52 protein-coding genes (2 of these 52 cut by a window edge) are annotated in these 56,978 nt (G+C 72.8%); 31 read left to right on the plus strand and 21 right to left on the minus strand.

The genetic code is table 11. From position 1 onward, the window contains the following. The 5 genes in view from AC1DXT_RS12190 to AC1DXT_RS12210 are tightly spaced (at most 19 nt apart) and all read left to right on the plus strand, a layout consistent with a single transcriptional unit that may run on beyond the window. Positions 1-280 carry the final stretch of an NAD-dependent epimerase/dehydratase family protein gene (locus tag AC1DXT_RS12190; protein ID WP_477061574.1) on the plus strand. 746 nt of this gene lie to the left of the window's left edge, so the window shows 280 of its 1,026 coding nt (coding positions 747-1,026); its start codon lies beyond the left edge, outside the window; its stop codon occupies positions 278-280. A 19-nt stretch (positions 281-299) separates the two neighbouring features. Further along, complete coding sequence (locus AC1DXT_RS12195) at positions 300-809, plus strand: DsbA family protein (RefSeq protein ID WP_477061575.1); 510 nt, start codon at positions 300-302, stop codon at positions 807-809. After that, entirely contained in the window at positions 806-1,594 is a 789-nt protein-coding gene (locus tag AC1DXT_RS12200) for an SDR family NAD(P)-dependent oxidoreductase (RefSeq protein ID WP_477061576.1), read from the plus strand. Before AC1DXT_RS12195 ends, AC1DXT_RS12200 begins: the two co-directional genes overlap by 4 nt. Further along, complete coding sequence (locus AC1DXT_RS12205; protein WP_477061577.1) at positions 1,594-2,019, plus strand: SRPBCC domain-containing protein; 426 nt, start codon at positions 1,594-1,596, stop codon at positions 2,017-2,019. Before AC1DXT_RS12200 ends, AC1DXT_RS12205 begins: the two co-directional genes overlap by 1 nt. Continuing rightward, entirely contained in the window at positions 2,016-3,731 is a 1,716-nt protein-coding gene (locus tag AC1DXT_RS12210; protein ID WP_477061578.1) for a threonine/serine exporter family protein, read from the plus strand. Before AC1DXT_RS12205 ends, AC1DXT_RS12210 begins: the two co-directional genes overlap by 4 nt. Before the next feature lie 40 nt (positions 3,732-3,771). Here the strand turns inward: AC1DXT_RS12210 and AC1DXT_RS12215 are convergent, their stop codons facing one another. The 3 genes from AC1DXT_RS12215 to ppk2 form a co-directional block, all read right to left on the minus strand. Then, positions 3,772-4,065 (minus strand): isoamylase early set domain-containing protein, encoded by a 294-nt coding sequence (locus AC1DXT_RS12215; RefSeq protein WP_477061579.1) that lies wholly within the window; start codon positions 4,063-4,065, stop codon positions 3,772-3,774. A gap of 98 nt (positions 4,066-4,163) precedes the next feature. Further along, positions 4,164-5,537: a Na+/H+ antiporter NhaA gene (gene nhaA / locus AC1DXT_RS12220; RefSeq protein ID WP_477061580.1), complete on the minus strand. Its 1,374-nt coding sequence runs from the start codon at positions 5,535-5,537 to the stop codon at positions 4,164-4,166. Positions 5,538-5,592: 55 nt separating this feature from the next. Further along, the gene (gene ppk2, locus AC1DXT_RS12225) at positions 5,593-6,435 is read right to left on the minus strand and encodes a polyphosphate kinase 2 (protein WP_477061581.1); all 843 of its coding nucleotides are present in this window, start codon (positions 6,433-6,435) and stop codon (positions 5,593-5,595) included. A gap of 99 nt (positions 6,436-6,534) precedes the next feature. Between ppk2 and AC1DXT_RS12230 the strand changes: the two genes are divergently transcribed. The 7 genes from AC1DXT_RS12230 (at position 6,535) to AC1DXT_RS12260 (ending at position 14,730) form a co-directional block, all read left to right on the plus strand. Beyond that, complete coding sequence (locus AC1DXT_RS12230) at positions 6,535-6,930, plus strand: TOBE domain-containing protein (protein ID WP_477061582.1); 396 nt, start codon at positions 6,535-6,537, stop codon at positions 6,928-6,930. Then, the gene (gene modA, locus AC1DXT_RS12235; protein WP_477061583.1) at positions 6,927-7,703 is read left to right on the plus strand and encodes a molybdate ABC transporter substrate-binding protein; all 777 of its coding nucleotides are present in this window, start codon (positions 6,927-6,929) and stop codon (positions 7,701-7,703) included. Before AC1DXT_RS12230 ends, modA begins: the two co-directional genes overlap by 4 nt. Next, positions 7,700-8,506, plus strand: coding sequence for an ABC transporter permease (locus tag AC1DXT_RS12240; protein WP_477061584.1), 807 nt, complete (start codon positions 7,700-7,702; stop codon positions 8,504-8,506). The genes modA and AC1DXT_RS12240 overlap by 4 nt, the downstream gene beginning before the upstream one ends. Beyond that, positions 8,503-9,555, plus strand: coding sequence for an ABC transporter ATP-binding protein (locus AC1DXT_RS12245; RefSeq protein WP_477061585.1), 1,053 nt, complete (start codon positions 8,503-8,505; stop codon positions 9,553-9,555). Before AC1DXT_RS12240 ends, AC1DXT_RS12245 begins: the two co-directional genes overlap by 4 nt. A 134-nt stretch (positions 9,556-9,689) precedes the next feature. Further along, positions 9,690-11,051 carry an MFS transporter gene (locus tag AC1DXT_RS12250; RefSeq protein ID WP_477061586.1) on the plus strand — a complete coding sequence of 454 codons (1,362 nt, stop codon included), beginning with the start codon at positions 9,690-9,692 and terminating at the stop codon, positions 11,049-11,051. After that, positions 11,051-13,201, plus strand: a complete 2,151-nt coding sequence (locus tag AC1DXT_RS12255; RefSeq protein ID WP_477061587.1) for a molybdopterin oxidoreductase family protein — start codon at positions 11,051-11,053, stop codon at positions 13,199-13,201. The genes AC1DXT_RS12250 and AC1DXT_RS12255 overlap by 1 nt, the downstream gene beginning before the upstream one ends. Then, positions 13,198-14,730 carry an FAD-dependent oxidoreductase gene (locus AC1DXT_RS12260; RefSeq protein ID WP_477061588.1) on the plus strand — a complete coding sequence of 511 codons (1,533 nt, stop codon included), beginning with the start codon at positions 13,198-13,200 and terminating at the stop codon, positions 14,728-14,730. The genes AC1DXT_RS12255 and AC1DXT_RS12260 overlap by 4 nt, the downstream gene beginning before the upstream one ends. Positions 14,731-14,794: 64 nt before the next feature. On the opposite strand, the gene AC1DXT_RS12265 is transcribed toward AC1DXT_RS12260, so the two are convergent. From AC1DXT_RS12265 to AC1DXT_RS12275, 3 genes are all read right to left on the minus strand, one after another. Next, positions 14,795-16,321, minus strand: coding sequence for a molybdopterin-dependent oxidoreductase (locus tag AC1DXT_RS12265; protein ID WP_477061589.1), 1,527 nt, complete (start codon positions 16,319-16,321; stop codon positions 14,795-14,797). A 282-nt stretch (positions 16,322-16,603) separates the two neighbouring features. Beyond that, complete coding sequence (locus AC1DXT_RS12270; protein ID WP_477061590.1) at positions 16,604-17,056, minus strand: HIT family protein; 453 nt, start codon at positions 17,054-17,056, stop codon at positions 16,604-16,606. Between the two features lie 14 nt (positions 17,057-17,070). Beyond that, positions 17,071-17,604 (minus strand): DUF1697 domain-containing protein, encoded by a 534-nt coding sequence (locus AC1DXT_RS12275; RefSeq protein WP_477061591.1) that lies wholly within the window; start codon positions 17,602-17,604, stop codon positions 17,071-17,073. 134 nt (positions 17,605-17,738) lie between these two features. Between AC1DXT_RS12275 and nirB the strand changes: the two genes are divergently transcribed. The 6 genes from nirB to AC1DXT_RS12305 are packed head-to-tail and all read left to right on the plus strand — an operon-like array spanning position 17,739 to position 24,617. Then, positions 17,739-20,324 (plus strand): nitrite reductase large subunit NirB, encoded by a 2,586-nt coding sequence (nirB, locus tag AC1DXT_RS12280; protein ID WP_477061592.1) that lies wholly within the window; start codon positions 17,739-17,741, stop codon positions 20,322-20,324. Then, the gene (gene nirD / locus AC1DXT_RS12285) at positions 20,321-20,707 is read left to right on the plus strand and encodes a nitrite reductase small subunit NirD (RefSeq protein WP_477061593.1); all 387 of its coding nucleotides are present in this window, start codon (positions 20,321-20,323) and stop codon (positions 20,705-20,707) included. The genes nirB and nirD overlap by 4 nt, the downstream gene beginning before the upstream one ends. Beyond that, entirely contained in the window at positions 20,704-21,975 is a 1,272-nt protein-coding gene (gene cobA, locus AC1DXT_RS12290) for a uroporphyrinogen-III C-methyltransferase (RefSeq protein WP_477061594.1), read from the plus strand. Before nirD ends, cobA begins: the two co-directional genes overlap by 4 nt. Then, complete coding sequence (locus AC1DXT_RS12295) at positions 21,972-23,090, plus strand: uroporphyrinogen-III synthase (protein ID WP_421740877.1); 1,119 nt, start codon at positions 21,972-21,974, stop codon at positions 23,088-23,090. Before cobA ends, AC1DXT_RS12295 begins: the two co-directional genes overlap by 4 nt. Then, a complete protein-coding gene (locus AC1DXT_RS12300; protein ID WP_477061595.1) occupies positions 23,087-23,827 on the plus strand; it encodes a sirohydrochlorin chelatase in 741 nt (246 codons plus the stop codon). The genes AC1DXT_RS12295 and AC1DXT_RS12300 overlap by 4 nt, the downstream gene beginning before the upstream one ends. Positions 23,828-23,870: 43 nt before the next feature. Beyond that, complete coding sequence (locus tag AC1DXT_RS12305) at positions 23,871-24,617, plus strand: alpha/beta hydrolase family protein (protein ID WP_477061596.1); 747 nt, start codon at positions 23,871-23,873, stop codon at positions 24,615-24,617. Positions 24,618-24,680: 63 nt separating this feature from the next. Here AC1DXT_RS12305 and AC1DXT_RS12310 read toward each other — a convergent pair whose 3' ends face one another. The 4 genes from AC1DXT_RS12310 to AC1DXT_RS12325 form a co-directional block, all read right to left on the minus strand. Beyond that, on the minus strand, positions 24,681-27,290 hold the full coding sequence (locus AC1DXT_RS12310; RefSeq protein WP_477061597.1) for a hypothetical protein: 2,610 nt from the start codon (positions 27,288-27,290) through the stop codon (positions 24,681-24,683). Position 27,291: 1 nt separating this feature from the next. Next, positions 27,292-27,906, minus strand: coding sequence for a hypothetical protein (locus tag AC1DXT_RS12315; protein WP_477061598.1), 615 nt, complete (start codon positions 27,904-27,906; stop codon positions 27,292-27,294). A gap of 243 nt (positions 27,907-28,149) precedes the next feature. Then, on the minus strand, positions 28,150-28,725 hold the full coding sequence (locus AC1DXT_RS12320) for an NYN domain-containing protein (RefSeq protein WP_477061599.1): 576 nt from the start codon (positions 28,723-28,725) through the stop codon (positions 28,150-28,152). Between the two features lie 69 nt (positions 28,726-28,794). Then, entirely contained in the window at positions 28,795-30,246 is a 1,452-nt protein-coding gene (locus AC1DXT_RS12325; protein ID WP_477061600.1) for a glycoside hydrolase family 10 protein, read from the minus strand. A gap of 186 nt (positions 30,247-30,432) precedes the next feature. On the opposite strand from AC1DXT_RS12325, the gene AC1DXT_RS12330 reads away from it, so the two are divergent. Beyond that, positions 30,433-30,921 carry a MarR family winged helix-turn-helix transcriptional regulator gene (locus tag AC1DXT_RS12330; RefSeq protein ID WP_477061601.1) on the plus strand — a complete coding sequence of 163 codons (489 nt, stop codon included), beginning with the start codon at positions 30,433-30,435 and terminating at the stop codon, positions 30,919-30,921. Here the strand turns inward: AC1DXT_RS12330 and AC1DXT_RS12335 are convergent. After that, positions 30,910-31,770, minus strand: a complete 861-nt coding sequence (locus tag AC1DXT_RS12335) for a serine/threonine-protein kinase (RefSeq protein ID WP_477061602.1) — start codon at positions 31,768-31,770, stop codon at positions 30,910-30,912. The two genes, AC1DXT_RS12330 and AC1DXT_RS12335, sit on opposite strands and share 12 nt — an antisense overlap. A gap of 155 nt (positions 31,771-31,925) precedes the next feature. Here AC1DXT_RS12335 and AC1DXT_RS12340 point away from each other — a divergent pair, with 155 nt between their 5' ends. The 8 genes from AC1DXT_RS12340 to AC1DXT_RS12375 all read left to right on the plus strand — a co-directional run bounded on the left by AC1DXT_RS12340 (position 31,926) and on the right by AC1DXT_RS12375 (position 40,713). Further along, positions 31,926-32,954, plus strand: a complete 1,029-nt coding sequence (locus AC1DXT_RS12340) for a LacI family DNA-binding transcriptional regulator (protein WP_477061603.1) — start codon at positions 31,926-31,928, stop codon at positions 32,952-32,954. Between the two features lie 258 nt (positions 32,955-33,212). Further along, positions 33,213-34,844: a glycoside hydrolase family 13 protein gene (locus AC1DXT_RS12345; RefSeq protein ID WP_477061604.1), complete on the plus strand. Its 1,632-nt coding sequence runs from the start codon at positions 33,213-33,215 to the stop codon at positions 34,842-34,844. A gap of 96 nt (positions 34,845-34,940) precedes the next feature. Further along, positions 34,941-36,335, plus strand: a complete 1,395-nt coding sequence (locus AC1DXT_RS12350; protein ID WP_477061605.1) for an ABC transporter substrate-binding protein — start codon at positions 34,941-34,943, stop codon at positions 36,333-36,335. A gap of 87 nt (positions 36,336-36,422) precedes the next feature. Further along, positions 36,423-37,352, plus strand: coding sequence for a carbohydrate ABC transporter permease (locus tag AC1DXT_RS12355; RefSeq protein ID WP_421740889.1), 930 nt, complete (start codon positions 36,423-36,425; stop codon positions 37,350-37,352). Next, entirely contained in the window at positions 37,349-38,317 is a 969-nt protein-coding gene (locus AC1DXT_RS12360; RefSeq protein WP_477061606.1) for a carbohydrate ABC transporter permease, read from the plus strand. Before AC1DXT_RS12355 ends, AC1DXT_RS12360 begins: the two co-directional genes overlap by 4 nt. A gap of 93 nt (positions 38,318-38,410) precedes the next feature. Next, positions 38,411-39,628 (plus strand): ferrochelatase, encoded by a 1,218-nt coding sequence (locus tag AC1DXT_RS12365; RefSeq protein WP_477061607.1) that lies wholly within the window; start codon positions 38,411-38,413, stop codon positions 39,626-39,628. Positions 39,629-39,651: 23 nt separating this feature from the next. Continuing rightward, positions 39,652-40,344: a hydrogen peroxide-dependent heme synthase gene (hemQ, locus tag AC1DXT_RS12370; protein WP_056089625.1), complete on the plus strand. Its 693-nt coding sequence runs from the start codon at positions 39,652-39,654 to the stop codon at positions 40,342-40,344. Between the two features lie 12 nt (positions 40,345-40,356). Next, positions 40,357-40,713 carry an META domain-containing protein gene (locus AC1DXT_RS12375; RefSeq protein WP_477061608.1) on the plus strand — a complete coding sequence of 119 codons (357 nt, stop codon included), beginning with the start codon at positions 40,357-40,359 and terminating at the stop codon, positions 40,711-40,713. Here AC1DXT_RS12375 and AC1DXT_RS12380 read toward each other — a convergent pair. The 3 genes from AC1DXT_RS12380 to AC1DXT_RS12390 form a co-directional block, all read right to left on the minus strand. Continuing rightward, on the minus strand, positions 40,710-41,762 hold the full coding sequence (locus AC1DXT_RS12380; protein ID WP_477061609.1) for an LLM class flavin-dependent oxidoreductase: 1,053 nt from the start codon (positions 41,760-41,762) through the stop codon (positions 40,710-40,712). The two genes, AC1DXT_RS12375 and AC1DXT_RS12380, sit on opposite strands and share 4 nt — an antisense overlap. A 38-nt stretch (positions 41,763-41,800) precedes the next feature. Next, the gene (locus AC1DXT_RS12385) at positions 41,801-43,072 is read right to left on the minus strand and encodes a Glu/Leu/Phe/Val family dehydrogenase (protein ID WP_477061610.1); all 1,272 of its coding nucleotides are present in this window, start codon (positions 43,070-43,072) and stop codon (positions 41,801-41,803) included. A 79-nt stretch (positions 43,073-43,151) separates the two neighbouring features. Next, positions 43,152-43,544 carry a hypothetical protein gene (locus AC1DXT_RS12390; RefSeq protein ID WP_477061611.1) on the minus strand — a complete coding sequence of 131 codons (393 nt, stop codon included), beginning with the start codon at positions 43,542-43,544 and terminating at the stop codon, positions 43,152-43,154. A gap of 204 nt (positions 43,545-43,748) precedes the next feature. On the opposite strand from AC1DXT_RS12390, the gene AC1DXT_RS12395 reads away from it, so the two are divergent. Beyond that, positions 43,749-47,030, plus strand: coding sequence for a bifunctional proline dehydrogenase/L-glutamate gamma-semialdehyde dehydrogenase (locus AC1DXT_RS12395; RefSeq protein WP_477061612.1), 3,282 nt, complete (start codon positions 43,749-43,751; stop codon positions 47,028-47,030). 91 nt (positions 47,031-47,121) lie between these two features. Here the strand turns inward: AC1DXT_RS12395 and AC1DXT_RS12400 are convergent, their stop codons facing one another. From AC1DXT_RS12400 to AC1DXT_RS12420, 5 genes are all read right to left on the minus strand, one after another. Continuing rightward, positions 47,122-48,162 carry a LacI family DNA-binding transcriptional regulator gene (locus AC1DXT_RS12400; protein ID WP_477061613.1) on the minus strand — a complete coding sequence of 347 codons (1,041 nt, stop codon included), beginning with the start codon at positions 48,160-48,162 and terminating at the stop codon, positions 47,122-47,124. 160 nt (positions 48,163-48,322) lie between these two features. Beyond that, positions 48,323-49,237 carry a carbohydrate ABC transporter permease gene (locus tag AC1DXT_RS12405; protein WP_477061614.1) on the minus strand — a complete coding sequence of 305 codons (915 nt, stop codon included), beginning with the start codon at positions 49,235-49,237 and terminating at the stop codon, positions 48,323-48,325. Then, positions 49,234-50,244, minus strand: a complete 1,011-nt coding sequence (locus AC1DXT_RS12410; protein WP_477061615.1) for a carbohydrate ABC transporter permease — start codon at positions 50,242-50,244, stop codon at positions 49,234-49,236. The genes AC1DXT_RS12405 and AC1DXT_RS12410 overlap by 4 nt, the downstream gene beginning before the upstream one ends. 87 nt (positions 50,245-50,331) lie before the next feature. Next, positions 50,332-51,633, minus strand: coding sequence for an ABC transporter substrate-binding protein (locus AC1DXT_RS12415; protein WP_477061616.1), 1,302 nt, complete (start codon positions 51,631-51,633; stop codon positions 50,332-50,334). A 287-nt stretch (positions 51,634-51,920) separates the two neighbouring features. Continuing rightward, the gene (locus AC1DXT_RS12420; RefSeq protein ID WP_477061617.1) at positions 51,921-52,439 is read right to left on the minus strand and encodes a DUF2505 domain-containing protein; all 519 of its coding nucleotides are present in this window, start codon (positions 52,437-52,439) and stop codon (positions 51,921-51,923) included. A gap of 100 nt (positions 52,440-52,539) precedes the next feature. Here AC1DXT_RS12420 and AC1DXT_RS12425 point away from each other — a divergent pair, with 100 nt between their 5' ends. Continuing rightward, positions 52,540-54,021, plus strand: a complete 1,482-nt coding sequence (locus tag AC1DXT_RS12425; protein ID WP_477061618.1) for a sensor histidine kinase — start codon at positions 52,540-52,542, stop codon at positions 54,019-54,021. A 141-nt stretch (positions 54,022-54,162) separates the two neighbouring features. Here AC1DXT_RS12425 and AC1DXT_RS12430 read toward each other — a convergent pair whose 3' ends face one another. Then, positions 54,163-54,411: a WhiB family transcriptional regulator gene (locus tag AC1DXT_RS12430; RefSeq protein WP_055912771.1), complete on the minus strand. Its 249-nt coding sequence runs from the start codon at positions 54,409-54,411 to the stop codon at positions 54,163-54,165. Between the two features lie 391 nt (positions 54,412-54,802). Between AC1DXT_RS12430 and AC1DXT_RS12435 the strand changes: the two genes are divergently transcribed. Beyond that, on the plus strand, positions 54,803-55,198 hold the full coding sequence (locus AC1DXT_RS12435) for a hypothetical protein (protein WP_477061619.1): 396 nt from the start codon (positions 54,803-54,805) through the stop codon (positions 55,196-55,198). Between the two features lie 50 nt (positions 55,199-55,248). Beyond that, entirely contained in the window at positions 55,249-56,145 is an 897-nt protein-coding gene (locus AC1DXT_RS12440; protein ID WP_477061620.1) for a glycosyltransferase family 2 protein, read from the plus strand. 13 nt (positions 56,146-56,158) lie between these two features. On the opposite strand, the gene AC1DXT_RS12445 is transcribed toward AC1DXT_RS12440, so the two are convergent. Then, positions 56,159-56,978 carry part of the coding region annotated (locus AC1DXT_RS12445; RefSeq protein ID WP_477061621.1) for an FtsK/SpoIIIE domain-containing protein on the minus strand (this coding region is incomplete at its 5' end). 1,548 nt of the annotated region lie beyond the right edge of the window, so 820 of the 2,368 annotated nt are shown.

Genomic DNA, 56,978 nt, shown 5'->3' on the forward strand with positions numbered 1-56,978 from the left:
GGACGTCGCCGACGTCGTCTCGCGCGGGCGGTTGCGCGAGGTCGAGGTGGCCGGCACCCGGAGGCTCCTCGCGGCCGCGTGGCACGCGCGGGCGGTGCCCGTCGGTCCCGGCTGGTTGGACATGGCCCTCGCCGCACCGCTGCTCGACACGTCGCGCGCGGAGCGTGAGCTCGGCTGGCGGCCTGCCTGGTCGGCGGCCGACGCCTTGCGGGACATGGTGTCGGGGATCGCGACCGGAGCAGGGACCGCGAGCCCGCCGCTGCGGTCGCGGCGCCGGTGAGCCTGGCATCCTCGACGGCATGACCGACGACATCTCCGCCGAGCGACACGTCTACGGCCGCGTCGACGCCCCGATCACCGTGCTCGAGTTCGGTGACCTCGAGTGCCCGTACTGCCGCGCCGCCGCACCGGCCCTCCGGCAGCTGGTCGACACGTCCGACGGGCAGGTGCGCCTGGTGTGGCGGCACTTCCCGCTGTTCGAGGTGCACCCGTCTGCCCTGTCGGCCGCGCTGGCGGCGGAGGCGGCGGGAGCCCACGGGAAGTTCTGGGACATGCACGACGAGCTGTTCAGCCACCAGGACCGGCTCGCGGACCAGGACCTCCGTGCGGCCGCGGTGCGGCTCGGGATCGACCCCGACCAGGTGGCGGGAGACGGTGCGCAGGAGTACGCCCCGGCGATCTCCGCCGACTACTCGGCCGGCATCGAGGCGGGCGTGCGCGGGACGCCGACGGTGTTCGTCGGGGGGACGCGGTTCCACGGGAAGGTCACGCTGGACCGGCTGCGCGAGGCCGTAGAGGCGGTGCGATGAGGACCGCGCTGGTCACCGGCGCCGGCCGCGGGATCGGGCGGGGGATCGCGCTCGGGCTGGCCCGGGCCGGGTACGCGGTCGCGCTGGTCGGCCGGACGCGGGCGCACCTCGACGCGGTCGCCGAGGAGATCGGCGGGGACGTGTGCGTGGCCGCCGCCGACCTGATCGACGCCACGGCGGTGCTCGACGCGGTCGCCCGGGTTGAGGAGGAGCTCGGCGGGATCGGGCTGCTCGTGAACAACGCGGGGGTGATCGAGCGCGCCGAGGTGCCGTTCGTGGACGACGACGTCGAGGACTCCTGGCGCGTGATCGAGGCGAACGTGCGCGGCCCGCTGCTGGTCACCCACGCGGTGCTGCCGGGGATGCTCGCGCGCGGTGACGGCCGGGTGCTGAACCTCAACTCCGGTGCCGGGCACCGCGCGATGACCAGCTACACGGGCTACGCGATCAGCAAGGGCGCGCTCGCGCGGTTCACCACGCAGCTCGACGCGCAGTACCGCGACCAGGGGATCCGGGTGCTCGACCTCGCGCCCGGGCACGTCGAGACGGCGATGACGACGTCGATGCCGCTGCACGAGGGTCGGACCGCGTGGACGCCTGTCGAGGCCGTCGCGGAGCTGGTCCGGGCGTTCGGTGACGGGGAGCTCGACGCGCTGTCCGGCCGGTTCGTGCGCGCCGGGACGGACACCGTGGAGTCGCTGCTGGCGGCGACCCCCCAGATCCTGGCCACCGACGCGCGCACGCTCCGGCTGGGTGTGTACGGCGACGAGGACCCGGTGGCCTGATGGAGCCGATCCGCCACCACCTCGTCGTCGCCTGCACGCCGGTGGAGGCGTTCGACGCCTGGGTCGACGACATCGGCCGGTGGTGGCACCCCGACTACACGCCCGACCCGGCCGGGTTCCGCGGAGCGGGGATCGAGGCGCGGGTGGGCGGACGCGTCTACCTGGTCGACGCCGCGCTCGGTGAGGTCGAGTGGGGCCGCGTGCTGGCGATCGCCCGCGGCGCGCTGGTCGTGCACACCTCGACCCTCGGGCAGGATCCCGCGCACCCGAGCCGGATCTCCGTGCAGTTCGTGCCGCTGGACGAGGGCGGGACGCGCATCGAGCTCGCGCACGAGGGCTGGGACGAGCAGAACGCGCAGTTCCGGCCCAAGTTCACGGACTGGCCGCTGATCCTCGCCCGGTACGCACAGTTCGTCGGTTCGTGACCGTGCTCGGCGCGGGCGTGTCGCCCGACCCGGGAGCCACCGGCATCGAGGTGTCACCCGACCCCAGCCAGACCCTGCCAGAGCCGACGCCGACGACGACCGACGTACCGACGACCCCCGTGCCCGAGCAGACGGAGGTGGTCACGCCCACGGAGACGGCGACCGCCGAGCCCGTGCCGACCCCGACCGAGGAGTCGCCGGCGCCGCAGCCGGTGCCCACCGAGACCGTGGTGGTCGAGGTGCCGTGGACCGTGGACCCCGCCGTCACCAGCTCGACGATCCCGCTCGGGGCGATCGTCACCGCCGTGGTCGTCCTCGCCCTCGCGGCCATCGCCCTGGCGCTGCTGTTCCGGCGCAACCGCAGGCTCCGGCCGGTGGGGGTGCCCGGCTCGGCCGCCCTCGAACCGGCGGCCACGACGACCGAGATCGGCGTGCTGGACGACGCGCACGCCGTCGCGCTCCCGACGGAGCCGTCCGCCGACACCGTGGCGACGGTCCGGTTCCTCATGGTCCTGGGTGAGGCGATGATCGACTCGAGCGCGCCGGTGGTCCAGGTGACCCGCACGCTCGAGCGGGTCGCGGCGATCAACGGCGCACCGGACGTCGAGGTCATCGCGCTGCCGACCGCGCTGCTCGTCTCGGTGCCCGGGCGGACGTCGATGCAGACCGCCGCGTCGTCGGCGGGCTGGCGACAGCTGCGCCTGCACCAGGTCCAGGACGTGCTCGGCGTCGCCGACGAGGCGGAGTCCGGCGCCCTCGACCCGGACGACGGTGCGGCCCGGATCGAGGCGGCCGTGGCCGCGCCCCCGCTGTACAGCGGAAGGGTCCGCATCCTCGGGTACGTCGGCGTCTGCGCGGGGCTCGCGATGATCCTCGGCGGCAGCCTGGTCGACGTCCTCGTCGCGTCCGTGCTCGGTGCCGCGATCGCCGGCCTGCAGGTCGCGACGGTGCGCCTCCCGGCCGCGTACCAGGCGCTCGTCGTGCTCAGCTGTGCGTTCGTCGTCGCCGCCGCGGTGTTCCTGCTGTCCCGGACGGGGATCGACGTCGGCATGCTCGCACCGCTGGTGGCACCCCTGGTCACGTTCCTGCCCGGGGCCCTGCTCACCACCGCGGCGATCGACCTGGCCACCCGGCAGATGATCGCGGGCTCCGCGCGCCTCGCCGCCGGGACCATGCAGCTCGTCCTCCTGGCACTGGGCATCACGGGGGCGGCCGCGCTGGTCGGCGTCCCCGCGTCCGCGTTCGGCTCCGCCGCGTCCCAGCCGCTCGGGTGGGCCGGACCGTGGCTCGGGGTGCTCGTCTTCGGCACGGGCGTGGTGTTCCACCACTGCGCCCGCCGCCGCGCGCTCCCGTGGATCCTGCTCGTGCTCCTCGTCGCCTACGCCGGTCAGGTGGTGGGCGGGCTGTTCTTCGGCGGCGTGTTCTCCGCGTTCATCGGGGCGGCGCTGATGACACCGGTCGCGATGTTCGCGGCGACCCGGCCGACCGGACCGCCCGCGCTGGTCGGGTTCCTGCCCGGCTTCTGGCTGCTGGTGCCCGGCGCGCTCGGGCTCGTCGGGGTGACCTCGATCCTCGGGGAGGACGCCCAGGCGCTGAACACCGTGGTCACGGCGGCGACGACGATGGTCGCGATCTCGCTGGGGGTGCTCGCGGGGATCGCGCTCGGGTCTGCTGTCGGGCGGCGCGTCGGGCTGGCGGTGACGCGGTTCTGACGACGTCGGTCACCCAAGGAACGCGACGGCCGAGCATCCGCTAGGCATGCACGACGGATCCCTCGGCGGTGACCTCGTCGGCGTCGGCGTCGTCGAACCAGCGACCCTGCTCGCCGAGATAGCGGAACCTGATGGTCGAGCCCACCGGAACGGTGACGGACGTGCTCATCGTCCCGTTCGAACGTCGACGCAGCGGGTGCAGCCCGGGCGTCCAGCCGTTGAACGTGCCGACCACGCTGGTCGCACCGTCGAGCGCGGTCGTCGGCAGCCAGAACGTGATCGTGCGGGTGGCGGTTGCGGTGGGGCGGGACTTCTTGAGCACGGGCGGGTCCACTCTCGTCGGACGGCTGGGAACACGGCGCATCGTGGCGTACTCGTGTTCCGGGCGGGCTACGGCGGGGTGATCACCACGTGACGGAGCGGTGCACGTGCTTACTCCGGCGCCCTCCACGGGAGCGGGGGCAGCGGCGGCGGGGCGTCGCTGAGCGGCGAGCACAGCGGCAGCTTCTCCCCGAGCCAGCGCAGCAGGATCGAGCCGAGCACCGCGGCCGTGAGCGACCCGACGAGGATGCCGATCTTCGCGTTGTCCAGGTGCTCGGCGTCGTCGAACGCGAGCTCGGCGATGAACAGCGAGATGGTGAACCCGATGCCCGCGAGCACGGCGCCGCCCAGCAGGTGCCCCCAGCGCACGCGTCCGGGCAGCTCGCCCAGACCCAGCCGGAGCGCCAGGGTGGCCGCGCCGGTGATGCCGATGGCGTTGCCGAGCACGAGCGCCACGGCGACGCCGATGGCCAGCCGGGACTGCGCGGCGGCCTGCAGGGACTCCACGTCGAGCTGGATGCCCGCGTTGGCCAGGCCGAACAGGGGCACCACGACGAACGCGCTCCACGGGTGCAGGATCCGCTGCAGCCGGTCGCTGGTGGGCACCGCGGCGCGTGCCGCCAGCTCCGCGAGGTGCTCGCGCTCGGCCGTCGCGTCGTCGATCAGCTTGCGCCCGTAGCCGGCCACCTCGTCGATGGTCTCCTGGTCCGGCGGCCGGGCCGGGACGAGGAGGCCGATGATCACGCCGGCCAGGGTCGCGTGCACGCCCGACGCCTGCACCGCGAACCAGAGCGCGATCCCGGCGACGACGTAGGGCGCCAGCTGCCACACCTTGAGCCAGCGCAGCATGAGGATCCCCACGACGATCGCCGCGGCGATGGCGAGCGCGGCCATGTCGACCTCGTCGGTGTAGAAGATCGACATCACCGTGATCGCGCCGATGTCGTCGACGATCGCGAGCGTGAGCAGGAACAGGCGCAGGCGGTCGGGGCACTTGGGACCGAACAGAGCGAGGATGCCGACGAGGAACGCGGTGTCCGTCGACATGACGACGCCCCACCCGTGCGCGGCGTCCGTGCCGCCGTTGAACGCCAGGTAGATGAGCACCGGGACCAGCAGACCGCCCAAGGCGCCCAGGGCGGGGACGGCGACCGTCCGCTTGTCGCGCAGCTCCCCGGTGGTGGCCTCGCGGCTGATCTCCAGGCCGACCACCGCGAAGAAGATGGCCATGGCGGCGTCGTTGACCCAGTGGTGCAGGTCGAGGTCGACGCCCCAGCTCCCCAGGTGGAAGCCGGCGGAGGTCTGCCAGAGGGACTCGTAGGAGTCCGCGAACGGCGAGTTGACCCAGACGAGGGCGACGACCGTGGCGGCCAGCAGGTAGACGGCGCTGCCGGCCTCGTTGGTGAGGAAGTCCTTCACCGACGGCTGCAGACCGGGCAGGGAGACCCGCAGGGACGGGCCGGGGGAGGTCGAGGTCGTCGACATGCGGATCAACGTCGCAGGTGATCGGCCGCGACGCAACGGGCGTTCGCCCTCGGCGTCAGATGTACCTCTCGGGATCCCCCAGCAGCTTCGCCACGTGGTTCGGGACGTAGGTGGACAGCTCGCGCGACGGTCGCTCGTACCCGGTCGACGCGGACGGTCGGGCCGGGAGCGTGACCTTGTCGTGCGGGACGTCCTTGTACGGGATGGTGGAGAGCAGGTGGCTGATCATGTTGAGGCGGGCGTGCTTCTTGATGTCCGACTCCACGACGAACCACGGGCTCCCGATCGTGTCCGTGTGCACCATCATCTCGTCCTTGGCCTTGGAGTAGTCCTCCCACCGGCTGATCGACTCGAGGTCCATCGGGCTCAGCTTCCACTGCCGCAGCGGGTCGTTCAGCCGCGACCGGAACCGCTTGAGCTGCTCCTTGTCGGACACGGAGAACCAGTACTTGCGCAGCAGGATCCCGTCCTCGATGAGCATCTGCTCGAAGATCGGGGTCTGGCGCATGAACCGGTCGTACTCCTCCGGGGTGCAGAAGCCCATGACCTTCTCCACCCCCGCGCGGTTGTACCAGGAGCGGTCGAACAGGACGACCTCGCCCGCGGTGGGCAGCTGCGCCACGTAGCGCTGGTAGTACCACTGACCCTTCTCGCGCTCCGTGGGTGTGGGCAGGGCGGCGATGCGCACGATGCGGGGGCTGAGGTACTCGGCGATGCGCTTGATCGTGCCGCCCTTGCCGGCGGCATCTCGGCCCTCGAACACCACGACGATCCGTGCACCCGTCTCCTTGGCCCACAGCTGCACCCTCACCAGCTCGGCCTGGAGCCGGGACAGCTCCGCCTCGTAGACGTCGTTCGGGACCTTGTCCTGGTGCTTCTTGCCGGACTTCTTCGCCATGCCCGGACGCTACCGGCCGGGATGGACTTCCGCCTGAGTTCCGCATCTGCGGATCAGGGAGCGCTGGACAGTCGCTTCTGCGGCACTACGATCGCGTTCGTGACCGACTACCGCATCAGCGAGGCCGCCCAGCTGCTGGGCGTCAGCGACGACACCGTGCGCCGCTGGGTCGAGTCGGGCGCACTGGAGGCCCGGACCGACCACGCCGGCCGCAGCGTCGTCGGCGGCGTCGAGCTCGCCGCGCTGGCCGTCGAGCGTGCGCGGACCCCCGACGACCCCTCCGCCGGCACCAGCTCGGCGCGCAACCGGCTGACCGGCCTGGTGACGCGGATCCTCTCCGACACCGTGATGTCCCAGGTCGAGCTGCAGGCCGGTCCGTTCCGGCTGGTGTCGCTCATGTCGACCGAGGCGGTGCGCGAGCTGGGGCTCGAGGTCGGATCGCGCGCGACCGCGGTGGTCAAGGCGACGACCGTGCTCGTCGAGACGCCACGATGAGGGTGCGCGCCCTCGCCGGCGCGGCGGCGGTGCTGCTGGCGTTGACCGCCTGCGCGGCGGACCCCCCGGCCTCCGCGCCCGACCCGACGGGCCCCACCGGGGAGCTCACGATCTTCGCGGCGGCCTCCCTGCAGGGCGCGTTCGACGAGCTCGCCGCCGAGCTGGCGGAGCAGAGTCCGGGGGTCACGGTGCACCCGGTGACGTACGACGGCTCGGCCACGCTGGCGACGCAGCTGGTCGGTGGGGCGTCGGCGGACGTGTTCGCGTCGGCCGACCAGGCGACCATGGCCGAGGTCACGGAGACGGGCCTCGCCGCGGGGGAGCCTGCGGTCTTCGCGACGAACACCCTGGAGATCGTCGTCGCGCCGGGCAACCCGCTCGGGATCTCCTCGCTGGCCGACCTCGCGGAGGTGTCGTCGTCGGGCGGCAAGGTCGTCCTGTGCGCGGCCCAGGTGCCCTGCGGGTCCGCGGCGCGCACCGTCCTGGACGGTGCCGGCCTCGCGCTCACGCCCGTGAGCGAGGAGCAGAACGTCAAGGCCGTGCTCACCAAGGTGCAGACCGGCGACGCCGACGCCGGCCTGGTCTACCGGACCGACGTGCGGGCGGCCGGCGACTCGGTCGAGGGAGTCGAGTTCGTGGAGGCCGCGTCCGCCGTGAACTCCTACCCGATCGTCGCCCTCACCGAGGGCGCACCCGCCCGGGCGTTCGTCGACCTGGTGCTCTCCGACGAGGGGCAGCGGATCCTGGCGGACCACGGGTTCGCCGCGCCGTGACCCGCGAACGCTCCGTCGGCGTCCCCGGTGTCCTCTGGGTGCCCGCCGCCCTGGCGGCCGGTCTGCTGGTGCTCCCGGTCGTCGCCCTGCTCGTGCGCGCGGACTGGGGCTCGCTGCCCGCCGACATCACGACGCCGTCCGCACTCGATGCCCTGTGGCTCTCCCTGTCGACGTCGGTCGTCGCGACCGTCGTGTGCCTGGTGCTCGGCGTGCCGCTCGCCGTCGTGCTCGCGCGGGCGCACGGCTGGCCCGCCGACCTGCTCCGCGCCCTGGTGACGCTGCCGCTCGTCCTGCCCCCGACCGTCGGCGGCATCGCGCTGCTCTACCTGCTGGGGCGGCGCGGGTTGGTCGGGCAGACGCTCGACACGTGGTTCGGGATCAGCATCCCGTTCACGACGGCGGCCGTGGTGATCGCCCAGGCGTTCGTCGCGATGCCGTTCCTCGTCCTGTCGGTGGAGGGGTCGCTGCGGACGGCAGGCACGCGGTTCGACGTCGTCGCCGCGAGCCTCGGCGCCGGCCGCTGGACCGTGCTCCGCCGGATCACCCTGCCGCTCGTCATGCCCGGTCTGGTCAGCGGGACGGTGCTCTGCTTCGCGCGGGCGCTGGGCGAGTTCGGCGCGACCGCGCTGTTCGCGGGCAACTCCCCGGGCGTCACGCAGACCATGCCCCTGGCCATCTATTCGGCGTTCAACGGAGCCGGCGTGACCCAGGGGACCGCGGTCGCGCTGTCCCTGCTGCTGGTGTTCGCGGCGGTCGCCGTCCTGCTTGCCGCGCGGGCCTGGCGCCCGGGGCGTGCCGCGTGACGTCGCTGCACGCCGAGGTCGTCGTGCGCCGCGGGGCCTTCGCGCTCGACGTGACGATCGCCGCCCATCCCGGGGAGATCGTGGGCGTGCTCGGGCCCAACGGTGCCGGCAAGTCCACGCTCCTCGCCGTCCTGGCGGGGCACCTGGTCCCCACGGACGGGGTGGTGCGCGTGGGCGAGCGGACACTGACGGCGGTGTGGGACGAGCGGGTGGAGTCGGCGGTGCGGCCCGAGCACCGGTCCGTCGGCCTGCTCGGTCAGGACCCCCTGGTGTTCCCGCACCTGAGCGCGCGGGAGAACGTCGCGTTCGGTCCGCGGGCGGCGGGGATGCCGGTGGCCCGGGCCCGAGCGGTGGCCGACGAGTGGCTCGCGGCGGTCGGGCTGGGCGGGCTGGCCGAGCGGCGTCCCGACGCGCTGTCCGGCGGCCAGCGGCAGCGCGTCGCTCTGGCCCGGGCGCTCGCGGCAGAGCCGGCGGTGCTGCTGCTCGACGAGCCGTTCGCGCAGCTGGACGTGCGGACCGCCGCCGAGCTGCGCGAGCTGGTCCGGGAGCAGGTGCGCCGCACGCGCACCGCCACGGTGCTGGTCACGCACGACGTGCTCGACGCGGTGACGCTCGCCGACCGGGTGGTCGTCCTGCACGACGGTCGGGTGGTCGAGCAGGGTCGGCCGCTCGACGTGCTCACCGACCCCGTGCACCCGTTCACGGCCGCGCTGGCGGGGGTCAACCTCGTCGTCGGGACGCTCGTCGCCCTGCCCGACGGGTCCTCGGCGGTCGCCGGACCGGACGGCGTCGTCATCCCCTGCGCTCCCGGGCGACCGGGCGGACGGGTGCAGGTGACCTTCTCGCCGAGCGCCGTCACGGTCGGGGAGGGCTGGCCGGCGCGCGTCGTCGACCTCGAGCCCGGGACCACCGGCGTGCGCCTCCGGACCACGGGTGACGTGCTCGTCGACCTGCCGCCGGCGCAGGTCGCGCGGCTGGGTCTGCACGTCGGTGCCGAGGTGCGTCTGAGCGTCCCCGCCGAGCACGTGCGGGTGCGTCCGCTCGCCTGATCTCACAGGCCCCCGCGGCAACCGGTGCGCGAAAAGAACCGTGCGCGCAACCGATCGGACAGGTCGGTCGAAACATCCGCTGCCTAGCGTCGTCGTCGACCGAGCCCCCTGACACCGTCCTCCCGGAGGTCCCCATGGCGACACAGCTCGCGACCGACGCCGGCACCACACCCGTTCTCGACACTGCGCCGCTCACCCACCGCCCTGGCCGATGGATCGACGGCTGGAACCCCGAGGACAGCGGCCAGTGGGCCTCCGTCGGTCGGGCGATCGCCCGCCGCAACCTCGGGTTGTCGATCTTCGCCGAGTTCCTCGGGTTCGCCGTCTGGGCGCTGTGGAGCATCGTCGTCCCCCAGCTGCCCGCCGCGGGCTTCGTCCTCACGGTCGACCAGATGTTCTGGCTGATCGCCCTCCCTAGCCTGGTGGGCGCCACGCTGCGCATCCCCTACACGTTCGCGGTGCCGATCTTCGGCGGCCGCAACTGGACCATCGTGTCCGCCCTGCTGCTCCTGGTCCCGACGATCGCGCTCGCGGTCGCCGTCCAGAACCCGCAGCTCGGCTTCGGCGCCCTGCTCGCGGTCGCGGCTCTCGCCGGTGTCGGCGGCGGCAACTTCGCGTCCTCGATGGCCAACATCTCGTTCTTCTACCCGGAGAAGGAGAAGGGCCGGGCGCTCGGCCTGAACGCGGCCGGAGGCAACCTCGGCACCGCTGCGGTGCAGTTCGCGGTGCCGTTGGTGATCGTCGGCGCGGCCGGGCTGGAGCTCGAGCGGGCCGGCCTCATGTTCGTGCCGCTGGTGCTCATCGCGGCCCTGCTGGCCTGGCGGTACATGGACAACCTGTCCAACGCCAAGGCGGACCCGCGCTCCTACGGCGTCGCCGCCCGGGCGCGGCACACCTGGATCATCTCGTTCATCTACATCGGCACCTTCGGCTCGTTCATCGGCTTCTCCGGGGCGTTCCCGACGCTGCTGAAGAACCAGTTCCCCGAGGTCACGATCACGATCGCGTTCGCCGGTGCGCTGGTCGGGTCCATCGCCCGGCCGCTCGGCGGCATGCTGGCCGACAAGCTGGGCGGTGCGCGCGTCACGATCGTCGCCTTCGGCGTGATGGCGGTCGGTGTCGTCTGCGCGATCTTCGCCCTGCGGGCCCACGCGTTCGGCCCGTTCCTGGCCTCGTTCCTCGTGCTCTTCGTCGCGACGGGTGCCGGCAACGGCTCGGTCTACCGGATGATCCCCGCGGTGTTCCGCTTCGGGGCCACCGACGACGAGGACCGCGCCCGGCGCGTCAAGGCCGCGGCGGGCTGCCTCGGGATCGCGGGTGCGGTGGGCGCGTTCGGCGGGTTCCTCATCCCGCGCGGGTTCGCCATCTCGACCTCGGCCACCGGCAACATCCAGGCGGCCCTGTGGGTGATCGTCGGGCTGTACCTGGTCATGAGCCTCACCACCTGGGCCGTGTACCAGCGCCGCACCGGCTCCTTCGGCGCGACGGTCATCTGATGTCCCAGCCCGCGGCGGCGACTCACTGCCCCTACTGCGCGCTCCAGTGTGCGCAGACGTTGCACACCTCTGACGAGGGCACCGTCACCGCCGCGGGCCGGGACTTCCCCACGAACAAGGGCGGCATGTGCCAGAAGGGGTGGACGTCGCCCACGCTCCTGCGGGCCACGGACCGGCTCACCACCCCGCTGCTGCACGGCCAGCCGGTCTCCTGGGACACCGCGCTGTCGTTCGTCGCCACCCGGCTGGCCGCCCTGCGCGAGTCCCACGGTCCGGAGTCCGTCGCGGTGTTCGGCGGCGGTGGCCTGACCAACGAGAAGGCGTACGCGCTCGGCAAGTTCGCGCGCACCGTGCTGGCCACGCCGAACATCGACTACAACGGCCGGTTCTGCATGGCGAGCGCCGCGGCGGGCGCCAATCGGACCCTGGGCCTGGATCGTGGCCTGCCGTTCCCGCTGGCCGACCTGGGCGGCGCGCAGGCCGTGCTGCTGCTCGGGTCGAACCTCGCGGAGACCATGCCGCCGGCCGTCCAGCACCTCGCCGGGGTACGGGCCGCGGGCGGCCTGATCGTCGTGGACCCCCGTCGCTCGGCGACCGCGGACCTGACCACCGAGGAGCGCGGCCTGCACGTGCAGCCGGTCCCGGGCACCGACCTGGCCCTGCTGCTCGGCATCGCGCACATCGTGCTCGCGGAGGGCTTCGCGGACCTCGCGTACCTCTCCGAGCGGACCACGGGTCTCGACGACATCCGACGGTCGCTGGCCCTCTGGTGGCCCGAGCGGACCGAGCAGGTCACGGGTGTCCCGGTCGCGTCGCTGCGCCGGGCCGCGTTCCTGCTGGCCAACGCGTCGCCGTCGCGCGGCGGCTCCGGTGCGTACATCCTCACCGGCCGCGGGGTCGAGCAGAGCACGCAGGGCACCGACACCGTCACCGCGGCCATCACGCTCGCGCTGCTGCTCGGACTGCCCGGACGCGTCGGGTCCGGCTACGGCGCGATCACCGGCCAGGGCAACGGGCAGGGCGGCCGCGAGCACGGTCAGAAGGCGGACCAGCTGCCGGGCTACCGGTCCATCGAGGACGAGGCGGCGCGTGCGCACGTCGCCGGCGTGTGGGGCGTCGACCCCGCAGACCTGCCCCGGACGGGGATGCCCGCGATCGAGCTGCTGCGCTCCCTCGGGACGCCGGGCGGCCCGCGCGCGCTGCTGGTGCACGGATCGAACGTGCTGGTCAGCGCTCCGGACGCCGACCGCGTCCGGGAGCGGCTCGCCTCGCTCGACCTGCTCGTCGTGTGCGACTTCTTCCCGTCGGAGACCGCCCTGCTCGCCGACGTGGTCCTGCCCGTCACGCAGTGGGCGGAGGAGGAGGGCACGATGACCTCGCTCGAGGGGCGCGTCATCCGTCGCCGGAAGGCCCTGCCGCCCCCGCCCGGGGTGCGCAGCGAGCTGGAGATCCTCGCCGACCTGGCGCTCCGGCTCGGGTCGACCGTCCGGTTCGACACCTCACCGGCGGTCGTGTTCGACGAGCTGGCCCGTGCGTCCGCGGGCGGCCGCGCCGACTACAGCGGGCTCAGCCACGCGCGCCTGGACGCCGAGCCGGACCTGTTCTGGCCGGTCCCCGCCGGGCCGACGCCGCACCCGGGCACCCCGCGGATGTTCCTCGACCGCTTCCCGACGCCCGACGGCCGCGCGCGCCTCATCCCCGTGGACCACCGCGGCCCGTCGGACGACCTGCGCCGCGACGCGCCCCTGTTCCTGGTGACCGGGCGGGTGCTCGCGCACTACCAGTCCGGCGCGCAGACCCGCCGGGTGCCGGAGCTGGTGCGCAGCTCCCCGGCGCCCTACGTCGAGCTCCACCCGCTGCTCGCCGACCGCCTGGGCATCGCCGAGTCCGACCTGGTCCAGCTCGACACCGGTCGCGGCCGCGGGGTCGTCCGGGCGCGGCTGACCGACGCGGTGCGGGCCGACACGGTGTTCCTGCCGTTCCACTGGAGCGGCACCAGCAGCGCCAACCGCCTGACCACCGACGCCACCGACCCGATCTCCGGGATGCCCGAGTTCAAGGTGTGCGCGGTGGACGTCCAGCGGTGGGAGGGACCGGTCGAGGTGCTCGAGGACGAGTCGTTGCTGTTCGGGGGGGAGGTGGTCCGATGAGCTCGGGGAACCAGATCCGCGTCGTCGTGGTCGGTCACGGCATGGTCGGCGCGCGGTTCGTCGACGACCTGCACCAGCGCGACCCGGGCGGTCGGTTTCGCACGACTGTCCTCGGCGACGAGGAGTACGAGCCGTACAACCGGGTGCTGCTGTCCGAGGTGGTCGCCGGCAAGCTCGACGTCGCGTCGATCACGCTGCCGCGCAACGCCCACCGGTCCGCCAGCGAGGTGCTGCCCGGCACGCGCGCGGTGACCGTCGACCGGTCCTCGGGCGTCGTGCACGACCAGGCAGGGGAGCGGCACCCGTACGACATCCTCGTGCTCGCCACCGGAGCGCGCGCCCGCATCCCGGACCTGTTCGGCCGACGCGACGACGACAGCCTGCCCGCCGGGGTGCACGCGCTGCGCACCCTCGACGACGCCCGCGAGATCGTCGCCGCCACCGTGAACGCCCACCGCGCGGTCGTCGTCGGCGGCGGGGTGCTCGGCCTGGAGGTCGCGTGCGGGCTCTCCCACCGCGGCGTTCCCGTGACCGTCGTGCACGGCGGTGCGCACCTGATGGACCGGCAGCTCGACGGGCCGGCCGCCGCCGTCACCACCGCGCGGCTGACGTCGCTCGGGATCGCCGTCCGGGTCGGCACCCGCACCGAGGAGGCCGTGGTCAGCGACGGACGCGTGACCGGTGTGCGGCTCGAGGGCGGCGAGGTGCTCCCCGCCGACCTGCTCGTGCTCACCGCGGGCACGTACCCCGAGGTGGGGCTCGCGCAGCGGGCCGGTCTGGACGTGGCGCGCGGCATCGTCGTCGGCCCCGACCTGGCCTCCCCGGCGGACGCGCGCGTGTTCGCGATCGGCGACTGCGCCGAGCCTCCCGAGGGCGGCAGCGGGCTGATCGCGCAGGGCTGGGACCAGGCACGACGCCTCGCGACGCTGCTCACCGAACCGTCGGCGGCGCGCGACGACGTGCCCCTGCCGACCGTCGGCACGGACGTGGTCAAGGTCAAGGGCGTCGGCCTCGACGTCGTCGCGATGGGCGTCTGCGGTGCCGGGTCGGTGTCCGAGGGTCGGCGGGTGCGGCTCAGCGACCCCGAGGGCGGTCGGCACATCGAAGTCGTCGTCGCGGACGGTCGCGTCATCGGTGCCACGTGCGTCGGCGCAGGGCCGGTCGCGGCCGACCTCGTCGCGGCCTACACGCGGGGCACCCCCGTCCCGGCCGACCCCGCCCAGCTGCTCATGCGACCCGTCGCAGGGACGGCCGTCCCTGCCGCGAGCCCGACGCTGATGCCCGACCGGGCCGTCGTGTGCCGGTGCAACGGGGTCACCAAGGGTGACATCGTCGGCTGCTGGCGGCACGGCGCGCGATCCGTGGACGACGTGGCGGCGGCGACGCGGGCCACCACCGGCTGCGGCGGGTGCGAGGACGCGGTGTGCGGCATCGTCGACTGGCTGCGTCGCTCCGACCCGGACCAGCCGGCCCCGGCGACCGCGGCGACGTCAGACGCCCGCGAACCCACCCCGGCGACCACTGCCTGAGCGCCGACCATGTTCATGCGTCCGCTGTCCACGTTCAGGACATGCGCAACGACATGGTGGCCGGTCAGGTGACCGTGACGCGGACCGTGTCGTAGCCCGTGGCGCCGTCCGGGATGACGCCCGCGACGGCACCCGTCTGCGGTCCCTGCGGGTCCGAGGCGCGGACGAACAACTGGTACTCGCCCGGCTCCGCGTCCCACGTCCACGACCACTGGCGCCACGAGTCGATCCCGCCGTCGTCGGCGAGCGTCGCGTCGTTCCAGGACCCCTCGTCCACCCGCACCTGCACGCCGGTGACGCCTCGGTGCTGCGCCCAGGCCGTGCCGGCCACCACCACCGACCCGGCGGGGACCGAGCTGCTCGGCCGCGGCACCTCGATGCGCGACTGCGTCTTGATCGGCCCTTCCGGGGACCAGCCACGGTCGGTCCAGTAGGCGGTGGCGTCGGCGAACCGAGTGACCCGGAGCTCGGTCACCCACTTCGTCGCGGACACGTACCCGTACAGCCCGGGGACCACCATGCGCACCGGGAAGCCGTGCTCGACGGGCAGCGGCTCGCCGTCCATCGCGATCGCCAGCAGCGCGTCGCGCCCGTCGGTCAGGGCAGCCAGGGGGGTCGATGCCGTGAACCCGTCGACGCTGCGCGAGAGCACCATGTCGGCGTCGGCGGTCGGGCGCGCCCGGGCAAGCACGTCCGCGAGGGGCAGCCCCAGCCACTTCTGGTTCCCGATGAGGTCGCCGCCCACCGGGTTGGACACGCACGCCAGCGTCACCCAGGCCTCGACCAGATCGCCCGCCAGCAGCTCGTCCCAGGTGAGCGTGACCTCCTGCTCGACCATCCCGTGGACGCGCAGGGTCCACGTGCTCGGGTCGACCTGCGGGACCACCAGCGCGGTGTCGATCCGGTAGAACTCGTCCGCGGGCGTCTGCCACGGACCGACGCCGTCGACGCCGACGTCCACCCCGGCAGGGACGGGTGCCGCGGAGGTGGCCGGCCGCGGGATCCGGATCGCCGCTCGCGCCGACTGGGCACCCCGGGCACCGGCGCCGATCGCCCGGCCGAGGACCACACCGACCAGACCGAGCGCACCCGCGGCCGCCGTGGCCTGCAGGAACGCGCGCCGCTGGACCCCCTCGGGACTGGGCCGGCCGGGCGCTCCGGGCAGCCGACGGACCAGCGCGCGCAAGGTCAGCAGCCCGGCGACGGCACCGACGATCGCCGGTGCGGCCGCGAGCGTCCCGGCGTCCGGTCGGGCCATCGCCGCCAGTCCCGCCGCCGCGCCCAGGACCACGACGAGCGTGGCGCCCCAGGCCCACCGCCGCGCGGCGAGCACCCCGGCCAGCGCGGCGAGTGCCAGCAGCACCACCACCTCACCGATCCCGAGGACCACCTTGTCCGCCGTGCCGAACGTGGAGGCGGCGAAGTCCTTCAGCCACGCGGGCGTCGCGTCGACGAACGCGGACCCCACGGCGACGAGCGGGTCGGACGTCGGCCCGGTGACCAGGGCGACGAGCGAGCCGACACCGATCGTCACCACGCCTGCGGCTACCCCCGCCAGCGCGGCGAGCCCCGTGTCCCGACGTCCAGCCATCTGCGTCCTGCTTCCTGTGGTCGCTGCCGGTCCGGCTCTGCCTCGCCAGCGCCGATGTCGTCTTCCATGCTCCGCCAGCACAACATTGCACGGTGCCGGTGTGATGCCGAGAGTTCGGTGCGAGACCCCTTGGGGACTGGTCTCCCTTCCACCGACGCCGCTGCCCGGTGCGCCGACGTGCGCACTTCCGGTCGCCGGGACGCTCGATCGTGCGGACGTCGGTGCCGTCGGGTTCGGGACGTCCGCGCATCCGGTCGCCGGGACGCTCGATCGTGCGGACGCTCAGCGGGAGAGGGCAGGGGAGCTCAGCGTCGTGGGGACGTTCGCGCCGTGGCCCTGGGCCACCAGGGCGTCGCGCACTCGTTCCGCCGCTGCGTCCAGCTCCGCGGCGGGCAGGTCGGCGCGGGCGTTGCGGAACGTCAGGCTCGCCTCGTCCCACGCGGGCAGCACGTGCAGGTGCAGGTGCGGAACCTCGAAGCCGGCGACGAGCAGCGCCGCGCGCGGTGCGGACCAGGCTGCCTGCTGGGCGGCACCGATCACCTTCGCGACGGCCATCAGGTGCGCCAGCACGTCGTCGGGCGCCTCGGTCAGCTGCACGATCTCGTCGCGCGGCACCACGAGCACGTGCCCGTCGGTGATGGGCGCGATGGTCCCGAACGCCACGGCGACGTCGTCGGCCCACACGAACCGGGCGGGGATCTCGCCGGCGATGATCTTGGTGAACAGGGTGGTCATGGCGACCACGCTAGTCACGCGCGCTCGCGGGCGAGGCGCTGCAGCGCCAGCACGGTGTTCCAGTTGCGCGCCGTCCCGGAGCGCCCGGTCGCCTTCTCCAGCACGGGGAGCGTGAGCTTCGAGCGGCCGATGCCGTCGGGGTAGTACGCGTACGTCTCGTCCCCGGCGAACGCGACGCGCTCGTTGCCGTACGGCGTCGGGTCGAACGAGGTGTCCTTCGGGGTGCCGTCCCAGCAGTAGAGGACCAGGTGCGACGGGTCGGAGGCAACCTCGTCGGTGAACGGCACCCGGGACACGAGCGTGTCCCACTGCGACAGCGTGCGGGTGAGGACCGGGACGTCGAAGCCGAGCTCGGCGGACAGGGCGTCCGACAGGCCCGGACCCACGGACGACGACGGGCCGTGGGGCACCAGCACGATGTTCCCGCTGTTCACGTAGGTGGTGACCGCGGTGTGGCCGAGGCCCTCGGCGACGGCGCGCAGCTGGGCGGCCTTGATGGTGCGGCCGCCCACGTTGGCGGCCCGGAGCAGGGCGATGACGGGGCTCATGACGCCACTCTCACACCCAGGACCAACGTCATGTGCGGGAAAGGTTCCCGCGAGGTAACGGCGCACGCCACCCAGGGAAACAACCGGTTCCTACCGTGGGAGGCGCCCCACCCCCCAGCCCGACGGAGCACCCCATGAACCAGCACCTGGTCGTCGTCGGCGGCGGCATGGTCGCGCAGCGACTGGTCGAGGCGTTGCGTGACCGCGACACCGCCGGGGCCTGGCGCATCACGGTCCTGGCGGAGGAGCCCCGGCGCCCGTACGACCGGGTGGCGCTCACCAGCTACTTCTCGGGTCGGGACGCCGACGACCTCGCGCTCGGGGACCCGGAGCTGTGGTCCGACCCGCTGGTGACGCTGGTCCGCGACGACGCCGTGACGCAGATCGACCGCGACGCCAAGACCGTGACCACCGCCCGCGGCCGCACGGAGCACTACGACCACCTGGTGCTGGCGACGGGCTCGTCGGCCTGGGTGCCCCCGCTCGAGGGGGCCGACCTGCCGGGGGTCTTCGTCTACCGCACCGTCGACGACGTCGCAGCCCTGCGCGGGTACGTCGAGAAGCTCTCCGAGGACCGCGTGGTCAAGGGCGCGGTGCTCGGCGGCGGCCTGCTCGGTCTGGAGGCGGCCGGCGCGCTCCAGGCGCTCGGTGCCCGCACCACGGTGCTCCAGGTGGGCACCCACCTCATGTCGGCCCAGGTGGACCTCGGCGGCGGCGAGGCGCTGCGGCGGCTCATCAACCAGCTCGGGGTCGGCGTCCGCCTCAACGCGATGACCACGCGGATCAGGGCGCACCGCCGTGGCGGCGTCGGTCGTCTCGAGCTGGCCGACGGCGGCCGGGTCGACGCCGATGTCGTCGTCATCGCCGCCGGCGTGCGTCCCCGCGACGAGCTCGGTCGCACGTCCGGGCTGGCCATCGGTGAGCGCGGCGGCATCGTCGTCGACGACACCTGCCTGACCAGCGACCTCGACATCTCCGCCGTCGGTGAGGTCGCGTGCATCCAGGGCTCGACGATCGGCCTGGTCGCCCCGGGGTACGCGATGGCGGAGATCACGGCCGACCGGCTGCTGGGCGGAACCTCGTCGTTCCCCGGTGCTGACACGGCGACCAAGCTCAAGCTCTCGGGCGTCGACGTGGCCAGCTTCGGGGACGCGTTCGGCCAGACCCCCGGCGCGCTGGAGATCGTGTGGGCCGACCCGGTGGGTGGCGTCTACAAGAAGCTCGTGATGTCCGACGACGCCCGGACCCTGCTCGGTGGCGTCCTGGTCGGCGACGCCAGCGCCTACGCCAGCCTGCGCCCGATGCTCGGCCGCGAGCTCCCGGGCGACCCGGCCGCGTTCCTCCTGCCCGAGGGCGGCGGCGGAGCGCCCGAGCTGGAGCTGCCCGACGACGCCGCCGTCTGCTCGTGCAACAACGTCTCCGCCGGCACGATCCGTGGGGCGGTGACGGAGCACGGGTGCACCGACCTCGGCGCGGTCAAGGCCTGCACCAAGGCCGGCACCAGCTGCGGGTCCTGCCTCCCGCTGGTCAAGAAGCTGGTCACCACCGAGCTGGCCGCGCAGCGCATCGCCGTCAGCACCGCGCTGTGCGAGCACTTCGCCCTGTCCCGCGCGCAGCTGTACGACGCGGTCAGGGTGTCCGGCGCGGCCTCGTTCACCCAGATCATCGAGCGGTTCGGCACCGGCGGCCGGGGGTGCGACATCTGCCGTCCGACCGTCGCGTCCATCCTTGCGACGACCTCCCCGGCCCACGTGCTCGAGGGCGAGCGGGCCACGCTCCAGGACACCAACGACCACGTGATGGCCAACCTGCAGAAGGACGGCTCCTACTCGGTGGTCCCGCGCATCGCCGGCGGCGAGGTGACGCCCGAGGGGCTCATCGCGATCGGCGAGGTGGCCAAGGACTTCGGGCTCTACACCAAGATCACCGGCGGTCAGCGGATCGACATGTTCGGCGCCCGCATCGACCAGCTGCCCCTGATCTGGCAGCGCCTCGTCGACGCCGGGTTCGAGTCCGGGCACGCGTACGGCAAGTCGCTGCGCACCGTGAAGTCCTGCGTCGGCTCCACGTGGTGCAGGTTCGGCGTGCAGGACTCGGTGGCGCTCGCGGTCATGCTCGAGCTCCGGTACCGCGGCCTGCGTTCCCCGCACAAGATCAAGCTCGGGGTCTCCGGCTGCGCGCGTGAGTGCGCGGAGGCCCGCGGCAAGGACGTCGGCGTGATCGCCACCGACAAGGGCTGGAACGTCTATGTCGGTGGCAACGGCGGCTTCACCCCGCGGCACGCGCAGCTGCTGGCCGAGGACCTCGACACCGAGACCCTGGTGCGGACCATCGACCGGTTCCTCCTCTACTACGTGCGCACGGCGGACCGCCTGCAGCGCACGGCGCCGTGGATCGAGGAGGTCGAGGGCGGCCTGGAGGGCGTCCGGGCGGTCGTGATGGACGACTCGCTGGGCATCGCGGCGGACCTGGACGAGCAGATGGCCCTGCACGTCGTGGAGTACGAGGACGAGTGGAAGGCCACGCTCGAGGATCCGGAGAAGCTGCGCCGGTTCGCGTCCTTCGTCAACGCTCCCGACACCCCGGACCCCTCGCTGGCGTACGTCCCGGAGCGCGGCCAGTCGCGCCCCGCCACCGCCGACGAGCGCGACGACGCACGCCCGACGCCTCACCACGAACCCGTTCTCGTCGCCGGAGCCCGGCTGGAGGTGCGCTCATGACCGCGCTGGAGACCACGCTGGAGACCGCTGTGTGGACCGCCGTGTGTCGGGTGCAGGACCTCGCCCCCGAGCGCGGCGCCGCGGCGCTGCTGGGCAGCGACCAGGTCGCCCTGTTCCGACTCCTCGACGGCCGCGTCCTGGCGGTCCAGCAGCACGACCCGTTCAGCGACGCGCACGTGATCTCCCGGGGCATCGTCGGCTCGCGGACGGTCGACGGGGTCGAGGTGCCGACCGTCGCGTCCCCGATGTACAAGCAGGTGTTCGACCTGACCACGGGCCGCTGCCTGGACGTCGCGGGCAAGGTCCCCGCTCGTGGTCTCAGCCCTGACCTGCGCACCTGGCCCGTCCGGGTGTCCGACGGACTCGTGGAGGTCGGGCGATGACCACGATGCTCGGGCTCCAGCTCACCGGCCGCCGCGTCCTCGTGGTCGGCGGCGGGCCGGTCGCGGCCCGCCGTGTGCAGTCCTTGCTCGCGGACGCCGCCGTGGTGGTCGTGGTCGCCCCGCAGCTGTGCGAGGTTCTCCTGGACCTGCACCGGTGGGGGTTGGTCGAGTGGCGCGCGCGCGAGGTGGCCGAGACGGATCTTGAGGGCGCCTGGCTGGTGCACACGGCTACGGGCGACCGCGCGACCGACGAGTCAGTCGTGGCCTGGGCCGCCACGCGCCAGACGTTCTGCATCGACGCGGGCGACGGCTCGGCGGGGTCGGCACGCACGCCGGCGACCACCCAGCAGGGTGACGTCCTCGTGGGCGTGGTCTCGACGGGCTCCCCGGACCCGCGCCGCACGCTCGCCGTGCGCGACGCGGTCGCGGCGCACCTGCGCGAGGGCCACGTGGATCTGCGTCAGCGCCGCTCGCACGCGGGACGGGTGGTGCTCGTCGGCGGCGGACCGGGCGACATCGGGCTGCTCACGCTGGCCGGCCGTCGCGCGCTGGCCGAGGCGGACGTCGTGGTGACCGACCGGCTGGGTCCGGTCGCGGTGCTCGACGAGCTCGCTCCCGGGGTCGAGATCATCGACGTCGGCAAGACGCCCGGGCACCACCCCGTGCCGCAGCACGAGATCGGCCGGATCCTGGTCGAGCAGGCGCAGCGCGGTCGAGTGGTCGTCCGGCTCAAGGGCGGCGACCCGTTCGTGTACGGGCGTGGTGGCGAGGAGGTGCTCGCCTGCCGGGAGGCGGACGTCGCGGTGGAGGTCATCCCGGGGGTGAGCAGCGCGTTCGCCGCGCYCGCGGCGGCCGGCATCCCGCTGACGCACCGCGGGACGGTCAGCGCCGTGCACGTGATGAACGGGCACGACGGCTGGTCGTCCGCGGCGCTGACAGGCCTGCGGGACAAGTCCTGCACGGTCGTCGTGCTCATGGGCGTGAGCGCCTTGGCCACGCTCGCCACGGAGGCGCTGGACGCCGGCGCCGACCCGGCCACCCCCGTCGCACTGGTGGAGGAGGGCACGCTGCCCGGCCAGCGCGTCACCCGCGCACGGCTCGACGACGTGGTGGACGTCGCCGCGTCGGCCGGGGTCCGTGCCCCCGCGGTGATCGTCCTGGGTGCGGTCGCCGCCGCGGGTCTGCTCGAGCCCGCGCATGGTGACGCGGCTCACACGACCGCGTCGACGGTCGCAGCGGACCCCGGCACCGTCACAATGGCCCTGTGAGCGAACCCATCGACCAGACCCTCGCGGGCCTCGTCGTGCTCATCACCGCCGACCGCCGGTCCGCCGAGCTCGCCGCCGCCCTGGGTCGCCGCGGAGCCGCGGTCCGGCACGCTCCCGCGCTGAGCATGGTGCCGCACATCGACGACGCGGCACTGCTCGGTGGCACGCGGTCGCTGCTGGCGGACCCGCCCGACACGGTCGTCGTCACCACCGGGATCGGCTTCCGCGGCTGGATCGAGGCCGCCGATGCGTTGGGCCTCGCCGAGCCGCTCGTGGACATGCTTCGCGGCACGCGCATCGTGGCGCGCGGCCCCAAGGCGCGCGGAGCGATCCAGGCGGCCGGCCTGACCGCCGACTGGGTGGCCGAGTCCGAGACGAGCGCCGAGATCGCCGAGGTGCTCCTGGATGAGGGCGTCGCCGGCCGGGACATCGCGGTCCAGCACCACGGCGCGGGGGCCGACGGGCTCGACGAGGCGTTCGCCGCCGCGGGTGCTCGGGTGCGCAGCCTCGTCGTGTACCGGTGGGGTCCACCCCCGGACCCCGCGGTGGTGGAGGCCTCGGTGCGCGCGGTCGCCGCGGGCGAGGTCGACGCCGTCGCGTTCACGTCGGCGCCCGGCGCGCACGCCTGGCTGGAGGCTGCCGACGACGCCGGCGTCACCGACCGCATCGTCGAGCTCGCGCGGCGCGGCAGCGTCGTCATGGCTGCCGTCGGACCCATCACGGCCAAGCCCCTGCTCGAGCGGGGCATCGAGCCGCTCGTGCCCGAGCGCGGCCGGCTCGGCTCCCTGGTCCGCGCGCTGGTCGGCCACTACGGCGGTCTGCAGGCGCTGCAGACCGTCGCGGGCCCGCTCCAGGTCCACCGCGGCACCGCGGTGCTGGACGGTCACGTGCTGGCCCTCACGCCCACGGGGCTGGAGGTCCTCCGGCTGCTGGCGGCCGCGGGCGGCTCCGTCGTCCCGCGCGACCAGGTGCTGGCCGTGCTCCCGGGTGACTCGCGCGACCCGCACGCCGCCGAGGTGGCCATCGCGCGCCTGCGGGACGCGACCGGGAGCCGCACCCTCATCCGCACGGTGGTCAAGAGGGGATACCGTCTCCAGCTGGAGGAGGCAGTATGACGAACGCGCTGCACGCCCGGGGTCCGGTGCCCGATCGCCCGCTCGGTGACGTCGAGGGGCCCGTCCTCATCGGCTGCTCGCACGGCACGGACGACGTCGACGGCCGCGCGGCCGTCCGGTCGATCCTCACCGGCGTCGCGGCGGCCCGTCCCGACCTCGACGTGCGCGAGGCCTTCGTCGACGTGCAGGAGCCCGAGGTCGCCGACGTCGTCGAGCACGCCCTGGAGAGCGACGCGTCGGGTGCGGTCGTCGTGCCGCTGCTCCTGTCGGTCGGCTTCCACGTGAAGGTCGACATCGCGGCCGCCGTCGACCAGCCGGGCGCCTCCGCGGCATCGCCCCTGGGTCCCGATCCGCGGCTCGTGGACATCTTGCTGGACCGCCTGGACGCCGCCGGCCTGGCCCCCGACGACCTCGTCGTGCTGGCTGCGGCCGGCTCGACGGACCCGGCTGCCGCGCTCGCGGTCGAGTCGGTCGCCGCCGGCCTCGCCGACCGGCTGGAGCAGCCCGTGACCATCGGCTACGGCGCAGGAGCCGAGCCGCGCGTGCCGGCAGCGGTCGCGACCGCTCGGGCAGACGTGCCGCCGGGCGGGCGGGTGGTCGTCGCCTCGTACCTGCTGGCCCCCGGCTACTTCTACGACCGCGTGCTCGAGGCCGGGGCCGACGTGGTCACCGAGCCGCTCGCGCCCGACGAGCGCCTGGTCGACATCGTGCTCGACCGGTACGACGCCGCGACCTGAGACAGGGTTGCCCCGAAACCTTCCGTACCTCTAGGAACGGGAGATGCCCAGAGCCGTGCGCGTCCTGACGTCCTGCCTCGCTGTCCTCGCCCTCGCGGCGTGCACGTCGTCCGGGTCCGACGACGCGGAGACCCCGACGCTCGCACCGTCCCCCGCCGGCATCTCGGCCTCCCTCACGCCCGCCGACACCCCGGACTGCCTCCCCGCGGGCACCGCCACCGTGACCACAGGCGACGCGGACGATCCGACGCTCGTGTCCTTCGCCGGTGGCGGCACCCAGGGGGTGCTCCTCGCGCCGCAGGACCGGGGCGACGCGTGCCAGTGGGCCGACGAGCTGGCCCGGCTGGCGGGGGAGGGCTACCTCGTCGCGTCGTTCGGTTGGTCGGACGACGGGAGGGCGTCGTTCCTGGGCGCCGTCGACACGCTCCGGAGCCTCGGCGCCACGGACGTCGCGCTGGTGGGCGCCTCGAAGGGGGGAACCTACGCGGCCACGCTCGCCGACGAGGTCGACGCGGTCGCGGTCGTGGCGCTCGGTCCGCCGGCCAGCTTCGAGGGTCAGGTCGCGATGGCCACGTCGAGCACCTACACCGGCCCGCTGCTGGTCATCGCGTCGACCGACGACCCGAACGTCGGCGTGGACTCGTCACGGGCAGTGTCCCGCGCGGACGACCCCAGCACGTTCCTCGAGCTCCCGGGCAGCGCCCACGGCGTGGCCCTGTTCACCACCGAGCACCGCGAGCAGGTGCAGCAGGCGATCGACGAGACGCTGGCGACCGGCTTCGCGTCCTGACAGCCCGAAGGCGTGCGACCCGGGGGTGGTGTCGCACGCCTTCGGCGTCTGTCGGGTGAGCGGTCAGACGAACCGGCGCCGCGCGAACGTCGCCAGACCGATCCCTGCGGCGAACAGGACGATCGCCGCGATGAGCCGCCCGACCGAGCTGGCCCCGGTCCCGTCGACCCCGGCGATGTCGATCGAGTACGCCGTGAACCCCGCCGCACCGTCCGGGGCGCCGTAGGCCATGCCCTCGGTCGCGGCCCGCTCGGCACCGGCGCTGAGCACCGCGTACTTCACGCCGAAGTCCTCCGCGGTCCCCTTGCCGCTGACGACCACCTGCGAGGTGCCCTCGTCGGACAGCTGCTGCGTGCCGTCGACCAGCTTCGGCGCGCCCTCGGCGGCCGAGACGAGCCCGTCGGACAGTTGCGTCGACCCGTCAGCGGCGTCGACCAGCCCGTCGGCGAGCTGCTGCGACCCGGCGGCGGCGCTGGCGATCCCTGCGGCCAGCTGTGACGAGCCGGACGCCGCGGTGTCGATGCCGTCGGACAGCTGCGTCGCGCCGGTGGCGGCCCCCTGGATACCGGTTGCGAGCGAGCCGGCACCTGCACGGAGCTGCTGTGCGCCAGTGCCGAGCTGGCCGAGTCCGGAGACCAGCGTGGATCCGCCCGCGCTCAGCTGGTCGGTCCCTGCCTGCAGGGAGTGGACACCGCCGCGTAGCGTGCCGTCGGCCTTGAGGTCATCAGCGTCGCCGACGCCGGTCTGGACCTTGTCAGCGATCCCGTTGAGGAGCGCGGTGACGCCGTTGTCCACCAGAACCAGGCCGTCGAGCAGGCCGGGCTTCGTGCAGACGGTGGTGCCCAGTGAGCTCTGGCTCAGCCCGCACTCGACAGCGGCCAGGCCGGGGCCGGCCAGGTGGGCGAGCCTGCCCTGCAGGTAGGTCAGACCCTGCTGCAGCGTGGCGCTGTCGGATGGCGTGGCGGTGTAGAAGGCCTCCACGTCGGGGTTGCCGAGGGCCGCGGGGTTGGCGAGCTCGGCCTGACCGGCCTTGAGCTGGCTGATGAGACCGTTGAGGACGGCCAGCTCGAAGGGGTCGGTCGTCGCCGCCAGCGGCGGGCGGATCCCCCCGGAGGACGCGTAGCAGGGGTCGGCGCCCGGCGCGGCACCGTCGCGCAGGTTCGTCAGCACCGAGACGGCGCAGCCGAGCTTCTGGTACGCGCCCGGAGCGGCGGGGTCGATGCTGTAGACGCCACGTGCCATCTTCGCCAGCGCGGCCGGGGCTGCCGTGCCGACTTGCTGGCGCAGCCCGTCCACTCCCGCGAGCAGGGTGCCCGCGGTCGTGGTCGAGCCGATGCCGTCACGCAGGTCCTGGATGCCCTTGTGCAGAGCGACCACGTTGGGCTCCGCGGAGGGCGTGGTGCTGGTCGCGCGCAGTGCGCCGATGTCGCCGTACAGCTTGGTCAGCCCGGCGTCGAGGAGCGCGAGCCCGCCGTCCACCTGGGTCAGGCCGTCGATGAGCGCCGGTGCCTTGGCGCTCGCGCTGGCGAGCCCGTCATCGAGCTTCGCTGCCCCGAGGGCGAGAGCCGACGCGCCCGGCGCCGCTGTGTTGCTGAGGCCCGCGGCGAGCTGGTCGGCGCCCGGGGCGATCTTGCCGGTGAGGCCGGCCGCAAGCTGGTTGATGCCCGGGAGAGCCTTGCCGTTCAGTCCGGCCGCGAGCTCCGCGGCCCCGGGTGCGGCCTCGTCGTTGAGGCCCTCCTCCAGCTGGGCCGCGCCGTCGCGGAGCTGGAGCAGCCCCGCGAGCAGCTGGGCCGCTCCGTCGTGCAGCTGGAGCACGGAGTCGTCGAGCAGCAGGCCGGCGCCCGTGAGGTCGACGCCCTTCTGCGCGCCGGCCTGGTAGCTGGCGGCGCCGCCCTTGAACGAGGGGTAGTCGAGCGGCGACACCGCCATCGAGGTCAGCGTGGCCTTCGGCACGACCGCGTGGCTGACCTGCGCGGTGTAGCCGAACTCCGCGGTGGCGGAGCCGATGGGCGGGAACAGGGTCATCTGGAACTGCATGCGGGTACCGCCGCGTCCGTCGCCGGCGATGCCGGCCTCGTCGGACTGCACGTCGGTGAAGGTGGACGGCAGGACGGTGACCAGCTGTCCGATCATCGGGATGACCGTCTGGGCCGAGGCTGTCGCCTCCGTGCCGGTGCCGTCGTCGTACGTGACATCCTGCGTGGCGCCGGTGACGTTGGTGACCTTGTAGTGCACCCCGAGCGTGCCGGACTTGCCGAGGACCGTGCCCGGCTGCACCGCCTTGCCGTCGAACGTGTAGGTGACCTCGACGGTCAGGGGGAGGTCCTTGTCGTAGGTGCTCAGCGAGCGCTCGCGCCGCTCGCCGTCGACGCTGAGGGTGCTGACGAGCTTGCCGTCGGTGACCTGGTAGCCGCCGAAGCCGTCGAGGTTGCGCAGGCCCTTCGTCGAGACGGGGTTCTCGATCGTCGTCGTGCCCTTGCCGCTCAGTGCCAGCTGCTCGTACACGCGGGCGCTCTGGAACGCTCCGGTGGCGGACAGTCGCGCCTGGACGGTCTCGGTGTTGGTGACGGCGACGTCGCCGGAGTCCGCGGCGAACGCGGGCGCTCCGGCCGTGCCGACGAGCAGGGGGATGAGGACGACGGCTGCGGCCGCGGTGGTGGTCGTGCGTCGCACGTCAGGCCTCCGGCTGGGGGTCGAATGGACGGGTGGCGGGCAGCCCGCGGCGCGGGGAGGGTGCGGCGTTGGCAGCGACCGGCTCCTCGTTCTGGGCGAAGAGGTGCTCCTCGGTGGCCCGCTCCTCCTCGCGGTCCTGCTCGACGACGACGCCGAGCAGCGATGTCGCGAGGAAGCCGGCTCCTGCGGCGAGCAGGATGGACGTCGCGGTCGCGGCCGACGAGGTGACGAACGAGGCCGGGTCGGCGGTGTACGTCGCCTCGTACGCGCCCGCCATCGCGGCGGCGCCGAGCAGCGCGGACCACAGCGGGAGCTTGCCGCGGCTGAGCCCGGCGACCGCGAGGCAGAGCGCGAGGACGATGAGGACCGCGACGGCGCGACCGGCCGCGGCGTCGGGCAGGGCTGCGGCGCGCAGGGCGTAGCCGAGCCACGCCGCGACGAAGCCGACGGCGAACCCTGCCGCGCGCTGCGCGGGGGTCCGGTCGGGCACGAGGCCCAGGGCGCCGCCGAGTGCCGCGCCGAGCAGGGCGACGCCCTGCAGCTCGGGACCGGAGAACAGGACGATCGCTGTCGTCAGGAGCGCGAGGACGAGCCCCGCCAAGATGTGACGCTTCATGACCACCTCGTCGTGGTGACTGGCGGAGCGGTTCCGCTCCAGCAGTGCTGCCGGTAGATGGCCGCCCGAGAGCCGGTTGACCTGCACCGTCGCCGTTGACGGGTCAGGTCACCGGGGTTCTCGGGCGGGACCAGCGCACTGTCTACCAGCGCACAAAGCACCTGAGCCACGGGGTACTAGGTAAATCCCTACCGGTAGCAGGTAACCGTTATGGCCCCGTGACCTAGGTCACTTGTGGAGGGTTCAGAGGTAGCGCAGCGGGTCGAACTCGTCGAGCGGGATGATCCTCAGGCGGGGGAGCTGGACGTTGAACGCGGCGACGTCGCCCTCGAGGTCGAACGTCTCGAGCCCGCGCCCGACGAGGGCCGAGAGCTGGGTGCTGGTGAACTCGCGGAAGGCGAGCAGACCGACGCGACGGTCCTCGTCGTCGACGAGCTGCTCCAGCTCGGGTGCGAAGTCCCCGTCGTGGCTGGCCAGGAGCACGTCGCCGCCGCGGCCGTGGATGGCCTCGAGCGTGCGCTTGATGCCGATGTCGACGACCTTCTCGTACGACTCGCCCGACAGCGGGATCGGCTGGAACCCGATGGCGAGCAGCGCCTGCACGAACGACATCGGCAGGTTGCCGTTGGAGGCGTTGAGGAAGAACAGCGCCTTCACGGGCTGGTCCCACGTCTGCTGCGCGAAGGTCAGCACGCGCTCCCAGCGGGGCCGCTGCTCCGGGGTGGGCCGGCCGCCGAGGATCGACGACCCGAGCGTCGCGTCGATGTTCTCGCCGTCCACCAGCAGGTAGGTGGTGCGCGGTGCGGCCTCGGTCGTCATCGCGTCAGCGTATCCGCAGGTGGCGCGTGCCGGCCCGGAACCCGGAGCGGGTCCCGGGCCGGCACACGCTCACGCGATCGAGCAGGCCGTGCCGTTGAGGCTGAACGCGCTCGGGGCGGTGTTCGTGCCGGTGTGCGAGCCGTTGAACCCGAACTGCTGGCTCGCGCCGGCCGCGATGCTGCCGTTCCACGGCGCGCTCTTCACGGTCACGGCCGAGCCGGACTGCGTGGTGACCGAGCTCCACGCCTGCGTCACGCTCTGTCCGGCTGGGAAGCTGAACGTGAGCGTCCAGCCGTTGATCGCCGTCGACGACGTGTTCTTCACCGTGACGTTCGCGGTGAAGCCGGTGTTCCACTGGTTCACGACGTAGGTGACCTGGCAGCCCGCGACCGGCGGGGTGGTCGGCGTGACGGGCGGCGTCGTCGGCGTCACCGGCGGCGTGGTCGGCGTGACCGGAGGTGTGGTCGGGGTGATCCCGCCGAAGGCCGACGCGATGGCGTCGTACGCCGGCTTCTTCGCGTAGTTCTCGTCCCAGACCAGCGCGGCGCCCTGGCCGGGGAACGTGTCGGGCACCCACGAGTACCTGTCGGTGATGCCCCAGATGGTCACGCCCTGGCAGCGGCTGACCGCGAGGCAGATCTGGAAGACCTTCTTGTAGTCGGCGGCCTGGGTGGCCAGCTTGGTGGCGTCCGACGGCGTCTGCATGCGGATGTCGAGCTCGGTGATCCGCACGTCGACCCCGAGGTCGGCGAAGCGCTGCAGGTTCTGCTGCATGGTCGACGGGACCTGGCCGATGATCAGGTGGGACTGGAACCCGACGCAGTCGATGGGGACGCCGCGGGCCTTGAAGTCCTTGACCAGGTTGTAGATCGCGGTGCTCTTCGAGTTCACCGCGTCGGTGTTGTAGTCGTTGATGCAGAGCTTGGCGGTCGGGTCAGCGGCCCGTGCGGCCCTGAACGCGGTCTCGATGTACCCGTTGCCGAGCTTCTGCTGGAACGGGGAGTCGGACCGCCGACCTCCGTTGTCGTCGAAGGCCTCGTTGACGACGTCCCAGGCGACGACCTTGCCCTTGAAGTGCGTCGCAACGTTGGTGACGTGGTTGGTCATGGCCGACTCCAGCGCGGTGCCGGAGAGGTTGTTGACCCATCCAGGCAGCTGGGAGTGCCAGACGAGGGTGTGCCCGTACAGCTTCTTGCCGGTGCTGGCCGCGTAGCTGGCCACCTGGTCGCCCGCGCCGTAGCTGAACGAGTTCTGGGACGGCTCGGTGGCGTCCCACTTCATCGCGTTCTCCGCCACGACGAGGGTGAACTCGCTGTCCGCGACGGACTTGTACCCCGACTCCGAGAGCCGGGCGGGGGCGAGCGCGAAGCCGATGTCCTTGCCGGCGGCGGTGGACAGGTCCTTCAGGGTCGAGGCCGCCTGGGCGGGGATCGCCAGGGCGGCCCCGACGGCGGCGGTCACCGCGAGGGCGACCGCCGCGGTGCGGAGCGCGGAACGGCGGGGTGGATGGACGACAGGCATGGGGTTCCTCCTCGTTGAGCCAAGTGCCGGATCGCACAGTGGTCGTCGGTGGTCGCCCACCGCGAGGTGCCGAAACATTTCAGGCCGTGGCGCGCGACACTTTCGATAGCCGCGGGACGGAACATCGCCCACGCCGCCCCTGTTGGAGAGAAGATGAATGCGTACGCATGAAAACGGAGGCGTGCGATGTCGGACGTGGACCGCGAGCTGCCCGGCACGCGGGAGGCTGCCGAGGCGTGGGAGTCGCTCTTCCGCGCCCAGGTGGCACTCATGCGGCGGTTCCAGCGCGACGACGTCTGGGGTGACCTGACCATCCGCGAGTACGACGTCCTGTTCACCCTCTCGAACTGCCCGGACGGCACCGCGCGGCTCAAGGAGCTGGGCGAGGGCAGCCTGCTGACGCAGCCGAGCCTGTCCCGGATGGTGGAGCGTCTGGAGCAGGCCGGCCTGGTCCGGCGCGGACCCGTGGAGGGCGACGCGCGGGGCGTGGCGGTCGGCCTGACCGAGGAGGGCCGGCGGGTGCAGCGGGAGATCGGCCGTCGGCACGTGCGCTCGATCCGACGCCTCGTCGGGGGAGCGCTGGACACCGAGGAGCTGGCGACGTTGCGCGCCCTCACCGACAAGCTGCGCGCCGCGCAGGCGCAGATTCCCGACCCGTCGGGCTCAGACGCGTAGCGCCCGCAGCTCGGCGGCCACGACCGCGGGCGTGGGCCGTGCGGCGGGGTCCTCCGCCGTCATCGCGCGCAGCAGACGCATCCAGTCGCGGCCGAAGCGCTCCGGCACGTCGACGGGGTCGAGCAGGCGGGCGAGCGAGCTGGACAGCGGGTCGCCCGGGTAGGCGCGCTCGCCCGTCAGGCACTCCAGCAGCACGAGGCCCAGGGAGTAGATGTCGCTGGGCGGGCCTGCGGGGTGACCGAGCGCCTGCTCCGGGCTCTGGTACCCGGCGGTCCCGGAGGTCCCCCGCGGGGTGAGCGGCGCACCCGCAGCCGTCACCGCGATGCCGAAGTCCGCGAGCACCACCGGCAACCAGGGCGCGTCGCGGGCGCCGCTGTCCGCGCGGTCGGTGGCCACGAGGACGTTGGACGGCTTGACGTCGCGGTGGGCCACCCCGGCGCCGTGCGCGTGGCCGAGCGCGAGCGCCAGCTGCCGCCCGACGTCCGCGGTGAGCGAGGGGCTGAGTGGTCCGTCCGCGATGGTGTCGCGCAGGGTCCGGCCGTCGACCAGCTCCATCACCAGGAAGGCGACCGGCCCGGTGTCCGGCAGCACGTCCGCGCCCACGTCGAGCAGGGCGACCAGGCTGGGGTGTGCGAGCGAGGACAGGATCCGGGCCTCGTGCGCGTACCGGCGGATCTCCTCCGGGGTCGCGGCGCCGATCGAGAAGAGCTTGAGCGCCACCGGTCGGTGCAGCCGCGCGTCGGTGGCCCGGAACACCTCACCGGATCCGCCCCGGCCCAGCTGCTGCTCGAGGTGGTAGCGGCGTCCGAGCGGAGCGGTCGCCGTCGGGCGGGACTCGGTCGGTGGCACGGCATACCTGTCGTCGGAGATGTGGGCAGGACCGACGGTAGAAGCCAGGGGAGCCGACCGCACGCCGGGCGCGGGTGAACGGGTGACGGGGGGCACGTTCGGCGCTTGCAGTCGGTTGCAAGCCACTTGCGCTCCTGAGCAGTAGAGTGACAGCCATGTCCCGGCGACTCGCAGAGGTAGCACGCAAGGTCGGCGTCTCGGAGGCGACCGTCAGCCGCGTGCTGAACGGCAAGCCTGGCGTCTCGGAGTCCACGCGCGAGGCCGTGCTCACGGCCCTCGACGTGCTCGGCTACGAGCGGCCGACGAAGCTGCGCGGAGAGCGTGCCCGCCTGGTGGGCCTGGTGCTCCCCGAGCTGCAGAACCCGATCTTCCCCGCGTTCGCCGAGGTCGTGGGCGGGGCGCTCGCGCAGCAGGGGTTCACGCCCGTGCTCTGCACCCAGACGGCGGGGGGAGTCTCGGAGGCCGACTACGTCGAGCTCCTGCTCGGGCAGCAGGTGTCCGGGATCGTCTTCGCCGGCGGTCACTACGCGCAGCGGGACGCCACGCACGGCCACTACGAACGCCTCACGGGTCGCAACCTGCCGGTCGTCCTCATCAACGCCTCGATCGAGGAGCTCCCGTTCCCGCGCGTGTCGTGCGACGACGAGGTGGCCATCGAGCAGGCGGTCGGGCACCTGGCCTCGCTCGGGCACACGAAGATCGGCCTCGTCCTGGGCCCGGTGGACCACGTGCCGTCCGAACGCAAGCTGCGGGCGGCACAGGCGATCACCCAGCGGCTCGGGCTCGAGCTCGGGGAGCGCCAGGTGGTCCGCAGCGCGTACTCGCTGGAGAGCGGGCAGGCCGCGGGCAACCGGCTGCTGCGCGAGGGTGTCACGGGCATCGTCTGCGCGAGCGACCCGCTGGCGCTCGGAGTCATCCGCGCCGCCCGGCGAGCGGGCCTGCGCGTCCCGGACGACGTCTCCGTCGTCGGCTACGACGACTCGGCCTTCATGAGCTGCACCGAGCCTCCGCTCACCACGGTCCGCCAGCCGATCGAGCCCATGGGCCGCGCGGCGATCGACCTGCTGGTCAGCCAGATCCACGGCAGCGCCGTGCCGCAGGACGAGCTGCTCTTCGAGCCGGAGCTCGTGGTGCGCGGCTCGACGGGTCCCGCGCCGACCCAGCCGGTGACGCTCGCCGACTGACCCGCCCGCAACGACGGACCCCGTCTCGCCGCTCCTGGCGAGGCGGGGTCCGTGTCGTTGTGCGCGCGCTCATCGCGATCCGAGGCCACTTCGGTCACGCTTCGATAACTGTCTTGTCAGTTTCTTGCGTGGTTCCAGTCGTGTCCTTTAGTGTCTGGAACGCGACAGCGACGTCTCGTGGAGACCGGCGAGGCCGCGGTAGGAGCAGAGGACAACCGGCCCCGGCGACGTCGACGGCCCACGAGAGACGAGACGCGAGTGGCGCAGGCGCAGCCCGAGACGGACCCGCAGTGGTGGCGTGGCGCGGTGATCTACCAGGTGTACCCGCGCAGCTTCGCCGACGGGAACGGTGACGGCACCGGCGACCTGGCGGGCCTGCGGTCGCGGCTGCCGTACCTGCGGGACCTCGGCGTGGACGCGATCTGGGTGACCCCCTGGTACGTCTCCCCGCTCGCCGACGGTGGCTACGACGTCGCCGACTACCGCGCGATCGACCCCGCCTTCGGCACCCTCGAGGAGGCCGAGCTGCTCATCAGCGAGGCCCTCGGGCTGGGCATCCGGACCATCATCGACGTGGTCCCCAACCACGTCTCGGACCAGCACGAGTGGTTCCAGGCCGCGCTGGCCGCCGGACCGGGCTCGCCGGAGCGTGAACGGTTCTGGTTCCACCCCGGCAAGGGCGAGGACGGCGAGCAGATCCCCACCGGCTGGGTCTCCGACTTCCAGGGCAACACCTGGACGCGGACCACCGACCCCGACGGCACCCCCGGGGAGTGGTACCTGCACCTGTTCGCTCCGCAGCAGCCGGACGTGAACTGGTCGCACCCGGACGTCGTCGCGGAGTTCGAGGCGGTGCTCCGGTTCTGGTTCGACCGCGGTGTCGCGGGCATCCGCATCGACTCGGCCGCCCTGCTGGTCAAGGACCCCGAGCTCCCGGAGGTCCCGGTGCACCCGGGTCCGGGGGAGCACCCGCACGTCGACCGGGACGAGCTGCACGACGTGTACCGCGGCTGGCGCGCCGTCGCCGACTCCTACGAGGGCACGCGTGTCCTCGTCGGCGAGGTCTGGCTCCAGGACAAGGCGCGCTTCGCGCAGTACCTGCGTCCCGACGAGATGCACACCGCGTTCAACTTCGACTTCATGGCGCGGCCCTGGGACGCCAAGCAGCTGCGCGAGTCGATCGACATCACGCTCGCCGCGCACGGACCCGTCGGGGCGCCGGCCACCTGGGTGCTCTCCAACCACGACGTCACGCGGCCGGTCACCCGGTACGGGCGCGAGGACACGTCGTTCGCGTTCACCGCCAAGCGCTTCGGCACGCCCACGGACCTGACCGTCGGGCTGCGCCGGGCGCGCGCGGCGGCCCTGCTCACGGCCGCCCTGCCCGGTTCGCTGTACATCTACCAGGGCGACGAGCTGGGCCTGCCCGAGGTCGAGGACCTCCCGCTGGACCTCCTGCAGGACCCCATGCACTTCCGTTCCGAGGGCGTCGACCCCGGCCGGGACGGCTGCCGTGTGCCGCTGCCCTGGGCGGGGACCGAGGCCCCCTACGGATTCGGCTCCGCCGGGTCGTGGCTCCCGCAGCCGACGGCCTGGGCGGACCTGACCGTCACGGCACAGGAGGCCGACCCGGCGTCGACCCTGCGCCTGTACCGCGACCTCCTGGCGATCCGCCGGGCCGAGCCCGCGCTGGGCGACGGCCCGATGACGTGGATCGACTCCGTCGACGACGTGCTCGCGTTCGCCCGTGGCGACCTCGTGTGCGTCGTCAACCTCGGCGACGAACCCGTCGCCCTGCCCACCCCCACCGAGCTCCTGCTCTCGAGCGCCCCGCTCGAGGCAGGCCTGCTGCCCCGCGACACCGCCGCGTGGCTGCGCACCCCCGCCTGACCCGACCGCACCACCCGCACACGCACCATCCCTGACCGCAGCACCAGATCGCGACCTGGCACCCCGTCCGGCGCGTTCCCTCACGAAGGAGTGACGATGAGGTCCTCACGCACCACCGCGCTGGCCATGGCCGGTGTGCTCTCGCTCGGCCTGCTGGCCGCGTGCAGCACCGACGACGACCCCTCCGGCGACTCGACGGCCGACGGTGACAAGGTCACCATCACGGTCGCCGGCCTGCAGCCGGGCGCCGAGCAGACGGCTGTCGACGCGCTCAACGAGCGGGTCGACCAGTTCGAGGCGAAGTACCCGGACATCGACATCGAGACGCAGGAGTACAACTGGCTGGCGTCGACCTTCGCGGCCGACCTCGCCGGTGGCACGCTCCCGGACGTCTTCGAGGTGCCCGCCACGGACACCAAGGTGCTCATCCAGAACGGCCAGATCGCCGACATCGACGAGCAGGTCAAGCAGCTGTCGTACGCGGACGACTTCAACCCGGAGGTCCTCGCGGCCGGGCTCAGCGATGACGGCAAGGTGTACGCCGTGCCGGCCAAGTCCATCTACGCGGTGGCGCTGCACTACAACCGGAAGCTCTTCACGGACGCCGGTCTGGACCCCGACAAGCCGCCGGCCACCTGGGACGACGTCCGCACGGCCGCCAAGGCGATCCACGACGCGACCGGCATTCCGGGCTACGCCATGATGGCGCTCGACAACGCCGGTGGGTGGCAGCTGACGGCCGCCGCCTACTCGCGTGGCGGTCGCACCCAGGTGCTGGACGGCGACACGTACGAGGCCACGCTGACGGACCCGGCGGTCAAGGAGTCGCTGCAGTTCCTCGGTGACCTCAAGTCGGACGGCTCCCTGCTGGAGAACACCCAGCTGGGCTGGGGCGACGTCAACTCCGGCTTCGCCGCCGGCCAGTTCGCCATGTACACGTCGGGCTCCGACATCTACACCGCACTGGTGCAGAACAACGGCGTCACCGCGGACAACCTGGACTACGGGCTGACCGCGCTGCCCACCGACGGGGACGACGCCGGCACGCTCGGCGGCGGCACCTACGCCGCGGTGGCACCCCAGGCGACCGACGAGGAGAAGGACGCCGCGGTCAAGTGGATCGACTTCTGGTACCTGTCCAAGCTGGTGGACCAGGACCAGGCCGTGGCCGACGCCAAGATCCTCGCGGAGCAGGACCCGCCGCAGGCCGTCGGGACCCCGACGCTCCCGATCTTCAGCAAGGACCAGTACGAGACCTCGCTCGGCTGGATCGAGGACTACGTCAACGTCCCGCTCGACCACATGGCCGGCTACACGGACGTCATGTTCGAGCAGCCCGTCATCCCCGAGGCTGCCCGTGCGACGCAGGAGACCTACGGCCTGCTGTTCCCGATCGTGCAGGCCGTGATGACCGACCCGGGCGTGGACCTGGACGCGCTGCTCGCCGAGGCGAACACGCAGTCCCAGGCCATGATCGACCAGGCCGGCTGACGCGCTGACGGTGCCCGGCCCGGGTCCTCCCGGGTCGGGCACCCTCACCTCGACGCCCCCGCACGGCACCCCCGAGAGAAGGACCGCATGACCTCCGACACCCTCGTCGCGACCTCGGCCCGCAGACGCACCCCCGTGAGCTGGGTGCGCGGCGGCGGCCTGACCACGCTGGTCTTCGCGCTGCCGATGCTGGTGATCTTCGGGGTCTTCTCGTGGGCGCCCATCGTCAAGGCCGTCGTCATGAGCTTCCAGAAGACGAACCTCATCGTCACCGAGTGGGTGGGGCTGGAGAACTTCCAGCGCGTCTTCGCCGACCCGGTGCTGCCGATGGCCGTCCGGAACACCGCGTACTTCGCGCTCCTGGCGCTCATCTTCGGCTACCCGGTGCCGCTGATCGCCGCGGTCCTGATGAGCGAGGTCCGGCGCGCCAAGGGCCTGTTCTCGGCGCTGGCCTACCTGCCGGTCGTCGTGCCGCCGGTGGTCGCCGTCCTGCTCTGGAAGTTCTTCTACGACCCGCGACCCGAGGGCGTCTTCAACACGATCATCGGGTATGTCGGGATACCACCCCAACCCTGGCTGCAGAGCGCGACGTCGGCGATGCCCTCGCTCGTGCTGGAGGCCACCTGGGCCGCGGCCGGGGGCACGGTGATCATCTACCTCGCCGCGCTGACCAGCGTCCCCACCGAGCTGTACGACGCCGCCGAGGTCGACGGCGCCTCCGTCTGGGGCAAGATCTGGCACGTCACGATGCCGCAGCTGCGCGGCGTCCTGCTCATCACGTTCATCCTGCAGATCATCGGGACCGCGCAGGTGTTCCTCGAGCCGTACCTGTTCACGGGCGGTGGACCGGCCAACGCGACGATCTCCGTCCTGCTGCTGGTCTACCGGTACGCGTTCCAGAACAGTCTCGGCGGCAACTACGGCATGGCGACGGCCCTCAGCCTCATGCTCGCCGCGTTCCTCGCCGTCATGTCCCTGATCTACTTCCGCCTCACCCGCAGCTGGAGCACCTCGTGACCACGACCACCCCGAAGCTCCCCGAGGCGGTCCTGCCCGACGCGCTCGAGAACCCGCCGGCCCGGTCCACGCGCGCCACCGGTTCGGCCGAGGACCGCACCGCGCTGTCCGTCGCGGACTGGCGCCGCCCCCGGGTGCGCCGCACCTGGAACACGCTGCACGTCGTCCTGCTGATCCTGCTGGTGGTCTGGTGCGTCGGCCCGCTGCTGCTGCTCGGCAAGTTCGCCATCACGCCGACGCAGGACATCCTGCGCACGCCGCTGGCGATCTTCCCGAACGGCGTCAAGTGGTCGAACCTGCACGAGGCCTGGTTCGACATCAACATCAGCAAGTACTTCGTCAACACGGTCGTGCTCGCGGCGGGGTCCTGGGTGTCCCAGATGCTCGTCGCGACGACCGGCGGGTACGTGCTGTCGGTGCTGCGCCCGCGGTGGGCCCGGTACGCCCAGGCCCTCGTGCTCGCCACGCTGTTCGTGCCGGCCGTCGTGCTCCTGGTGCCGCTCTACCTGATCATCCTGCACCCGCCTCTGGTGGATCACTCGCTGGTCAACTCGTTATGGGCGGTCTGGCTGCCGGCCGGCGCGAGCGCTTTCAACGTGGTGCTGGTGACGCGGTTCTTCGACAACCTGCCGCGGGAGATCTTCGAGGCAGCCAAGGTGGACGGGGCCGGGCCGTTCCGGCTGTTCTGGTCCATCGTCCTGCCCATGAGCAAGCCGATCCTCGGCGTGGTGTCGGTGTTCGCGGTCATCGCGTCGTGGAAGGACTTCCTCTGGCCGCTGCTGGTCCTGCGCAACCCGGACCTCCAGCCGCTCTCGGTCCGGCTGCCGTCGCTGGAGGCGACCACCGACAAGGGCACGCTCATGGCGGCCTACGCGATCGCGACCATCATCCCGATCCTGATGTTCCTGATCTTCCAGCGCATGTTCCTGCGCGGCGCCGGTCTCGGGGGCGCGGTCAAGGGCTGAGCGGCGCGTTCTGACAGCGCGTGCGGTCAAGATCACGGTCCGCAGGGCCAACTCACCGCGAGGGCTGCCGACCCCCGGTGGGATGATCGAGCGGTGGCCCCCGACACCGCCGTGAGCACCCTGACGCCCTCGACCGACCGCAGTCCCGTCGCCCCGTACGACGCGCTCCTGCTCTTCTCGTTCGGGGGACCCGACGGGCCCGACGACGTGCTGCCGTTCCTGCGCAACGTCACCCGGGGCAAGAACATCCCCGACGAGCGACTGGCCGTCGTGGCCGAGCACTACCACCACTTCGGCGGTGCCAGCCCGATCAACGGCCAGAACCTCGCTCTGCAGAGGGCGCTCGCCGACGAGCTCGCCCGCCGCGGCCTGGACCTCCCGGTGGTGTGGGGCAACCGCAACTGGGAGCCCTACACGCGTGACGCCCTGTCGGCGGCCTACTCGGACGGCGCCCGCCGCATGGTCGCGGTGGTGACGAGCGCGTACTCGTCGTACTCCGGCTGCCGGCAGTACCGGGAGAACCTCTGGGCGTCTCTCGACGAGCTCGGCGCCGACGTCGGCCTCGGCGAGGGCGAGCACCCGCTGGTCGTCGACAAGGTGCGGTCCTACTTCAACCACCCCGGCTTCGTGCAGGCGAACATCGACGCGGTGACCGAGGCGTTCGCGTCGATCGACCGCGATGCCCGCCTGGTGTTCGTCACCCACTCCATCCCGGACACGATGGAGGAGGCGTCGCAGGTGTCGGGGGCGTCGTACTCCGCGCAGCACCTCGACGTCGCCGGGACGGTCGCTGCCGCGGTCGAGGAGCGCCTCGGGCGCCCGGTGACCTGGGACCTCGCGTACTGCTCGCGGTCGGGCCCGCCCACCCAGCCGTGGCTGGAGCCCGACGTCAACGACCACCTCGCGGCGCTGGCGGCCGACGGGGTCGAGGCGGTCGTGCTCTCGCCGATCGGCTTCGTCTCCGACCACATGGAGGTCGCGTTCGACCTCGACACCGAGGCGCTGGCGACGGCGGCGGAGCTGGGCATGGTCGCCGTCCGCGCGGACAGCGTGGGCACCCGCGAGCCGTTCGTGCGCGGGCTCGTCGACCTCGTCCTGGAGCGCGCTGCCCTGGCCCGGGATGCGGACGCGAGGGGCGCGCACCCGGTCACGGCCGACGTGGTCGCGGACGCCGCCGCGCGGCCCGTGGCCGAGGCGACGGCCGGTGAGCTGCCGCCCTACCGGTCCGTCTGCCGCCCGGGCTGCTGCCAGATGCGCGCCGGAACGCCCACCGGCATCCCTGCCGCCTGCTCGACCGATCCCTGGTCCTGACCACACACCTGGAGCACCCTGCGATGACGCACGATCCCGAGGCCCTCAACGCCACCGTCCGCTACACCATGTGGACCGTGTTCGCCCTCGAAGAGGTGCTGCCCGAGGACGACGATGAGCGCGCCGAGCTGATCACCGCCGCGCAGGCCGCGGTCGCCGCCGACGGCCTCGTGGTCCGCGGCTGGTACGACGTCGCGGGCCTGCGGGCGGACGCCGACCTCATGGTCTGGTGGCACGCGGAGACGGTCGAGGAGGTTCAGGGCGCCTACCAGCGGCTGCGCGCCAGCGACCTCGGCCGGCACCTGCTGCCCGTGTGGTCCGTGGTCGGCCTGCACCGGCCGGCCGAGTTCAACCGCGCGCACGTCCCCGCGTTCCTGGCGGGCGAGCCCGCGGGCGACTACATGACCGTGTACCCCTTCGTGCGGTCCTACGACTGGTACGTGCTGCCCGAGGACGACCGGCGGCGCATGCTCGTCGAGCACGGGCAGGCGGCCCGCGGGTACGCCGACGTCCGCGCGAACACGGTCTCGGCCTTCGCGCTGGGCGACTACGAGTGGATCCTGGCGTTCGAGGCGCCCGAGCTGCACCGCATCGTCGACCTCATGCGCGACCTGCGGGCCACCGACGCGCGCCTGCACGTGCGCGAGGAGGTGCCGTTCTACACCGGCCCGCGCGTGACGCTCGAGACCTGGGCGGACCGTCAGCCCCGCGGGTGACATCATCGGGGGATGGTGGAGCTGGCAGGTACCTGGCGGTTCACGGCGCTCGAGGGCGCGCAGGTCGAGGGTCGACGCCGAGCGACCCCGTGGCTGACCTTCGACGGTGACGGGCAGGTGTTCGGCCTGGCCGGGGTCAACCGCGTGCGCGGCACGTGGGTGCTGGACGGAGACACGCTGACGTTCGGCCCGGTCGTCTCCACGCTCATGGCGGGACCGCCGGACGCGATGGCCTGTGAGCAGCAGGTGCTCCGGCTGCTCGGGGAGCCCGTGACCGTGTCGGCTCCCGACGACGACACCCTGGTGCTCGACGGCGTCGCCCCCGCCCGGCTGGTCCGGGACCCGCACGCCGCCGACCAGCAGGTCTAGGCCGCGATCGCGACCGCCGGCCAGCGTCCAGCCACCTGCTCGACCGTGTGCACGCGAGTCGCCACGTCGTAGGCGGTCCCGGTGATCATCAGCTCGTCGGCACCGGTGCGCGCCACCAGAGCGGCGAGCTCGTCGACGGCCCGGTCGGCCGTGGTGGCCACCTGGGTGCCCGGGACGCGGGCGAAGAAGTCCGCGGCCGCGGCCGGGTCCAGCGCCGCGAGCTCACGCGCGGCGTCCTCCGGGGAGACGATCGGACCGAGCGGCCGTCCGGTGCGCAGCGACAGGGCCATGACGCGGCTGGGTCCCGCCAGGTAGTCGGCCTCGTCGTCGGTGTCGGCGACCAGCACCGAGGCCGAGACCATGAGCCGTGGGGCGTCCAGCACCGGGGACGGCCGGAACGCGCGCCGGTAGGCGTCGGCGGCCTGCAGCGTGTGGCCCGTGTTGAAGTGGTGGGCGTAGCTGAACGGCAGGCCGAGCGAGCCCGCCAGCTCGGCGCTGAACGAGCTGGAGCCGAGCAGCCAGACCTGCGGGGTCGAGGTGGCCGCCGGGGTCGCCGACAGCCGCGTGGCCCGCAGCGACGGGGTGCGGCCGGGCAGCTGCTGCCCGAGCAGCGCGAGGACGTCGATCACCTCGGCCGGGAAGTCGTCGGCACCGAGACCTTCGACGGTGCGGCGCAGAGCCGCGGCCGTCATCGGGTCGGCGCCGGGCGCCCGGCCGATGCCGAGGTCGATGCGGCCGGGGTGCAGCGCCTCCAGCATCGCGAACTGCTCGGCGACGACGAGCGTCGGGTGGTTGGGCAGCATGACCCCGCCGGACCCCACCCGGATGCGGTCGGTCGCGGCCGCGAGGTGCGCCAGCAGCACGCCGGGGGACGTGGACGCGACCGCGGGCATCGCGTGGTGCTCGGCCACCCAGAACCGCGCGTAGCCGGCCGCGTCGGCGGCGCGGGCGAGCGTGGTGGTCGCGGCGAGCGCCTCGCCGGACGACTGGCCGACAGCGACCGGGGAGGTGTCGAGCACGGACCGGGGCACGGGGTTCGGACGAGTCACCTCGTTCGCAACACCCGTACCCCTGCCCGTACTCCCGATCAGGGGTAGAGGCCGCGGATCTGGTGCGCCTCGGCCACGCGCCGGACACCGATCGTCAGAGCTGCGTCGCGCAGCGAGATGCCCTCCGCGCCCGCCACGGCGGCGACCGCACGGTGGGCCGTGACCATGCGGTGCTCGAGGCGGTCCTCGATCTCCTGCTCGGTCCACCAGTACGCCTGATTGGCCTGCACCCACTCGAAGTACGACACGACGACGCCGCCGGCGTTGGCCAGGATGTCCGGCACGACGACGATGCCCCGCTCGGCGAGCACCCGGTCGCCCTCGTGGGTGGTCGGCCCGTTGGCGGCCTCCACCACCCAGCGCGCCTTGACCCGACCGGCCGCCTCGGCGTCCAGCACTCCCTCCACGGCTGCGGGGATGAGCACGTCGACGTCGAGCGCGAGGAGCTCGGAGTTGTCGATCGGGGAGCCGCCGTCGAACCCGCTGACCGTGCCGGTGCGCTCCACGTGCCGCACCAGCGCGACGATGTCGAGGCCGTCGGTGTCCATGACGCCGCCCTGCTCGTCGCTGACTGCGACCACCCGGCTGCCGGCGTCGTGCAGGAACCGCGCGGCGTGCGAGCCGACCTTGCCGAAGCCCTGCACGGCCGCACTGACCTCGTGGAGCTTGACGCCCGCGTCACCGAGGGCCGCGGCGGCGCAGTGCACGACGCCGCGGGAGGTGGCGGTCGCGCGTCCCAGCGAGCCGCCGACGGCCAGGGGCTTCCCGGTGGTCACCGCGGGGATCGTGTAGCCGCGGTTGACCGAGTAGGTGTCCATGACCCAGGCCATGGTCTGCTCGTTGGTGCCGATGTCCGGCGCCATGATGTCCCGTTCGGGGCCGATGATCGGCATGATCTCGCTGGTGTAGCGCCGGGTCACGCGTTCGAGCTCCGCCTGGGAGTACTGCCGCGGGTCGATGGTGACGCCGCCCTTGGCGCCGCCGTACGGGACGTCGACGACCGCGCACTTCCAGGTCATCCACATGGCGAGCGCCCTGACCTCGTCGACGTCGACGCTGGACGAGTAGCGCAGCCCGCCCTTGCCCGGGCCGCGGGAGATGTTGTGCTGCACGCGGTACCCGGTGAAGAGCTCGATCTCGCCGTCGTCCCGTCGGAGGGGGACGGCGACGTTCATCTCGCGCCGGGGTGTGGCGAGCATGCGGTGGAGCCCCTCGGTGTAGCCGAGGATCTCGACGGCACCGGCAAGCTGTGCCTTGGCGGTGGCGAGGGGCGTGGTCTGCTGCGGGGTCTCCGCTGTGAGGTTCGTCACGCCCCCACCTTGTCACCGCCTGGGCCTGGCGCACGGCAGGCCCGAAGGGCGAGCCGCGCGTGTCCGTACCGCGGGCAGGTCAGCAGACCTGTGCGTCGTCCAGCGGCTTGATCACGGACCCGCCGAGATGGCGCGAGCTGCGCGCGGGCACCCGGACGCACGTGCCGAAGGTCCCGTTGAGGTAGACGCCCTTCACGAAGACGTCGGTCGTGCGGCAGTTGTACACGCGCACCGTGTAGTACGTGGGGTGGTTCACGTAGAGCCCCGTGAGCCACCTGCAGAACTCCTCCTCGTCCTCGATCGTGGCCATGGGCTGCACGAGACCGCCGGTGACGGGCACGGCACGCAGTGGCGCCGGTCCCAGGTCGTCCGCCGCGGAGGCCGGGACCGCGGCGACGAGGCCGCCGACCAGGAGGACGAGGGCACTGAGGGCGGTGACGAGGACTCGTCGGGCACGGACGCGAGCTGGCATGCGGATCCCCCTGGTGTCGACCGCGCAGCGGTGCGCGGACGCGTTCACCTTGGCGAGATCGGGCGGGCGGGTCAACCGGCATCCGGGCGATGGACGTCGCACGGACGGTCCGTGACGGCCAGACTGGCCCCAGGCCGGACCCGGCCCGCACGGAGGACCACCAGAGCCCGGCCGCAACCCGGCACGGGCGGAGCGAGGAGCAGCATGTCGACGACGGGCGACGTCACGCAGGACGCGATCCGGTTGGCCCGGACCTGGCTGTCCGCGACGGCGGAGGGCCAGACGGCCCGCGAGCGGCGCACCACCGGGCGGTTGGCGGCCCTGGTGTCGGACCCGGCCGGGCTCGAGCTCGCCGTGCGGTTCGTCGACCGCGTCGCACGCCCCCAGGACGTCCGGGTCGCCGCCCGCGAGCTCGCCGGCCTCTCCGCCGGTGCGGCGTCGGGGTTCCTCGGCCCGCTCGACCGGGTGATGCTCGGCGCCGGGGCGCTCGTCGCACCCGTGCTGCCCGACGTCGTGGTGCCGGCCGCGCGCCAGCGGCTGCGCAGCCTGGTCGGCCACCTGGTCGCCGACGACGGGCCGGGACTCGCCACGCACCTGGCCGCGACGCGGGCGGAGGGCTTCCGGCTCAACCTCAACCTGCTGGGCGAGGCGGTGCTCGGCGAGCGCGAGGCGACCGCGCGGCTCGCGCGGGTGCACGCGCTCGTGGAGCGGCCCGACGTCGACTACGTGTCCGTCAAGGTCTCCGCGGTGGCCAGCCAGCTGTCCACCTGGGACTCCGAGGGCAGCGTCGCCCGGGTGGTCGAGCGGTTGCGTCCGCTCTACCTGACGGCGGCTCGGCACGGCACGTTCCTCAACCTCGACATGGAGGAGTACCGCGACCTGACCCTGACGCTGCGGGTGTTCGAGCGGCTGGTCTCCGACCCCGAGCTCATGGGAGCCGAGGCCGGCATCGTGCTGCAGGCCTACCTGCCCGACGCCGCCGACGCGCTCGACGAGCTGACGGCCATCGCCACCGAGCGCCGGGAGGCCGGAGGTGCGCGTCTCAAGGTGCGGCTGGTCAAGGGCGCCAACCTCGCGATGGAGCAGGTCGAGGCCGAGCTGCACGGCTGGCCGCAGGCACCGTACGGCTCGAAGGCCGAGGTCGACGCGGCGTACCTGCGGCTCGTCGACCGCGCCCTCGACCCTGCCCGCACGTCCGCCCTGCGGGTCGGCGTCGCCAGCCACAACCTGTTCCACGTCGCCGCCGCCCACCTGATCGCGCAGCAGCGCGGGGTCTCCGAGGCCCTCGACGTGGAGATGCTCCAGGGCATGGCACCGGCGCAGGCGCGTGCGGTCCGGGACGCGGTCGGCGCCGTCCTGCTCTACACGCCGGTGGTGGCCAGGCACGACTTCGACGTGGCGATCTCCTACCTCGTGCGGCGGCTGGAGGAGAACTCCGCGAGCCAGAACTTCCTGCACGCGCTGTTCGCGGACGGCGACGCGATGGACGACCAGGAGGAGGCGTTCCGGGTGGCGTTCCGCGACCGGGACCTGCCGTCGACCGCCGCCCGCCGCGCGGCCAGGCCCTACACCGACGAGCCGGGTGCGGACGCCTTCACCAACACGCCGGACACCGACCCCGCCGTCGGGGTGGCCCGCGCGTGGGCGCGGGGGGTCGTCGACCGGGACGTGCCGGTGCCCGACGGCGCGGTCTGCGTCTCCACGACCGACGAGGTCGACGCCGCCGTGGCGCGGGCGTCGGCCGTGCTGCCCGCCTGGGCCGCGACCCCGCCCAGCGAGCGCGCCAGGATGCTCCGGGCCGTCGCGGTCGCCCTGGAGGACGGCCGCGCCGACCTCGTCGCGACGATGGTCCACGAGACCGGCAAGACGGTGGCCGAGGCGGACCCCGAGGTCAGCGAGGCCGTCGACTTCGCGCGGTACTACGCCKACCGCGCCGCGGACCTCGCCGACGGCGTCGTGCTGGGCGCCGTGCACCGGCCGTCCGGGCTCACCGTCGTCACGCCGCCGTGGAACTTCCCCGTCGCCATCCCGGTCGGCTCGGTGCTCGCCTCGCTGGCCGCGGGCAGCCCCGTGCTCGTCAAGCCCGCGCCCCAGGCGCCGCGCTGCGGGCAGGTCGCCATGGCGGCCATCCAGCGCGGGCTCGACGAGGCGGGCGCCCCCGGGGGCATCCTCACGGTCGTCCTCAGCCCCGAGGGCGACGTCGGCCGCCGGCTCGTCACGCACCCCGACGTCGCACGCGTCCTGCTCACGGGCTCGATCGAGACGGCACAGCTGTTCGCCGGCTGGCGGCCCGACCTCGACGTGCTCGCGGAGACGTCCGGCAAGAACGCCCTCGTCATCACGCCGTCCGCCGACGTGGACCTCGCGGTCGCCGACCTGGTGCGGTCCGCGTTCGGGCACGGCGGGCAGAAGTGCTCGGCCGCCTCGCTCGCGATCCTCGTCGGCTCGGCGGGTCGTTCGGACCGTCTCCGGCGCCAGCTGGCCGATGCCGTCTCCTCGCTGCGCGTCGGGCCCGCCACCGACCTGGGTACCGCCGTCGGACCGCTGACCGAGCCGGCGTCGGGCAAGCTCCTGCGCGCGCTGACCACGCTGGACCCGGGGGAGTCGTGGCTCGTGGCGCCGCGGCGCCTCGACGCGGAGGGCCGACTGTGGAGCCCCGGCGTCAAGCACGGGGTCACCCCCGGCTCCTGGTTCCACACCACCGAGTGCTTCGGCCCGGTGCTCGGCATCATGCGCGTCGAGACGCTCGACGAGGCCATCGACCTGCAGAACGCCGTCGCGTACGGGCTGACCGGAGGCCTGCACTCCCTGGACGAGGCGGAGATCGACCACTGGCTCGACCGCGTCGAGGTCGGCAACGCGTACATCAACCGGCACATCACCGGGGCCATCGTGCAGCGGCAGCCCTTCGGCGGCTGGAAGGCCTCCACCGTCGGACCCGGCGCCAAGGCCGGGGGGCCGCACTACGTCGCGCAGATCGGTCACTGGCAGGACGCCCCCGACGTGCCGCAGGACGACGACGCCTGGCTCGCCTGGGCGCGGGCGGACGACGCCCTCGTGTGGGCGGACGACCTCTCGCTCGAGCACGACCCGTCCGGGCTGCGCGTCGAGGCGAACGTCCTGCGCTACCGGCCCGTCCCGCACCTCACGGTCAGGACCGGCGCCGACGCGCGGGCCCGGGAGGTGGACCGGGTCTGCCACGCGGCCCGCACGGCCGGGGTCGACGTGATCCTCAGCGACGTGTCCGGCGAGTCGCACGAGGCGTTCGCCGCCCGGGTCCGGGCCGGCGAGGTCACCGGTCGTGTGCGGGTGGTCGGGTCGGCGCCCGGCCTGCGGGAGGCCGCGGCGAGCCGCGTCGGCGAGGTCACCGTGCTGGACGGGCCGGTGCTCGCCAGCGGCGCCCGCGAGCTGCTCACGGTCCTGCGCGAGCAGGCGGTGAGCCGCACGCTGCACCGGTTCGGGCACGTGCCTCCGACCGCCGACTGAGGCTGCGCCGGGAGCACCGAAGGCCCGGTGGGTGTCCCACCGGGCCTTCGATGACCGTGCCGGCGCGCTCCCGTAGCGCCGGACGGTCGCACTACGCCGAGGCGCGGATCACCAGCTCCGGGGCGAAGATCAGCGGTGGCGACGGCGGGGCGCCGTTCAGCTGGTCGAGGAGGCGGGCTCCCGCGGCGCGCGCCATGGCCACGACGGGCTGGATGACGCTGGTCAGCGGGGGAGTGGTCGACGCGGCGACGCCGAGGTTGTCGTAGCCCACGACCGCGATGTCCCGGGGCACCTCCTTGCCGTGCTCCGCGAGGACGCTGAGCGCGCCGGCCGCCATGAGGTCGGACGCGATGAAGATCGCGTCGACGTCCGGGAAGCGCGCCAGCAGCTCGCGCGCCGCGGTGGTGCCGGACGCCATCGTGAAGTCACCGTGCACCACGGCGTCGTCGGACATCCCCGCCGCACGGATGGCGTTGCGCCAGCCGGTGAGGCGGTCGATGCCGGCGGACATGTCGGCGGGTCCCGCGATCGTCGCGATGCGGGTGCAGCCGCGATCGATGAGGTGCTGTGTGGCGAGCCGGCCGCCCTCGACGTTGTCCGTGTCGACGTACTGGACGTCACGCTCGTCGGCGGACAGCGGGCGGCCGACGAACACGTTGGGCACTCGCGACAGCTGCAGCGCTCGGTCGAGCTCGTCGTTGGCGTGGTGCGACACCACGATCGCCCCGTCCACGTGCCCGTTGCGCAGGTAGCGGACCGTGCGCTCGCTCTCCCCGGGACGGGCGATGACGAGCACCACCTGCATGTCGGAGTCGGCCAGCGACGAGCTCAGGCCGTTGAGCGTGCCGGCGAAGAACGGGTCGGACAGCACGCGCTCGTCAGGCTCCGGGACCACCAGGGCGATGGAGTCGGTGCGCTTGGTGACGAGCGAGCGGGCGGCACGGTTGGGGGTGTAGCCGAGATCGGCCACTGCGGCCTCGACCGAGGCGAGCGCTTCGGGAGAGACGCGCAGTCCGCCGTTGATGGCGCGGGAGGCTGTCGAGCGCGAGACACCTGCCCGCTCGGCGACCTGCTCGAGCGTCGGCGCGGGGGGCCGCGCGGGGTCCACGTGGACCGGGATGTTGTCGACCACCGTTGGTCTTCCCTCCTGTGGCTGCCGAGGCAGCGATGACGAGCTGGTGATGGGAAGGGCGGGGCGCTCGGGGAGCACCCCGCCCTTCCCATCGACCGGCCTCACGTGGTCGGGGTGCGACCGTGAGGGTCCGGGACCTGCCGTGACCAGTGTGCGTGGCTCAGCCCTTGACGGCACCCTGCATGATTCCGGCCACGAGCTGACGGCCGGCGACGAAGAACAGGATGATCAGCGGGATCGTGGAGATGGTGACGCCCGCCATGATCAGCGACATGTCCTTGAAGTACGACGCCTGGAGCAGCTGGATGGCCACGGGCAGGGTCGGGTTCTGGTTGCCCAGGACGATGAAGGGCCAGAAGAAGTTCGTCCATGACGCGACGAACGTGAACAGGCCGAGCATCACGGCTGCGGGACGAGCCGCCGGGAGAGCGATGTGCCAGAAGGTCCGGATCATCGACGCGCCGTCCACGCGGGCGGCCTCGACGAGCTCGTAGGGGAGCGCGGACTCGAGGTACTGCGTCATCCAGAACACACCGAACGCGGTGACCAGGCCGGGCACGATGACGGCGATGAGCTTGCCGGTCCACCCGAACTGGGACATGAGGATGAACAGCGGCACGATGCCCAGCTGCGTCGGCACGGCCGTGGTGGCGATGACGAACACGAGCAGGCCGTTGCGACCGCGGAACCGCAGCTTCGAGAACGAGAACCCGGCGAGCGTCGAGAAGAGCACCACCGACAGGGCGGTGATCGTCCCGACGATGATCGAGTTGCCGAGCGCCTTCCAGAACTGGATCTCCGAGTTCAGGACCTTGCCGACGTTGTCGAAGAACTCGCCCTGCGGGATCAGCGACGGGATCGGGTTCTGCGCGATGTACGCGGAGTTGGCCGACGCCAGCAGGAACGCGTAGTACAGCGGGGCGATGGCGAGGATGATCGCGAACGCCAGCAGGACGTACGTGACCCAGCCCGGACGACGGTCCGACCCAGCGGCGGTCGAGCGGCTCCGCCCGGCTGCGCGTGCGGCACCACGGCCGGCCGTCTGCCGGATGACCGGCAGCGAGGGGGCGCTCATCGGGACACCTTCTTCCGCTTCTTCGTCGCCGAGGTCTCCGACGAGATCTTGCGCGTCGCCGTGAAGTTGATCATGGCGATCACGATGATGATGAGGAACAGGATCCAGGCCACCGCGGACGCTCGTCCGAAGCTCTTCTGGTTACCCCAGCCGAGCTCGTAGATGTACATCGTGGCGGTCATCCACTGACGGCTCGGGCCACCCTGACCGGTCTGGTCGAACAGGCGGGGCTCGTCGAAGATCTGCAGGCCACCGATCGTCGAGGTGATGACGACGAAGATGATGGTCGGCCGGAGCATCGGGACCGTGACGGAGAAGAACTGGCGGACCCGGGTGGCACCGTCGAGGACGGCGGCCTCGTAGAGGTCCTTCGGGATCGCCTGCATCGCGGCGAGGAAGATGAGGGTGTTGTAGCCCGTCCAGCGGAAGTCGACCATCGTCGCGATCGCGATGTGGCTGGGCAGGATCTGCGCGTGCCAGCCGATCGGGTCGATGCCGATGTAGCCGAGCACCGTGTTGATCAGGCCGGACTTGTCGGCGAACAGCTTGCCGAAGATGAGGCTGACGGCGACGGGCGCGACGACGTAGGGGAGCAGCACGCCCATGCGCCAGAAGGTGCGGGCACGCAGGTTCGCGTCGAGGAGCGCCGCGAGCACGATCGCGATGATCAGCTGAGGCACCGTCGAGATGAAGAAGATGCTGAAGGTGTTGCGCAGGCCCTTCCAGAAGTTGGGCTCCTGGAGGACGAAGAGGTAGTTCTCGAAGCCGACGAAGTCACCCTTGCCACCGATGAGGTTCCAGTCGTGCACGGAGACGTACGCCGTGTAGACGAGCGGGAACAACCCCGTGAGCGCGAAGAGGATGAAGAACGGCGAGATGTAGAGGTAGGGCGAGACCTTGACGTCCCAGCGACCCAGGGTCTGGCTGAAGCCCACGCGGCGGGGCGCGCGCTCGGGGTCGCGACCGCGACCGCTGTCGAGCTGGGGCGAGGTGGTGGAGGTGACCATCAGGTGTCCTTCGTGGCAGTGGTCCGGAGCCTTCGCTGGCGGGGCCGGGCCGATGGGTGACCCACCGGCCCGGCCCCGTGGCTAGCGTCAGCCGAGCGCGTTGACCGCGCTCACGAAGGTGTCCCACTGAGCAGCGGCGTCACCACCGTTGACGTCGACCTCGGTCAGAGCCGACTGCATCGCGTCGTTGACGGCGAAGTAGTTCGGGCCCTTGAACGGGGCGACGATGCCCACGGCGCGGTTGGCCAGGATCTGGCCGGCCGGGGCGTTGTTGAAGAACGCGTTCGTGGAGCCGAGCAGCTCGTCCGAGGCGAGCGCCTCGGTCTGGCTCGGGAACGTGCCCTTGTTCTTGTAGGCCTGGAGCTGCTGCTCCGGGGCCGTCAGCCAGGCGGCGAACTTCTTCGCGGCCTCGACGTTCTTGCCCTGCGACGGGACGGTCATGAACGAACCGCCCCAGTTGCCGGCGCCGCCGGGGAAGACGTCCGCGATGTCCCAGCCGGTCACGCCGGCCGAGTTGCCCTCGATGACACCGAGCATCCAGCCCGGCGCCAGCATGGTCGCGAAGCCGTCCGTCTGGAACGAGGCGTTCCAGTCGTCGCTCCACTGGCCGAGGTGCGCCGACAGGTTGTCGGTGACCGACGCCTTGGTGACGGCGTCGTAGATGTCCTTCACCTCGGGGTTCGTGGCGGCGATGATCGTGCCGTCCGCCTCCTCGTAGGCGTTCTCGACCTGGTTGATCATGCCCTGGTAGATGGCACCGGCAGCGTCGAAGAAGGGCTTGCCCGTGGCGTCGGTGTAGCGCTTGCCGAAGGCGAAGTAGTCGTCCCACGTGGCGTCGGCGCCACCGAGCTCGGCAGCCACCTCCTCACGCGTGGACGGCAGGCCGGCGGCGGCGAGCAGGTCACTGCGGAACGCGATGGCCTCCGGGCCGATGTCGGTGCCGTAGCCGAGGAGCTTGCCGTCGGGCGTGGTGGCCTGCGCGACCTTCCAGTCGAGCCAGCGGCCGTCGAGGGCCGGGTCGGCCAGGTCCTCGAACTTCTCCGGGAACTGCATGAGCTCGGGGAGCCAGTCGATCTCGATCATCTCGACGTCCGAGGCACCGGAACCCGACGCGAGGCGCGTGTTCAGGTTGTCGCGTGCCTCGTTCGAGGTCGCGGCCTTCTTGTTCTCGATGGTGACGCCCGGGTTCTCGGCCTCGTACGCCGCGAACATCTCGTCCGTGTAGCCAGGCTCGTTGAACGTGCCGAGCGTCAGGGTGATGTTCTCCGTGCCGCCCTCAGAACCTTCGTCGCTCGGCGTGTCGGAGGTGCCGGAGCAGGCTGTCGCGAGGAGGGCGATGCCCGTGACCCCCGCCGCGGCCGCCCACATCTTGCTGGTGGTCTTGCGCACTGTGACTCCCTTGTCAGTCGGACGGCGTCCTCGCCGTACCCCTAGGGCACCCGTCGTCCGCTCGCCGCAGGGGGCGCGACCGGGCATCGGGTTGGGCCGTGTGGACCCGGCGTGGTTGCGTTCCCATCCGCAGTGATGCGGGAGCGTTCCCACGCGCTGCGGATACTGTCGTCGGCGGCCCCGCGAGTGTCAAGGACGCCGCGGGGCGGTTTGCGTGTGGTAGCGATCCCACACCTGTGTTTGTGCAGGTCAGAGCGATATGGACATCGGTCCGTGTTACCGAATCGTTACGGCTGTGGCGTCGCGCCGTGACCTGCGATCCAGTGGCGTGCGACGTCCTGCTCAACCTCCAGCGCCGAGCGGATCGCGTCGGCCGTCGCCTGCTCGATCGCCGAGCCGAAGAGCGGCACCGTCGCGCGCAGCTCGCCGTCGTACGTCACGGTGGTCGACGCGGGGCCGGCCGACGACAGCGCCGTGCGCCCGCTGAGGCGGACCGGGGCACCGGCGATCTCGACGACCACGGTGCCGACGCGGGAGCCGTCCGCCGCGGGGGCCTCCCACGCCTCGACCTGGCGGACGTCGATCCGGGTGCCGACGAAGCCGCGCAGGTGCGCGGGGATCTGGTCGGTGGGCAGTGCGCGGCGTGTGGTCACCGTGAACGCCTCGTCCGGACCCCCCGTGATGTCCACGTGCTGCTCGAGCGCGCCGCTCGCGCGGACCTTCTGGTGGACGTACTCCGGGTCGGCGAGCAGCCGTGCCGCGGCGCGGGCGTCGGTCGGCAGGTCGATCGTCACGCTCAGTCGCACGATGGGTCCTTCGAGGATCGGGTGTGTGGCTCCGAGGCTAGCCGCCCAGGTCTCGGCCGTCCTGCCCTCCGGCCGCCCGGCGCCGCCTACCCTGGTGCCCGTGTCCACGCTGAGCACCCTCGCCGCTCGTCATGCCGCGCTCGATGCTCACGACCTCGAGTGGCTGCACCTCCTCGTCGGCGACTGGCAGGTCCTGTCCGACCTCGCGTTCGCCGACCTCGTGCTCTGGCTGCCGACGACCGACGGCGACTTCGTGGCCATCGCCCAGTGCAGGCCGTCCACCGGGGCCACGGTCCACTACGACGACGTCGTCGGCTCCAGCGCCCCCGAGGGGCAGCGACCCCAGCTGCAGCGGTCGCTCGACGAGCGTGCGGCCCAGCGCTCCCGCGAGCCGCGCTGGTTCGGCTCGTACGCGGTGCGTGAGGAGGCCGTCCCGGTGGTGCGCGGCGGCAAGGCGATCGCCGTGCTCGCCCGCCAGACCAACCTCGGTGGTGCCCGGACGCCCAGCCGGCTCGAGCTCAACTACGTCGAGGCGGCCGACGACATCTTCGCGATGGTCGGGCGCGGCGAGTTCCCGGCGCCCGACGCCCCCACCGGACCGCGTCGCGGCGCCCCCCGCGTGGGCGACGGGCTCGTCCGCCTCAACTCCGAGGGCGAGGTCCTCTACGCGAGCCCCAACGCCCTGTCCTGCTTCCACCGGCTCGGCGTGGTCGGTGACCTCGTCGGACGCTCGCTGGTCGAGGTGACCGCCGACCTCATCGAGCAGCACGACACCGTCGACGAGTCGATGCCCCTCGTGCTCATGGGGCGGGCGCCGTGGCGGGTGGACGTCGAGGCACGCGGGGTCGCCCTGTCCCTGCGCGCGGTGCCCCTGACCGAGCACGGCCAGCGGGTCGGTGCGGTGCTCCTGTGCCGCGACGTGTCCGAGCTGCGCCGACGCGAGCGCGAGCTGATCACGAAGGACGCGACGATCCGGGAGATCCACCACCGGGTGAAGAACAACCTGCAGACGGTGGCCGCCCTGCTGCGGCTGCAGTCGCGGCGCGTCGCCTCGCCCGAGGCCAAGGAGGCGCTGGGGGAGGCAATGCGACGGGTCGCGACGATCGCGCTCGTGCACGAGACCCTGTCGCAGACGCTGGACGAGAGCGTGCCGTTCGACGACCTCGTCGGGCGCAGCCTGCGGCTCGCGGCGGACGTGGCCACCGAGGGTGCGCACGTGCAGACGCTGGTGCGGGGGTCGTTCGGCTCGATCCCTGCGGAGGACGCGACCGCGCTGGCCCTCATCCTCACCGAGCTGGTGACCAACGCGGTCGAGCACGGGTTCGAGGGGCGGGAGTCGGGGACCGTGGAGGTCCTGGTGCAGCGCCAGGACGACACCCTGCGCGTCGAGGTGGCCGACGACGGCTCCGGCCTGCCGGCCGACCGCGGCGCCGGCACCGGGCTCGGGACGCAGATCGTCTCGACGCTCGTGACCAACGAGATGCGCGGGACCATCGAGTGGTCGAGCCGCGAGGGTGGCGGCACCTCGGTGGTCATCGAGGCTCGGCTGCGCGGTCCGCGCGACGTCGCAGCGCTGATCTGACGGCGGCGCTGTTCTGACGGCGTCGCTGATCTGACGGGCGGCGCTGTTCTGACGGCGGCGCTGATCTGACCGTCGAGCCCGGACGCGGCTCGACCCCGCCGCGCGGTGTGCGCGACGGGGCCGGAGCGGTGTGTCGAGAGGTCAGCCGGCGCGGCGCTGGCGGGCCGTGCGGCGCTTGAGCGCGCGGCGCTCGTCCTCGGAGAGCCCGCCCCAGACGCCCGCGTCCTGGCCGGTCTCGATCGCCCACTTGAGGCAGGTGTCGACGACGGGGCAGCGGCGGCAGACGGCCTTCGCCTCGTCGATCTGGAGCAACGCGGGGCCGGTGTTGCCGATGGGGAAGAACAGCTCCGGGTCCTCGTCGAGACACGCTGCGCGGTGGCGCCAATCCATGGGTTCTCTCCTAGGCACACGTCGAGACGGCACCCTGGGTCAGGGCGCGCGAGTCTGAACATGAGATCGGGGGTGGGATGACTTGCTACGTCAAGGCTCGCACCGGTATGGCAAGTCCACAAGAGTTACGGGAAGGTTTCATGTCCATAACGGCTGAGGCGTTCGTCACACCTGTGGGTGGCCTGTGTAGCGAGCCGTCCCGCGTATTGCTGCAGGTGAGGGCAGGTGTAGGACGAAAGTCCAGGTCGGCGCGCCGGTCGTCGGCGGTGATCAGCGTCACGTCGTGGTGTGAGACACGCTCCAGACGTGGTAATGCACGATTCGTCGCGTCGATGCAGGTCAGCGCAGGTGCGGGCGGCTTCGCACCGAGGACGTGCCTAGGCTCGTCCACGTGACCGACCGCCGCCCCGTCGCCCTGCTCGTCGTGTGCCTCCTGCTGACCCTGGAGGCCGCTGCCTTCCTCGGGCTGGGCGTGGCGTGGACGGTCGACGTCCTGCGCGGCACCGCGACCATGCCCGGGGCGAGCCTGTTCCTCGCGGCGTTCGGTGCCGGGATCGCACTGCTGCTCCTGCTGGCCGCGCGCGGCCTCTGGCGCGGTCGGCGCTGGGCGCGCTCGCCCGTGATCATGTGGCAGATCCTGCTGGTCGTCCTCGCGATCGGCTGGCTCGGTGCGGAGCCGACCGCCTGGGCGGTCCTCGTGCTCGTCGTCGCAGCCGCGGTCGGAGTCGGGCTCCTGCTGCCGCAGGTCGTCGCGGTGACCACTCAGGCCCGACCCTCGGCCGAGTAGCCTCGCGGGCACGGCACGAGCCCGACGGGCGCGTCGATAGGCTCGGGCCCGTGCGCCTTCTCCACCGCCCTCGCCCCGACCTGTCCATCGTCGTCGTCGGGTACGACATGGCCCGGGAGATCCCGCGGACGCTCGCGTCGCTGTCCCGGAGCTACCAGACCGGGCTGGACGGTCTGGTGACCGAGGTGGTGGTCGTCGACAACGGGTCGCCCGAGCCGCTCTCGGCCGCGATGGTGCGCTCGTTCGGCGACGAGTTCCGGCTGCACCGGATCGACGACGCCCCGGCGTCACCCGCGCACGCCGCGAACCTCGGCGTCTCCCTGACCCGGGGGTCGCACGTCGCGGTGATCCTCGACGGCGCCCGGATGGTCACCCCCGGGGTCGCCGCGCTGACCGTCCAGGCCCATCGGCTCGCGCCCCGTGCGCTGGTGACGCCGATGGCCTGGCACCTGGGTCCCCGTCACCAGTCGCTGTCGATCGCCGACGGGTACGGCGCGGCAGCCGAGGACGCGCTGCTCGACTCGGTGGACTGGCCCTCGGACGGCTACCGACTCTTCGACGTCGCCGCGCTCGCCGGCGCGAACCCGGACGGGATGCTCGGCACCACCAACGAGTCGTGCTTCCTGTCGGTGTCGCGGGGGCTGTGGGAGGAGGTCGGTGGCTGCGACGAGCGGTTCGACCTGCCCGGCGGTGGGCTGGTGAGTCTGGACCTCTTCACCCGCCTCGTCACCGGAGCCGGAGCCCAGCTCGTCGTCCTGCTCGGTGAGGGCTCCTTCCACCAGGTGCACGGCGGTGCGTCGACGTCGCCCGGCGCCAAGCACGCGCTCTGGGCCGAGCAGTACGCCGCGCTGCGCGGCGGGGCGTACCAGCGGCCGTCGGTGGACCCGCTGTACGTGGGCCGACTGCGCGATCCCGCCCGGCGTTGGCTGACGAGCCCGGCCCCCTGATCCTCGACCGTCGTCACTGCCGCTCGGGGCCGACGGAGTAGACCTGCACGACGGTCGCGTCCCGTCCGCGGAGCAGCACGCCCCGCCCGGCGGGCCGGTGGAGCGGGTCGACGCACCACGGGGCGCGGGGGCCCACCAGCTCCGCCGACGCCTGGTCGTGTGCGTCCAGCACGAGAGCCCGGCGGCGTCGCAGGAGGGCGGGGATGCTGCCGCGGAAGGCCTGCACGGCGGATGCCGAGGTCACGGTCGCGACGAGGCGTGCAGGCGGTAGCGCGCCGAACAGCTCGGGGTGGGTGCGCTCCAGCTCGTCCAGGTCGTCGACCAGGAGCACAGGCGCACCGGTCCGCTCGCACGTCGTGCGCACGTCTGCCGGACCGACGTCCCGGACCCCGGGCAGCTCGGGTGGAGGACCCGCGGAGGGGTCCACCAGGCGGATCACCTCCACGCCCGCTCGCACCAGGCTCCGCGCGACGACGGTCAGGACGGTGCTGCGGCCCGAGCCCGGCGGCCCCGCGACGAGGAGCCCCTCCGCGAGATCGACCCGCACGGTTCCGCCGTCGTCACCGCCCGGCCCGAGCGGCACGATGAGCCCGGCACCGGCGCCCGGGCCCGCCGGCAGGACCGCCCGCCCGGGCAGGGAGCGCACGAGCACCGCCGAGCGGTCCGGCGGAGCCGCGGACCGGCCGGGCCCGGTCGGTCGGCCGGGGAGGACGACCTGGCACAGCTCCGCACCTCCCGGGTGTACCCAGACGGCTCGCCCCGGGGCGACGCGGCGCCCGGCGAGCTCGCCGGGCACCCCCGCGAGCGCGTCGAGCGTGGTGTCCGGCTGGGGG

The organism is Cellulomonas sp. P1_G12_2 (assembly GCF_056405535.1).

Bases quoted from the DNA above. Each gene is read 5' to 3' on its own strand.
- AC1DXT_RS12275 (WP_477061591.1), bottom strand. From the start codon at position 17,604: ATGAGCCCCGTCATCGCCCTGCTCCGGGCCGCCAACGTGGGCGGCCGC.
- AC1DXT_RS12355 (WP_421740889.1), top strand. From the start codon at position 36,423: ATGACCTCCGACACCCTCGTCGCGACCTCGGCCCGCAGACGCACCCCC.
- nirD (WP_477061593.1), top strand. From the start codon at position 20,321: ATGACCGCGCTGGAGACCACGCTGGAGACCGCTGTGTGGACCGCCGTG.
- AC1DXT_RS12300 (WP_477061595.1), top strand. From the start codon at position 23,087: ATGACGAACGCGCTGCACGCCCGGGGTCCGGTGCCCGATCGCCCGCTC.
- AC1DXT_RS12430 (WP_055912771.1), bottom strand. From the start codon at position 54,411: ATGGATTGGCGCCACCGCGCAGCGTGTCTCGACGAGGACCCGGAGCTG.
- modA (WP_477061583.1), top strand. From the start codon at position 6,927: ATGAGGGTGCGCGCCCTCGCCGGCGCGGCGGCGGTGCTGCTGGCGTTG.
- AC1DXT_RS12350 (WP_477061605.1), top strand. From the start codon at position 34,941: ATGAGGTCCTCACGCACCACCGCGCTGGCCATGGCCGGTGTGCTCTCG.
- AC1DXT_RS12200 (WP_477061576.1), top strand. From the start codon at position 806: ATGAGGACCGCGCTGGTCACCGGCGCCGGCCGCGGGATCGGGCGGGGG.
- AC1DXT_RS12325 (WP_477061600.1), bottom strand. From the start codon at position 30,246: ATGCCTGTCGTCCATCCACCCCGCCGTTCCGCGCTCCGCACCGCGGCG.
- AC1DXT_RS12255 (WP_477061587.1), top strand. From the start codon at position 11,051: ATGTCCCAGCCCGCGGCGGCGACTCACTGCCCCTACTGCGCGCTCCAG.
- AC1DXT_RS12195 (WP_477061575.1), top strand. From the start codon at position 300: ATGACCGACGACATCTCCGCCGAGCGACACGTCTACGGCCGCGTCGAC.
- AC1DXT_RS12315 (WP_477061598.1), bottom strand. From the start codon at position 27,906: ATGAAGCGTCACATCTTGGCGGGGCTCGTCCTCGCGCTCCTGACGACA.
- AC1DXT_RS12260 (WP_477061588.1), top strand. From the start codon at position 13,198: ATGAGCTCGGGGAACCAGATCCGCGTCGTCGTGGTCGGTCACGGCATG.
- nhaA (WP_477061580.1), bottom strand. From the start codon at position 5,537: ATGTCGACGACCTCGACCTCCCCCGGCCCGTCCCTGCGGGTCTCCCTG.
- AC1DXT_RS12305 (WP_477061596.1), top strand. From the start codon at position 23,871: ATGCCCAGAGCCGTGCGCGTCCTGACGTCCTGCCTCGCTGTCCTCGCC.
- AC1DXT_RS12390 (WP_477061611.1), bottom strand. From the start codon at position 43,544: ATGCCAGCTCGCGTCCGTGCCCGACGAGTCCTCGTCACCGCCCTCAGT.
- AC1DXT_RS12270 (WP_477061590.1), bottom strand. From the start codon at position 17,056: ATGACCACCCTGTTCACCAAGATCATCGCCGGCGAGATCCCCGCCCGG.
- AC1DXT_RS12410 (WP_477061615.1), bottom strand. From the start codon at position 50,244: ATGGTCACCTCCACCACCTCGCCCCAGCTCGACAGCGGTCGCGGTCGC.
- AC1DXT_RS12320 (WP_477061599.1), bottom strand. From the start codon at position 28,725: ATGACGACCGAGGCCGCACCGCGCACCACCTACCTGCTGGTGGACGGC.
- ppk2 (WP_477061581.1), bottom strand. From the start codon at position 6,435: ATGGCGAAGAAGTCCGGCAAGAAGCACCAGGACAAGGTCCCGAACGAC.
- AC1DXT_RS12405 (WP_477061614.1), bottom strand. From the start codon at position 49,237: ATGAGCGCCCCCTCGCTGCCGGTCATCCGGCAGACGGCCGGCCGTGGT.
- AC1DXT_RS12250 (WP_477061586.1), top strand. From the start codon at position 9,690: ATGGCGACACAGCTCGCGACCGACGCCGGCACCACACCCGTTCTCGAC.
- nirB (WP_477061592.1), top strand. From the start codon at position 17,739: ATGAACCAGCACCTGGTCGTCGTCGGCGGCGGCATGGTCGCGCAGCGA.
- hemQ (WP_056089625.1), top strand. From the start codon at position 39,652: ATGACGCACGATCCCGAGGCCCTCAACGCCACCGTCCGCTACACCATG.
- AC1DXT_RS12330 (WP_477061601.1), top strand. From the start codon at position 30,433: ATGTCGGACGTGGACCGCGAGCTGCCCGGCACGCGGGAGGCTGCCGAG.
- AC1DXT_RS12340 (WP_477061603.1), top strand. From the start codon at position 31,926: ATGTCCCGGCGACTCGCAGAGGTAGCACGCAAGGTCGGCGTCTCGGAG.
- AC1DXT_RS12265 (WP_477061589.1), bottom strand. From the start codon at position 16,321: ATGGCTGGACGTCGGGACACGGGGCTCGCCGCGCTGGCGGGGGTAGCC.
- AC1DXT_RS12375 (WP_477061608.1), top strand. From the start codon at position 40,357: ATGGTGGAGCTGGCAGGTACCTGGCGGTTCACGGCGCTCGAGGGCGCG.
- AC1DXT_RS12205 (WP_477061577.1), top strand. From the start codon at position 1,594: ATGGAGCCGATCCGCCACCACCTCGTCGTCGCCTGCACGCCGGTGGAG.